The sequence below is a fragment of the Chromobacterium piscinae genome, assembly GCF_021129175.1.
Classification (GTDB): domain Bacteria; phylum Pseudomonadota; class Gammaproteobacteria; order Burkholderiales; family Chromobacteriaceae; genus Chromobacterium; species Chromobacterium piscinae.
Genome location: NZ_JAJOHV010000035.1, coordinates 1 through 56206, shown reverse-complemented (window position 1 = coordinate 56206; position 56206 = coordinate 1). Strand labels below are relative to the sequence as shown.

Annotated in this window: 48 protein-coding genes, 2 tRNA genes and 1 pseudogene (1 of these 51 cut by a window edge); 30 read left to right on the top strand and 21 right to left on the bottom strand. The window is 64.4% G+C overall.

Annotation, left to right across the window (positions count from 1 at the left end; genetic code table 11):
• On the bottom strand, positions 1 to 381 hold the beginning of the coding sequence (locus tag LQR33_RS11670; RefSeq protein ID WP_231469046.1) for a LysR family transcriptional regulator. 471 nt of this gene lie to the left of the window's left edge; the window shows 381 of its 852 coding nt (coding positions 1-381); its start codon is at positions 379 to 381; its stop codon lies beyond the left edge, outside the window.
• A gap of 112 nt (positions 382 to 493) precedes the next feature.
• Between LQR33_RS11670 and LQR33_RS11665 the strand changes: the two genes are divergently transcribed.
• From LQR33_RS11665 to LQR33_RS11655, 3 genes are all read left to right on the top strand, one after another.
• The gene (locus LQR33_RS11665; RefSeq protein WP_231469044.1) at positions 494 to 1216 is read left to right on the top strand and encodes an SDR family oxidoreductase; all 723 of its coding nucleotides are present in this window, start codon (positions 494 to 496) and stop codon (positions 1214 to 1216) included.
• Positions 1217 to 1466: 250 nt separating this feature from the next.
• Positions 1467 to 2018, top strand: coding sequence for a neutral zinc metallopeptidase (locus LQR33_RS11660; protein WP_021477100.1), 552 nt, complete (start codon positions 1467 to 1469; stop codon positions 2016 to 2018).
• Between the two features lie 2 nt (positions 2019 to 2020).
• A complete protein-coding gene (locus tag LQR33_RS11655) occupies positions 2021 to 2749 on the top strand; it encodes a hypothetical protein (RefSeq protein ID WP_221664481.1) in 729 nt (242 codons plus the stop codon).
• 19 nt (positions 2750 to 2768) lie between these two features.
• Here the strand turns inward: LQR33_RS11655 and pbpC are convergent, their stop codons facing one another.
• From pbpC to LQR33_RS11640, 3 genes are all read right to left on the bottom strand, one after another.
• A complete protein-coding gene (gene pbpC, locus LQR33_RS11650; RefSeq protein ID WP_231469042.1) occupies positions 2769 to 4919 on the bottom strand; it encodes a penicillin-binding protein 1C in 2151 nt (716 codons plus the stop codon).
• Between the two features lie 73 nt (positions 4920 to 4992).
• Positions 4993 to 5451, bottom strand: coding sequence for an HIT family protein (locus LQR33_RS11645; protein ID WP_205692567.1), 459 nt, complete (start codon positions 5449 to 5451; stop codon positions 4993 to 4995).
• Positions 5452 to 5526: 75 nt separating this feature from the next.
• Positions 5527 to 11208 carry an alpha-2-macroglobulin family protein gene (locus LQR33_RS11640; protein WP_231469040.1) on the bottom strand — a complete coding sequence of 1894 codons (5682 nt, stop codon included), beginning with the start codon at positions 11206 to 11208 and terminating at the stop codon, positions 5527 to 5529.
• Positions 11209 to 11622: 414 nt separating this feature from the next.
• On the opposite strand from LQR33_RS11640, the gene tig reads away from it, so the two are divergent.
• The 8 genes from tig (at position 11623) to LQR33_RS11600 (ending at position 20000) form a co-directional block, all read left to right on the top strand.
• Positions 11623 to 12930 (top strand): trigger factor, encoded by a 1308-nt coding sequence (gene tig / locus LQR33_RS11635; protein WP_166440241.1) that lies wholly within the window; start codon positions 11623 to 11625, stop codon positions 12928 to 12930.
• Positions 12931 to 12951: 21 nt separating this feature from the next.
• Positions 12952 to 13584: an ATP-dependent Clp endopeptidase proteolytic subunit ClpP gene (clpP, locus tag LQR33_RS11630; RefSeq protein ID WP_166440242.1), complete on the top strand. Its 633-nt coding sequence runs from the start codon at positions 12952 to 12954 to the stop codon at positions 13582 to 13584.
• Between the two features lie 16 nt (positions 13585 to 13600).
• Entirely contained in the window at positions 13601 to 14881 is a 1281-nt protein-coding gene (gene clpX, locus LQR33_RS11625) for an ATP-dependent Clp protease ATP-binding subunit ClpX (protein ID WP_221664478.1), read from the top strand.
• A 143-nt stretch (positions 14882 to 15024) separates the two neighbouring features.
• Positions 15025 to 17439: an endopeptidase La gene (lon, locus tag LQR33_RS11620; RefSeq protein ID WP_021477108.1), complete on the top strand. Its 2415-nt coding sequence runs from the start codon at positions 15025 to 15027 to the stop codon at positions 17437 to 17439.
• A 173-nt stretch (positions 17440 to 17612) separates the two neighbouring features.
• On the top strand, positions 17613 to 17882 hold the full coding sequence (locus LQR33_RS11615; RefSeq protein ID WP_011136101.1) for an HU family DNA-binding protein: 270 nt from the start codon (positions 17613 to 17615) through the stop codon (positions 17880 to 17882).
• 48 nt (positions 17883 to 17930) lie between these two features.
• Positions 17931 to 18006: transfer RNA gene (locus LQR33_RS11610), tRNA-Val, on the top strand.
• Between the two features lie 7 nt (positions 18007 to 18013).
• Positions 18014 to 18090 (top strand) — tRNA-Asp (locus tag LQR33_RS11605).
• Positions 18091 to 18161: 71 nt separating this feature from the next.
• Entirely contained in the window at positions 18162 to 20000 is a 1839-nt protein-coding gene (locus LQR33_RS11600) for a SurA N-terminal domain-containing protein (protein ID WP_231179651.1), read from the top strand.
• 49 nt (positions 20001 to 20049) lie between these two features.
• Here LQR33_RS11600 and LQR33_RS11595 read toward each other — a convergent pair whose 3' ends face one another.
• The gene (locus LQR33_RS11595) at positions 20050 to 20973 is read right to left on the bottom strand and encodes a LysR family transcriptional regulator (protein ID WP_166440246.1); all 924 of its coding nucleotides are present in this window, start codon (positions 20971 to 20973) and stop codon (positions 20050 to 20052) included.
• Between the two features lie 88 nt (positions 20974 to 21061).
• On the opposite strand from LQR33_RS11595, the gene LQR33_RS11590 reads away from it, so the two are divergent.
• The 12 genes from LQR33_RS11590 to narI all read left to right on the top strand — a co-directional run bounded on the left by LQR33_RS11590 (position 21062) and on the right by narI (position 35417).
• Positions 21062 to 21826, top strand: a complete 765-nt coding sequence (locus LQR33_RS11590; protein WP_021477111.1) for a sulfite exporter TauE/SafE family protein — start codon at positions 21062 to 21064, stop codon at positions 21824 to 21826.
• Between the two features lie 86 nt (positions 21827 to 21912).
• A complete protein-coding gene (locus tag LQR33_RS11585; RefSeq protein ID WP_221664476.1) occupies positions 21913 to 22203 on the top strand; it encodes a helix-hairpin-helix domain-containing protein in 291 nt (96 codons plus the stop codon).
• Positions 22191 to 22823 (top strand): paraquat-inducible protein A, encoded by a 633-nt coding sequence (locus LQR33_RS11580; RefSeq protein WP_166440248.1) that lies wholly within the window; start codon positions 22191 to 22193, stop codon positions 22821 to 22823. The genes LQR33_RS11585 and LQR33_RS11580 overlap by 13 nt, the downstream gene beginning before the upstream one ends.
• Positions 22805 to 23440: a paraquat-inducible protein A gene (locus LQR33_RS11575; RefSeq protein ID WP_166440249.1), complete on the top strand. Its 636-nt coding sequence runs from the start codon at positions 22805 to 22807 to the stop codon at positions 23438 to 23440. Before LQR33_RS11580 ends, LQR33_RS11575 begins: the two co-directional genes overlap by 19 nt.
• The gene (locus tag LQR33_RS11570) at positions 23427 to 25049 is read left to right on the top strand and encodes a PqiB family protein (protein WP_231469021.1); all 1623 of its coding nucleotides are present in this window, start codon (positions 23427 to 23429) and stop codon (positions 25047 to 25049) included. The genes LQR33_RS11575 and LQR33_RS11570 overlap by 14 nt, the downstream gene beginning before the upstream one ends.
• Entirely contained in the window at positions 25046 to 25639 is a 594-nt protein-coding gene (locus LQR33_RS11565; RefSeq protein WP_231469019.1) for a PqiC family protein, read from the top strand. The genes LQR33_RS11570 and LQR33_RS11565 overlap by 4 nt, the downstream gene beginning before the upstream one ends.
• Before the next feature lie 148 nt (positions 25640 to 25787).
• The gene (locus LQR33_RS11560; RefSeq protein WP_166440251.1) at positions 25788 to 27065 is read left to right on the top strand and encodes an MFS transporter; all 1278 of its coding nucleotides are present in this window, start codon (positions 25788 to 25790) and stop codon (positions 27063 to 27065) included.
• Between the two features lie 20 nt (positions 27066 to 27085).
• Entirely contained in the window at positions 27086 to 28465 is a 1380-nt protein-coding gene (locus LQR33_RS11555; protein ID WP_231469017.1) for a NarK family nitrate/nitrite MFS transporter, read from the top strand.
• 291 nt (positions 28466 to 28756) lie between these two features.
• Positions 28757 to 32458, top strand: a complete 3702-nt coding sequence (locus LQR33_RS11550; protein ID WP_231469015.1) for a nitrate reductase subunit alpha — start codon at positions 28757 to 28759, stop codon at positions 32456 to 32458.
• Positions 32455 to 34005: a nitrate reductase subunit beta gene (narH, locus tag LQR33_RS11545; protein WP_231469013.1), complete on the top strand. Its 1551-nt coding sequence runs from the start codon at positions 32455 to 32457 to the stop codon at positions 34003 to 34005. Before LQR33_RS11550 ends, narH begins: the two co-directional genes overlap by 4 nt.
• An 11-nt stretch (positions 34006 to 34016) precedes the next feature.
• Positions 34017 to 34658: a nitrate reductase molybdenum cofactor assembly chaperone gene (gene narJ / locus LQR33_RS11540; protein ID WP_231469011.1), complete on the top strand. Its 642-nt coding sequence runs from the start codon at positions 34017 to 34019 to the stop codon at positions 34656 to 34658.
• A 72-nt stretch (positions 34659 to 34730) separates the two neighbouring features.
• The gene (gene narI / locus LQR33_RS11535; RefSeq protein WP_231469009.1) at positions 34731 to 35417 is read left to right on the top strand and encodes a respiratory nitrate reductase subunit gamma; all 687 of its coding nucleotides are present in this window, start codon (positions 34731 to 34733) and stop codon (positions 35415 to 35417) included.
• A 289-nt stretch (positions 35418 to 35706) separates the two neighbouring features.
• Here narI and LQR33_RS11530 read toward each other — a convergent pair whose 3' ends face one another.
• The 5 genes from LQR33_RS11530 to LQR33_RS11510 all read right to left on the bottom strand — a co-directional run bounded on the left by LQR33_RS11530 (position 35707) and on the right by LQR33_RS11510 (position 41036).
• Positions 35707 to 35952: a hypothetical protein gene (locus tag LQR33_RS11530; protein ID WP_231469007.1), complete on the bottom strand. Its 246-nt coding sequence runs from the start codon at positions 35950 to 35952 to the stop codon at positions 35707 to 35709.
• Between the two features lie 1610 nt (positions 35953 to 37562).
• Entirely contained in the window at positions 37563 to 37718 is a 156-nt protein-coding gene (locus LQR33_RS11525) for a hypothetical protein (protein ID WP_231469005.1), read from the bottom strand.
• A gap of 101 nt (positions 37719 to 37819) precedes the next feature.
• On the bottom strand, positions 37820 to 38170 hold the full coding sequence (locus LQR33_RS11520) for a hypothetical protein (protein WP_231469003.1): 351 nt from the start codon (positions 38168 to 38170) through the stop codon (positions 37820 to 37822).
• Between the two features lie 326 nt (positions 38171 to 38496).
• Positions 38497 to 39144 carry a response regulator gene (locus LQR33_RS11515; RefSeq protein WP_231469001.1) on the bottom strand — a complete coding sequence of 216 codons (648 nt, stop codon included), beginning with the start codon at positions 39142 to 39144 and terminating at the stop codon, positions 38497 to 38499.
• Complete coding sequence (locus LQR33_RS11510; protein WP_231468999.1) at positions 39141 to 41036, bottom strand: type IV pili methyl-accepting chemotaxis transducer N-terminal domain-containing protein; 1896 nt, start codon at positions 41034 to 41036, stop codon at positions 39141 to 39143. Before LQR33_RS11510 ends, LQR33_RS11515 begins: the two co-directional genes overlap by 4 nt.
• A gap of 137 nt (positions 41037 to 41173) precedes the next feature.
• Between LQR33_RS11510 and mobB the strand changes: the two genes are divergently transcribed.
• Positions 41174 to 41668, top strand: a complete 495-nt coding sequence (gene mobB / locus LQR33_RS11505) for a molybdopterin-guanine dinucleotide biosynthesis protein B (protein WP_231468997.1) — start codon at positions 41174 to 41176, stop codon at positions 41666 to 41668.
• Between the two features lies 1 nt (position 41669).
• Here the strand turns inward: mobB and moaA are convergent, their stop codons facing one another.
• On the bottom strand, positions 41670 to 42644 hold the full coding sequence (gene moaA / locus LQR33_RS11500) for a GTP 3',8-cyclase MoaA (RefSeq protein ID WP_231468996.1): 975 nt from the start codon (positions 42642 to 42644) through the stop codon (positions 41670 to 41672).
• Between the two features lie 284 nt (positions 42645 to 42928).
• On the opposite strand from moaA, the gene LQR33_RS11495 reads away from it, so the two are divergent.
• Positions 42929 to 43870 (top strand): DMT family transporter, encoded by a 942-nt coding sequence (locus tag LQR33_RS11495; RefSeq protein WP_231468994.1) that lies wholly within the window; start codon positions 42929 to 42931, stop codon positions 43868 to 43870.
• Between the two features lie 74 nt (positions 43871 to 43944).
• Here the strand turns inward: LQR33_RS11495 and LQR33_RS11490 are convergent, their stop codons facing one another.
• The 8 genes from LQR33_RS11490 to LQR33_RS11455 all read right to left on the bottom strand — a co-directional run bounded on the left by LQR33_RS11490 (position 43945) and on the right by LQR33_RS11455 (position 49578).
• A complete protein-coding gene (locus LQR33_RS11490; protein ID WP_104947280.1) occupies positions 43945 to 44514 on the bottom strand; it encodes a hypothetical protein in 570 nt (189 codons plus the stop codon).
• On the bottom strand, positions 44511 to 45161 hold the full coding sequence (locus tag LQR33_RS11485) for a DUF484 family protein (protein WP_231468992.1): 651 nt from the start codon (positions 45159 to 45161) through the stop codon (positions 44511 to 44513). Before LQR33_RS11485 ends, LQR33_RS11490 begins: the two co-directional genes overlap by 4 nt.
• A gap of 56 nt (positions 45162 to 45217) precedes the next feature.
• Entirely contained in the window at positions 45218 to 46048 is an 831-nt protein-coding gene (gene dapF, locus LQR33_RS11480; RefSeq protein WP_331282865.1) for a diaminopimelate epimerase, read from the bottom strand.
• Between the two features lie 159 nt (positions 46049 to 46207).
• Complete coding sequence (locus LQR33_RS11475) at positions 46208 to 46993, bottom strand: anti-sigma factor family protein (RefSeq protein WP_231468991.1); 786 nt, start codon at positions 46991 to 46993, stop codon at positions 46208 to 46210.
• Positions 46990 to 47460, bottom strand: coding sequence for a sigma-70 family RNA polymerase sigma factor (locus LQR33_RS11470; protein ID WP_269326246.1), 471 nt, complete (start codon positions 47458 to 47460; stop codon positions 46990 to 46992). The genes LQR33_RS11475 and LQR33_RS11470 overlap by 4 nt, the downstream gene beginning before the upstream one ends.
• Before the next feature lie 26 nt (positions 47461 to 47486).
• Entirely contained in the window at positions 47487 to 48467 is a 981-nt protein-coding gene (locus tag LQR33_RS11465) for a YncE family protein (RefSeq protein WP_231468988.1), read from the bottom strand.
• A 27-nt stretch (positions 48468 to 48494) separates the two neighbouring features.
• Positions 48495 to 48869: a COG4315 family predicted lipoprotein gene (locus LQR33_RS11460; RefSeq protein ID WP_166440268.1), complete on the bottom strand. Its 375-nt coding sequence runs from the start codon at positions 48867 to 48869 to the stop codon at positions 48495 to 48497.
• A 145-nt stretch (positions 48870 to 49014) separates the two neighbouring features.
• Entirely contained in the window at positions 49015 to 49578 is a 564-nt protein-coding gene (locus LQR33_RS11455) for a C40 family peptidase (protein WP_231179681.1), read from the bottom strand.
• A 368-nt stretch (positions 49579 to 49946) separates the two neighbouring features.
• On the opposite strand from LQR33_RS11455, the gene LQR33_RS11450 reads away from it, so the two are divergent.
• Positions 49947 to 50903, top strand: a complete 957-nt coding sequence (locus LQR33_RS11450; RefSeq protein WP_231468986.1) for a substrate-binding domain-containing protein — start codon at positions 49947 to 49949, stop codon at positions 50901 to 50903.
• A 6-nt stretch (positions 50904 to 50909) separates the two neighbouring features.
• Here LQR33_RS11450 and LQR33_RS11445 read toward each other — a convergent pair whose 3' ends face one another.
• Entirely contained in the window at positions 50910 to 51641 is a 732-nt protein-coding gene (locus LQR33_RS11445) for a substrate-binding periplasmic protein (RefSeq protein WP_231468984.1), read from the bottom strand.
• A gap of 210 nt (positions 51642 to 51851) precedes the next feature.
• Positions 51852 to 53765, bottom strand: a complete 1914-nt coding sequence (locus LQR33_RS11440) for an ATP-binding cassette domain-containing protein (RefSeq protein WP_166440271.1) — start codon at positions 53763 to 53765, stop codon at positions 51852 to 51854.
• 133 nt (positions 53766 to 53898) lie between these two features.
• On the opposite strand from LQR33_RS11440, the gene LQR33_RS11435 reads away from it, so the two are divergent.
• The 4 genes and pseudogenes from LQR33_RS11435 to LQR33_RS11420 form a co-directional block, all read left to right on the top strand.
• Entirely contained in the window at positions 53899 to 54255 is a 357-nt protein-coding gene (locus tag LQR33_RS11435; protein WP_021475596.1) for a hypothetical protein, read from the top strand.
• Between the two features lie 5 nt (positions 54256 to 54260).
• Positions 54261 to 54719 carry a hypothetical protein gene (locus LQR33_RS11430; RefSeq protein ID WP_231468982.1) on the top strand — a complete coding sequence of 153 codons (459 nt, stop codon included), beginning with the start codon at positions 54261 to 54263 and terminating at the stop codon, positions 54717 to 54719.
• Complete coding sequence (gene folC, locus LQR33_RS11425) at positions 54716 to 55984, top strand: bifunctional tetrahydrofolate synthase/dihydrofolate synthase (protein WP_166440273.1); 1269 nt, start codon at positions 54716 to 54718, stop codon at positions 55982 to 55984. The genes LQR33_RS11430 and folC overlap by 4 nt, the downstream gene beginning before the upstream one ends.
• Positions 55985 to 55991: 7 nt before the next feature.
• Positions 55992 to 56206: pseudogene (locus LQR33_RS11420) on the top strand (SPOR domain-containing protein); the annotation flags it as partial.

The following is a 56206-nucleotide window of genomic DNA, read 5'->3' as shown; positions in this document are numbered from 1 at the left end:
GCAGCATCCCTCCCGCGCTTCCAGCAGAATCGCCGGCTTGGCGCGCGCCGCGCGCGCCAGCAGCGCCTCCAACTGGCTGCGGCCCACATCCGCGTCCACGCCCAGGCATAGCGGCGCGCAATCGCGGCGCTGCCGGAACATCCTCGTCAAGGCGTCGGCCTGGGCCAGCATCCTGCGCGCTTGGGGGTAGAGCAGGCGAGCGTCTTCGCTGACGTCCACGCCGCGTGGCAGCCGTTCGAACAGGGTGACGCCCAGCGCGTCCTCCAGCTGGCGTATGGTGACCGACAGCGTCGGCTGGGTGACGAATAGCCGCTGCGCCGCCAGCGTGATGCTGCGTTCCTCGAAAACGGCGACAAAAGCCTTCAATTGGCGAATATCCATAGAAATAATCTATATCAGACAGAGATTTTTATCATTTTTCAGCTTATTTCATGCTGAATATACTGCATGGCATCTGTTTCGTATCGATAAATTTTATGGAAGGAGAATGTCCATGAACAAACCTCTGATCGTGATCACCGGCGCCAGCTCCGGCATCGGCGCCGCCGTCGCCAAGCTGTTTTCCCGGGCTGGCCATCCGCTGCTGCTGCTGGCGCGCCGCGTCGAAAAACTGGAAGCGTTGGCGTTGCCTAATACCCTGTGCCGCCGGGTGGACGTGACCGATCGCGCCCAGCTGCAAGCGGCGCTGGCTGAGGCTGAGGCGCGCTTTGGCCCCGCCGACGCCATTGTCAACAATGCCGGCGTGATGCTGCTGGGCGCGATGGCGCGGCAAGACCCGGACGAATGGCAGCGCATGCTGGACGTCAATGTCAAGGGCCTACTCAATGGCATCCACGCGGTGCTGGCCGGCATGGCGGCGCGCGGCCGCGGCACCATCATCAACATCAGCTCCATCGCCGGTCGCAAGACCTTTCCCAGCCACGTGGCCTATTGCGGGACGAAGTTCGCGGTGCACGCGATTTCGGAAAATCTGCGCGAGGAAGTGGCCGGCAGCGGCGTGCGCGTGATCACCATCGCGCCGGGCGCGGTGGAGACGGAGCTGTTGGGGCATACGACGGATGAAGCGATCAAGGCCGGCTACCAGGAGTGGAAGCAGCAGATGGGCGGGGTGCTGGCGGCGGACGATGTGGCTGAAGCCATCGCTTACGCATACGGGCAGCCGCAACGTGTGTGCGTGCGCGAGATCGTGCTGGCGGCTACCGGGCAGTCGGCGTAAACATCCCGATCCAGCGGTGCCGCGCGCGGTACGCTGGATCGGGCGGCAGACAGGGAAAGGGCGGGGCGCGATGCGGCTCGCCCTTTTGCATGGATATTTTGATTACGAAACAAATGTATTTTAGCGTTAAAACAATGACATAAAGTTAGAATATCAAATTGAAATTTTATAAATAATAATTCTTTCCAGAATGATTATCCATTTGCCATAAAAAGATCTCCGTGACGCAACACTCAAGGAGAAAGAGATCATGACAAGGAAAATCATCACGCTGTGCGCGCTCGGCGCGGTTATCGCAGGCCAGATCGGCGCGGCCCTGGCCCTGCCGGTGAACAACAGCTACATCCAGTCCAGCGCCAACGAGATTCGGGGCTTCCTCGGCTCTTACGCGCGGCCGACGGTCTATGTGGACCAGAATGCCTGCGGCGAGCCGCAAACCAGCGCGATGGCGTGCGGCCCGTACACCATCAGCGTCGGCACCGGCTTCCTGCAGCAGCAGGAAAGCAGCTATGGCAACTACGTGGCCAAGTTCATCCTGGCGCACGAATGGGGTCATTCCGTCCAGTTTACCCGCGGCATCAACCGCCAGCCGCCGATGCAGGAACTGCAGGCTGATTGCGTGGGCGGCACCTTCGCCAAGTACGCCGAGACCAATCTGCGCTATCCGAGCTTCATCGAGAACGCGGTGGCGTCGGCGCGCGACGCGGCCGACTACGCCGAGCACGGCACGCCGTCGCAGCGCGACTACTACTCGCGCTACGGCTACGCCAACGGCTTCAACGTCTGCATGACGCGGATCTGACGATGAAGAGGGCAACCTTGTTGATCGCAGCGGCCGCAGGGACGGCGGCCGTGGCGGCATGGCTATGGCTGCCCGCTCACTTCGGGATGGCGGGCGGCGCGTCCGGACAGGCGCAACCCGCTGCCGCGAAGGGGGCCGGGACGGAAAAAGGCGCGGCCCAGGCATCCGCTAAACCCGCCGCAGGCGGTTTTAGTTTCGCGGTGGGCGGCGATCCGTCCGCGCAGCAGCAGTCCGCCGCCGCGCAACCGGAAACGCCGGTCGAGCGCGAGCGCAAACAGCAGCTGCGCAAACTGGGCTACATGATAGACGCGCGTTACTACCAGATGTCGCTGGCCGATCTGCGCATGGCCGCCAGCCGCGGCGATCCGCAGGCGCTGACGCATCTGGCCGAGCGCTATCTGTTCCAGTTGGACGGCCATCCGCGCGAGCCGGATTACGAGGCGGACTTTCGCTACCGCGAGGAGGCGCGCGAGGCGCTGCAGCAGGCCTACGCGCGCGGCAATCTGCACGCGGCGGCCATCATCTCGGAGAGTTATCTGCTGGACAAGCAGCCGGAAGAGGCCGCCGCCTGGAACTTGGTGGCTCGCCGCTCCGGCGACACGCTCAGCGCAGACTGGCTGTTGAAGACCAAGGACTACCAGGCTTTGACTGATCAGCAGAAGGCCAGCGCCGCGCAACGCGCCAGCCAACTGTGGCAGTCGCTGCAGAGGCGCAAGGCCGCCGCCGGCTAGTTTGACGGGAAGCGGCGTTTCAACGCGGCCTGCCGGGCCGCAGCGAGGCGCCGCGAACCTCGAATTTCACTGCCTGCACCACCTTGCCGTCGCCGCCGCGCAATTCCAGCCGATGCCGGCCCGGCCAGGGGAACCAGGCCAGCTCCGCTCCGGCTCCCAAACGTTTTCCATCCAGCCACCACTGCGGTTTGGCGACGCCGCGCGCGCGCAGCACCATGCGCTGGTTGGCGGGCGGGATGTCGGGATCGAGCGCGAAGATGCTGCCGTCCACCGGCGCGGCGATGCCCGGGGCCAGGTCGGCGACGGAGCCTTTCTGCGGCACGATCAGCGCGCGCTGGGTGCCGGCCAGGAACCACTCTGTCCGCGGCGCGGCCACGTCGCCCTGATAGCGCACCCGTTGATGAACCAGACCGGCTGGCGGCGCGGGCGGCGGCAGGGGCGCGGCTGATTGCTGGGCGCGATCCAGCACGGCCTGCCACACCGGTGCTGCGCCGTGCATGCCGGACACGTCCCACATCGGCTCGCCGCTGGCGTTGCCCACCCAGGCCGCGACGGTGAATCGGCGCGAGAAGCCCACCGCCCAGTTGTCGCGCATGTCCTTGCTGGTGCCGGTCTTCACCGCGCTCCAGTAGCGAGTGGACAGCGCGCTCTCCAGGCCGAAGGTGAGCGCGCGGGCGGTGCGGTCGGACAGGATGTTGGCGATGATGAAGCTGCTGGCGGGGTCGAGCAGATGTTCGGGCTTGGGTTTGGCGTCGGCCAGCGTCCAGCGCGGCGGGCTGGCCAGGCCCTGGTTGGCGAGCGTGCGGTAGGCGTTGGCCAGGTCCAGCAGGCGGATGTCGGCCGCGCCCAGCGCCAGGCTGTAGCCGTAGTAGTCGCCGTCCTCGGTCAGGGTGGAGAAGCCCAGTTTGACCAGCCGGTCGCGCGCGGCGTTGGGGGTGACCATTTCTATCGTCCGCACTGCCGGGATGTTCAATGAGGATGCCAGAGCGGTGCGTACCGGCACCAGGCCTTTGAAATCCTTGGAGTAGTTTTGCGGCGCGTACAGGCCGCTGCCGGTTTGCAGATCCAGCGGGCTGTCGTCCAGCAACGAGGCGGCGGTCAGATAATGCTTTTCCAGCGCTTGCTGATACAGGAAAGGCTTGAGCGTGGAACCGGCCTGGCGCAGCGCGGTGACGCCGTCCACCTGGGCGGCGTTGGACAGGCCGCGGCCGCTGGAACCCACCCAGGCCAGGATGTCGCCGCTCTGGTTGTCCAGCACCACCAGCGCGCCGTCCTGCACATTGCGCTGCGACAGCGCCGACAGGTGCCGGCGCAGCGCGGCGGCAGCGAAGCGCTGCAGCGGCAGGTCCAGCGTGCTGGCTACCCGGCTGCCGGCGGGGAAGCGGCGCGCTTGCTGCAGCTTTTGCGCGAAGTGCGGCGCGTCTTGTTCGGCCAGAGGATTGGCGGCGCGGCTGCGGGCCAGCGCCTGAACGGCGCGCACGCCCAGCGCCGCGCAGTCCGGCTTGCGGCCCACATCCTGCAGGATATGGCAGGAGCGGCCGGCCACCTTGTCCGGCGCGGCGTTGGGCGCGCGGATCAGCGCCACGGCGATCGCCGACTCTTCCAGATTCAGCCCGGACGGCAGCTTGCCGAACAGCGTAGACGACAGCGAGGACAAGCCCACCAGCTCGCCGCGAAAACCCACCAGGTTGAGATAGGCCTCCAGGATTTCAGCCTTGGTCCAGTGCCGTTCCAGCCAGGCGGCGGACCAGGTCTGGCCCATCTTCTGCCACAGGCTGCGCCCGCCTTTGCTTACTTTCAAATCGTCGTCCAGCAGTCCGGCCAGCTGCATGGTCAGCGTGGATGCGCCGCGGGTGCGGGTGTTCCACAGGTTGGCCCAGGCCGCCGCCGCCACGCCGGACCAGTCCACGCCGCTGTGCTGATAAAAGCGTTTGTCCTCGGACAGCACCAGCGCCTGGCGGAAGGCGGGCGAGGTATCGGCCAGGCTAACCCAATCCTGCCGCCGCGCCTGCTTGTCGACGCGCAGCCGCTGCAGCGTCTGGCCATGGCGGTCCAGCAGCGTCACGTCGGACGGCTGCCAGGCGGCTTTCACCTCCTTGAACGTGGGCTGGGCCCAGGCAGGGGCGGAGAGCAGGGTAAGGGTGATGATGAAGATGCTGGGTTTGGTCACTGCTGGTGCTTTTCTCAATTGCGGGCGGGCACTGGGTATTGGCGCAAAGGTTATGGCGCGGCGTATTTGGGGGTCATTGGCGCGAACGCTGCTGCTGGGCAGCGGTTGCGCAGCCTATCGCTTCTCTCAATGCGGCTGCCGTTCGAGCGAGTCGGTGATTTCTCGGCTCAGCAGGTTCGCTTGAGTAGAATTCTGAAAATGGACGATTTTTATCTCTGGGCACGACATGCATGTGGAAATGGGTCAGCTCATTGAAGACGCCGCCGTTCTGGCAGAGGGTGATGCCGTCCGGGCGGTATAGCGGCTTGATGGCCTTGGCGATGATTTGAGCTGCGTCCATGATGGCTTTGGTCAATTGCTCATCCAGCTCTTCTAGCTCCACCGCATGTTGCTTGGGGACGATCAGCGTATGTCCTTCACTGAACGGATCGTGGTCAAGAAAGCAGGTGACAAGGTCGTTCTCGTAAACTGTGTGTATGGTTTCTTTTCCATTCGCCAATCGGCACCCCAAACACTCCATCTTTTCTCCCATTATTTCTGCGCGATATCCATCCAGTCTGTGAACGAATGCAGCCTCTCCCCGGAATGGCGAGGAAAGGCTGTCACGTCACTTTCCGTCACCTACCACTTTGAATACCCCGTTAGGCGACATCCCGAACACCTCCGGCGCGTACATCGCTTCCACCCGGGTGGGCGGCAGCTTGAACGCGCCTGGGTTGTTCAGCCGCATCGTGTATTCCACCTTCAGCTCGCCGCGCGGCACATAGCTGTAATAAGCGCGGTAGCCGGCGAAGCGGCGTTCGATGTAGTCGGCGTAGTCGCCGCCGTTGCCGGACTTGGCGTCGATCGCCGAATCGCGGCCCAGGCCGCTGCCCTGGATCGCCGCGCCGGCGGGGATCGGGTCATCCACCACCACCCAGCTCATATCGCTCTGGGCCTGGATGGTCAGCGTCACCTTGACCACGTCGCCGGGCTGGTACTGGCCGTCCACTTTCTGGCTGACCGGCGTCAGCGTTTTCTTGATGCTGTAGCCGGCGTAGCGCGCGGTTTTCAGCGGAATGGCGGCTTCGGCCTGGATGGTGGCCCACGGCGAGCCGGAACCGGCGTGCTTGAGCTGCAGACTGCCAGCGGAAGACAGCCACGGCAGCAAGCCCAGCTGTTTGACGCCGTCCTGCGGCCAAGACAGGCTCAGGCTGGACTTGCCGAGGATGGCGCTGGTCTGGCCCGTCACCGGCACGGTTTCGAACTGGCGAGAGAACTGCGCGGCGGCCAGCGATCCCCATAGGTTGGCGGTGGTGGTGCCCCAGTGGCCTTTCTGCTGGCGGGCGAGGAGGCCGGTCAGCAGGCGCGGCATGTCTGCCTGCCAGTCAGGCAGCTTGCGGGCGGCCAGCAGCAGCTTGGCCGCGTTGACGTCGCCGTTGCCCATCAGCCACCAGGCGTTGTCGTTGGCCTCGGTGCTGAAGCCCATTTTGGTGCCCTGGTAGGTCAGGCGGGCGCGCAGCAGATTCGAGGCCTCGGATATGCGGCCGGCGCGCTGCGGGATGTCCGCCGCGCGGTTTAGCAGAGACAGCCAGTCCACCAGCATCGCGGTGCCCATCTTTTGCGGGTTCAGGTCCAGCACGTCCAGCATCGCCGGGCGGAAGCGGCCGTAGCGCGACAACGCGTCCATCGCGGCCAGCCGGCGGGCGTCGGCGTCCTGGCGGCTGCCGGGCAGGTCGCGTTTCAGCTTGCCTTCGACGAAGGCTGACAGGCCGTCCAGCATCTTGTTGCGCGCGTTTTCCGGAATCTCCATGCCGGCCTCGTTGGCGACGGACAGCAGATGGCTGGTCAGCACGTCGCTGCCGCGGTCCGGCGCGCCTTCTCCCTGCGGGAAGTAGGCGGCCAGGCCGTTGCCGTCAAGGTACAGCGGCAGCTCGCTCATCAGCTGGTCCCAGCGTTTGCGGTCGGACAAGCCGATGGCGATGGAGCTGCGCTGCTCCAGGCAGGCGTAAGGATAGTCCTCGAACCAGCGGCGCACGCCGGGCAGGCTGTTGCCGAGCTTGGCCTGCAGGCTGACGCGGATGCCGCCGCGGCCCGGCAGCGCGCCTGGCGGCGGCGCCACCGGGATGGCCAGCTCGGGCGACACGCGCTGCAGCGTGGCCTGCTCCACCGTCACCGGCACCGCCGGGTCGATCTGCTGCTTGACAGCCAGCTTGTCGGCGGCCTTGCCGTCCACCTGCTGGGCGGCGAAGGTCCATTGGGCCTCCTTCAGGCCTTCCGGCACCGTCACATTCCAGCTGACCAGCCGCGCCTCGCCCACCGGCAGGCTGATTTCCCTGGCCGGCAGCGCCGGGAAGCCGGACGCGGCGGCGGACACTTTGACCTTCAGCGGCTTCTCGCCGCCGTTGCGCACGGTGACGCCGGCCTGGAATTGGTCGCCCTCGCGCGCCAGCGGCGGGATGCCGGAGCTAAGCTGCAGGTCTTGCGTGACGTTGAAGCCGGATTCGCCGGTGCCGAACATGTCATTGCCGACGTCGGCCACCGCCACCAGGCGGAAGCGGGTGAGGGCGTCGTTGATCGGCACCTTGATCCGGGCGCTGCCGTTGACATCCAGCTTCACGCCGGGCTGCCAGAGCAGCAGAGTGTCCAGCAGTTCGCGCGTCGGCGCCTTGCCGCCGCCGCCGCCCGGCGGCAGCGATTTGCGGCCGTAATGGCGCTTGCCCACCACTTCCAGCTGGGCGGTGGCGGTTTCCACGCCGTAACTGTGGCGCTGGTACATCGCCTGCATCAGCTCCCAGCTATGGTTGGGCTGCAGCTCCAGCAGCGCTTCGTCGACGGCGGCGAAGGCCACTTCGGTGCCGGCCGGCGCCGGTTTGCCGCCGGGCAGCTTGACCTTGACGGTGACTTCGGCGGTCTCGCGGATGCCGTAGCTCTTTTTGGCCGGAGTCACTTCCACGTCCAGGCGCTTGGCGGCGTCGCCCACCTGGATTTCGGCGATGCCGTATTTGAAGGCCGGGCGCGACAGGTCCACCATCGCGGTCGGCGGCGCGTAGTCGCCGCCTTCGTTCCAATAGGCGTCCCACCATTCAGACGGGCTCTTCCAGCCCCAGGTGAAGAACGAGTACCACGGCACGTCGCGAACTCGGCCGCGCACGGCCAGCACCGATACATAGACGTTGGGCGTCCAGTCGGGGCCGATTTTCAGTTCTACCGTCGGGTCCTTGCCCTCCAGTTCCACCACGCGGGTTTCCAGGATGCCTTCGCGCTCGATGGCCAGCCAGGCGGTGGCCTTGCGGAACGGCATCCGCACCTGGAAGCGGGCGGTTTCTCCAGGCAGGTAGCTGGTTTTCTCGGGCAGGATGTCGATGCGGTCGTTGTTGTCGACGTCGAACCACAGCTCGTCGTGCTTGCTTACCCAAACCGATTGCGCAGCCTGGGCGACGTTGCCCTGGTCGTCCTTTGCTTCGGCGATCAGCTCCATGTCGCCGGCGTCTTTGAGGTTGATGTCGCAGAACACCAGGCCGCGGGCGTCGGTGGTGCCGCTGCACACCTTGCCCTTGTCGTCGGTTTCCTCGTTGTGGTCCCAGGCGTAGAAGCCGCCGACCAGCCGTTTGCGGCTGGACAGGTAGCGGTGCTCGCGCAGCGTGACCTTGACGTCCTTGTTGGCGATGGGTTTGCCGGCGGTGTCCAGCACCACGGCTTTCAGCTGCAGCGCGCGGCCGGCGGTGATCCAGCTGTCGACGCTGACGCCTACCTGCAAGGCGGCGGGCCACAGCGGGATGCGGCGGGTGATGGTCTGGGTTTCGCCGTTGGGGTCTCGGTAGGCGGCCTCGGTCACCAGATCGTAGCGACGGTCCAGCTTGGGCAGCTTGTCGACGGTCGCCTTGCCGTTGCCGTTGGCGTCCAGTTTGAGCGCGGCCTTGTCCAGCACCACCTTGCCGTCCAGCGAGCCTTCGCTGTTTTCCCGGTTGCGCTGCGGCGGAGAGAAGGTGAAGCCGTCGTAGGCTTTGATGCGGGTGTAGGCGTCGGCCAGCATCGCGCTGACCTCCACCGGCCAGTCCTTGGCCGGGCCGCCGTTGCCCCAGGACATCGACACGTTCAGCGGAACCTGCTTGGCGCCGATATTGGCGCCCTTGGCGGTGAAGATGCGGCCGGTCATTACCGGCAGGCGGAATTCCTCGACGCGGAAGCTGCCGCTGTGCAGCGAATAGCCGTCCAGCTCCGGGCTGGATGGCTTGGCCTTGTCGTCCGGGCCGCGCGTGCCCTTGCGCTCCAGATACAGCGTGTATTCGCCAAGCTTGGCCTCTTTCGGCAGAGTAAAGCTGCTTTCGGCGTAGCGGCCGTTGCGCCAGGCCAGCGGCAGGCTGACTTCGTCGCCGCTGCCGTCGTGGACGATGCGCAACTGCTGCGGCAGCTGGTTGGGCTTCAGCTGGGCCAGTCCCTTGCCGGCCTGCACCCGCAGCAGGTGCTTCATCGATACCGTTTCGCCGGCGCGGAACAGCGGTCGGTCCAGAATGGTGTGGGCTAGGATGGACGGGCTGTCGTTCCATTGCGTGGGGAAGGGGAAGCGCCACGACTCGATGCCGCGGTTCCAGCCGGAGCGGACGAAGGATACGTCCTCGTTGCCCTGAGCGTCCTTGGCGTGGGCGGTGACGAACAGGCCGGACAGCTCTTCGTCGGACGAGCATTCGCCGCCGTTCAGCTGCTTGCTGATGCTGGCGATACCGTTCTTGTCGGTCTTGCCGGACCACAGCGCCTCGCCCTTGCAGTCGTAGACGCTGATTTTGGCGTCCGGCACCGGCTTGCCCTTGTCCAGCGTGGTGACCCACACCGAGGCGTTCTCGCTGGATCGCTTCAGGTGCACCGCCATATTGGTGACGAGGGCGGCGGTGCGCACGTACATCGGTTTGTCGGCGCCCAGCAGCGACTTGCCCAAGAGGCGGGACGACACTTCCACCACGTAGAGGCCGGGCTTAGGCAGCGGGATGCCCACCACCTCGAACGGCCATTTGCCGTTCTTGTCCGGCTGCGCCGGCAGTTTCAGCGGCTCGGCGTCGCGGTTTTTGGAGAGCAGCGACACGCGCCGGCTTTCCACGGTCTTGTCCTTGCCGGCCGGCAGGTTGCTTTCATGGTAACGATGGACCTTGGCCAGCCACGCCATCATGTCGGCGTCGCGGGTGAGGCGCAGCGACTGGCCGCCCAACTGCACCGACTTGATCTTCAGGTTGGCCTCCACGCCGCGCAGCGTGATCGGCAAGGCGGCGTCTGAGCCGGACTCTATGATGCCGAATGGCGCGGCGGCGAATTTGGCCAGCGGCGGATAGTCGCCCAGCTTGAACGACAGCGGGAAGCGGCCGGCATTGACCAGCGGCCGGCCCACCTCGTCGCGGAATTCCTTGGGCAGCGTCAGCGTCAGCGTTTCCAGCGGGGGGAAAGGCGGCGCGAAACTGATGCTGCCCACCGGCTCGCCCTTGCTGCGCTCCTGCGCCAGGGGCGCGCGCTCTGCGCCGCCGCCGGACAGCCGCACCGCCATCGCCAGTTTTTCCGGCACTGGCGAGCTGAAGTTCAGCGTGACGGGCTTGAATGGGATGCAGGCGCCCTTGGCGCTTTCGCGCTGGCAGCTCATGCTGGCGCTGAAGGCGGGGCGGACCTGGAAGTCCAGCTTGTCCGGCTTGCCGGCGCCGCGAAGATGCACCAGCGACAGCTTGCTGTCCGGCGCCAGGCGTTGGCCGCAACGCACGGTCAGCACCCGGGCGGCGTCTTTTTGCAGATCCAGGTGCTTGAGCAACGCCGCGCGGTCGGGAGCGGCCAGCGGCTGCGCCGGGATGCGCTCGGGCAGGCTGGACGACTGGCAGTAGAGCGAGGACGGCGACACATTGGCGGCGTTGAATTTCAGCACGAAGGCCTGGTCTTCCTCGATCCGTCCCTCGTCCGGCCAGCTGCGGCTGACGATGGGAAGGCCGGTGAAGAAGCGGAAGGCCGGACCGCTTACCGCGGCGCCCTGCGCATCCTTCAGGCCGGGCTTCAGCGTGAAGCGGCAGTCGGTATTGGCGGCGGGCGTTTCCGGCAGGTCCAGCGCCCAGGTCTTGTCGTCCACCCAATGGCCCTTGCCTTTCAGGCCGCAGCTCCAGGCGAACGGCGCCGGCGCGGCGCTGTTGCCCAGCGCGATCATGCTGGCTGAGAAGGTGGCGCGCACCTGGTTGATTTCCTTCACTTCGCCCTGCGGGCTGAAGGTGACCACGCCGGCGTGAGAGGCGGCGGGGGCGGCGAGAACGGCGAGCAGCAGGCTGCGGCGCAGCAGTGTCTTCATGGCGTCACCGAGGGAGGGTTGGGGCCGGGAGGCGCGGTTTCGGGCGGAAAGGCTCATTCTTTCAGGATATTTTCTCTGCCGGAAATGGCAATTTGCATGAAGCGGGATGATAGCAGATGGCGCCGCCAGCCGTGCGCGCGTCGGGAAAATCCTCAGCAATATCAAGCCGGAATCCTTTCGGCTTCGCGGCGGGGCGCTCGCCTGAGCCGCAGCCGAGCGAGCCTCCCGGCCTAAGCCGGAGCGGCGCAGGGGCAGACAAGCCGGCCCTGCGTGCTATACTCTTTGCTTCGTTGGGTGCGTGGTGTAACTCCACGCAGCGCCGCTTCCAAGCCGTCCGGCGGGTGCCGGAACCTGGCGGGAGTGAGCGTCGTACCGTCCCAGATGACTAAAACCTGTCACACTTAAGGAATCAACATGCAAGTACAGCTGGAAACTCTGAGCAATCTTGAACGCCGCATGAACATCGCCCTGCCGATGGCCGCCATTGAAACCCAGGTTGCCGAGCGCCTGAAGCGCGTGGCCCGCGGCGCCAAGATCCAAGGTTTCCGCCCGGGCAAGGCTCCGCTGAAGATCGTGGAAATGAACTACGGCGCCCAGGTGCGTGAAGAGGTGATGGGTGAACAGGTTCAGCAAGGCTTTTACAAAGCCGTGACCGAACAAAGCCTGCGCGTTGCCGGCTACCCGCGTTTCGAGCCGGTTGCCGCCGGCGACGATAAGGAAAACTTCAAGTTCGCCGCCACTTTCGAAGTGTATCCGGAAGTGAAGGTCGGCGAGCTGGCCGGCAAGGAAATCGAAAAGCCGAATACCGTTGTCGGCGACGCCGAAATCGAAAAGACCATCGACATCCTGCGCAAGCAGCGCACCCGCTACAACCGCGTTGAGCGCGCAGCCGCCGAAGGCGATCGCGTGATCATCGACTTCAAGGGCGCCATCGACGGCGTGGCATTCGAAGGCGGCTCCTCCGAGAACTTCCCCTTCGTGCTGGGCCAGGGCCAGATGCTGGCCGAGTTCGAAGCCGGCATCGTCGGCGCCAAGGAAGGCGACATCAAGAGCGTGGAAGTGAGCTTCCCCGAGGACTACCATGGCAAGGACGTGGCCGGCAAGAAGGCCGTGTTCGAGATCCTGGTGAAGAACGTGGCTGAAGCCACCCTGCCGGAAGTGAACGAAGAATTCGCCAAGATGCTGGGCATCGCCGAAGGCGACGTGGAAAAGATGCGCGGCGAAATCCGCAAGAACGTCGAGCGCGAAGTGAAGCGCCGCCTGCAGGCCCGCATCAAGGAAAACGTGATGCAGGCGCTGATCGACGCCACCGAGCTGGAGCTGCCGAAAGCCCTGGTGAGCCTCGAAATCGGCCGTCTGGTCGAGCAAGCCCGCCGCGACATGCAACAGCGCGGCATGAATGTGAAAGACATGCCGTTCCCGCCGGAACTGTTCGCCGCCCAGGCCGAGCGCCGCGTGAAGCTGGGCCTGATCCTGTCTGAAATGGTTGATGCCAACAAGCTGGAAGCCAAGCCGGAGCAGGTTCGCGCCATGATCACCGAATTCGCCGACAGCTACGAGCAGCCGGAAGACGTTCTGGCTTGGTACTACGAGAGCCAAGACCGTCTGGAAGGCCCGACTTCGATGGTTCTGGAAGACAACGTGGTTGAATTTGTGCTGTCTCAGGCCAATGTTGTAGCCAAGGACCTGTCCTTCGATGAACTGATGGGCAGCCAAGCCTGATAACAACTTTTGGAGTGGCCGATGAAATCTATGATGGAAGCGCAAGGTCTGGGCTTGGTGCCCATGGTGGTGGAGCAGAGCGGTCGGGGCGAGCGCGCCTATGACATCTACTCTCGCCTGCTGAAGGAACGCATCGTCTTCCTGGTCGGCCCTGTCACCGACGAGTCGGCCAACCTGGTTGTGGCGCAGATGCTGTTCCTGGAGTCGGAAAATCCGGACAAGGACATCCATTTCTACATCAACTCGCCGGGCGGTTCGATTACCGCCGGCATGTCGATCTACGATACGATGAACTTCATCAAGCCGGATGTTTCCACGCTGTGCATCGGGCAGGCGGCCAGCATGGGCGCCTTCCTGTTGGCGGCGGGCGCCCATGGCAAGCGTTTCGCGCTGGAGAACAGCCGGGTGATGATTCACCAGCCGCTGCTGTACGGCGGCGGTCTGTCCGGCCAGGTGACCGACATCGAGATCCATGCCCGCGAGCTGGTCAAGGTGAAGGCCAAGATGAACGAGCTGCTGGCCAAGCACTCGGGCCAGACGCTGGAGCGTGTGCAGTCCGACACCGAACGCGACAACTTCATGTCGGCGGAAGAGGCTCGTGCGTACGGCATGATCGATAAAGTGCTGTCTTCCCGTCGGGATGTGACGGCCTAAGTAGTGGAATTGGCTAATGGCTGACAAAAACAGCAACGAGAAGCTTCTCTACTGCTCTTTCTGCGGAAAGAGCCAGCATGAGGTGCAACGGCTGATCGCCGGACCGCAGGTGTTCATTTGCAATGAATGCGTCGAGCTGTGTAACGACATCATCCGCGAAGAGCTGGAAAAAGGCGCTGGCGGCGAAGTGATCGGCAGCGGGTCTGACGACCATCCCTTGCCGACGCCGCAGGAGATTCGTGCGGACCTGGACCAGTACATCATCGGCCAGGACTTCGCCAAGAAGACCCTGTCGGTGGCGGTGTACAACCACTATAAGCGGTTGTACAACAAGGGCGGCAAGGACGACGTCGAGCTGGCCAAGAGCAACATCCTCTTGATCGGTCCGACCGGCTCCGGCAAGACCCTGCTGGCCCAGTCGCTGGCGCGCTTGCTAGACGTGCCCTTCGTCATCGCCGACGCCACCACGCTGACCGAGGCGGGGTATGTGGGCGAGGATGTCGAGCACATCATCCAGAAGCTGCTTCAGAAGTGCGACTACGATGTGGAGAAGGCCCAGCGCGGCATCGTCTACATCGACGAGATCGACAAGATCTCGCGCAAGTCGGAAAACCCGTCCATCACCCGCGACGTATCGGGCGAGGGCGTGCAGCAGGCCTTGCTGAAGCTGATCGAGGGCACGGTGGCCTCGGTGCCGCCGCAGGGCGGCCGCAAACATCCGAACCAGGAGTTCATCCAGGTCGACACCACCAACATCCTGTTCGTCTGCGGCGGCGCTTTCGATGGTCTGGACAAGATCATTCGCCAGCGTTCCGAGAAGGGCGGCATCGGCTTCGGCGCCGAAGTCTCCTCCAAGGACGACGGCAAGAGCCTGACCAAGCTGTTCCAGGAAGTCGAGCCGCAGGACATCATCCGTTTCGGTTTGATTCCGGAATTGATCGGTCGTCTGCCGGTGGTGGCCACGCTGGAGGAGCTGGACGAGGAAGCGCTGGTTTCCATCCTGACTCAGCCGAAAAACGCGCTGATCAAGCAGTACCAGAGGCTGTTCTCGCTGGAGACGGTGGAGCTGGAGGTTCGGCCGTCGGCGCTGCGCGTGATCGCCAAGCAGGCGCTTGCCCGCAAGACCGGCGCCCGCGGCCTGCGTTCCATTCTGGAGCGCGCGCTGCTGGACACGATGTACGAGCTGCCGTCCATGCAGGATGTGGAAAAGGTCGTCGTCGACGAGAAAGTGATCGAGAAGGGCGACAAGCCGCTTTTCATCTATCGCGAAGGCGGCGGTGTGGCACAATCCGCCTGACGGCCTGGCCTGAATGACTGAACCGCCCGTCAGGGCGGTTTTTTATTTGTCACCGACGTAATCTGTTTTAGTATGGGGTGTTGATATTCTGGCCTTTCGCCCCATTTTCCAAGCATTGTTTCCCCAAGCTAAGGTTAGGTGATATGCCGCAACCCGCAGAAATCAGAGAAGAGACCACGCTGCCGCTGCTGCCGTTGCGCGATGTGGTGGTCTTTCCGCACATGGTCATTCCGTTGTTTGTCGGACGGGCCAAGTCGATCCGTGCGCTGGAACTGGCCATGGACGAAGGCAAGCAGATCCTGTTGGTGGCCCAGCGTTCGGCCTCCAAGGACGAACCTTCCGCCGAAGACCTGTACAGCGTGGGCACCATCGCGGCCGTGCTGCAGATGCTCAAGCTGCCGGACGGCACGGTCAAGGTGTTGGTGGAGGGCCGCCAGCGCGCCACCATCAAGGAAGTGGGCGAGGAGGACGGTTGCTTCGTCGCCGAGTTCGCGCCGCTGTCCAGCGAGCTGGAAGAATCCAACGAGACCGAGGCGATGCGCCGCGCGCTGCTTGCGCAGTTCGAGCAGTACGTCAAGCTGAACAAGAAAATCCCGCCCGAGGTGCTGAATTCGCTGGCCGGCATCGACCGGGCCGGCCGCATGGCGGACAGCATCATCGCCCACTTGCCGTTGAAGCTGGAGCAGAAGCAGGAAGTGCTGGAGATGTTCGACGTGCAGACCCGCCTCGAGCATCTGATGTCGCAGCTGGAAGGCGAGATCGACATCCTGCAGGTGGAAAAGCGCATCCGCGGCCGCGTCAAGCGCCAGATGGAGAAGAGCCAGCGCGAGTACTACCTGAACGAGCAGGTCAAGGCCATCCAGAAAGAGCTGGGCGAGATGGATGAGGCCAGCGACCACGACGAGCTGGAGCGCCGCATCAAGGCCGCCGGCATGAGCAAGGAAGGCCGCGAGAAGGCGTTGTCCGAGCTGAAGAAGCTGAAGATGATGTCGCCGATGTCGGCCGAGGCCACCGTGGTGCGCAATTACATCGACACGCTGCTCGAGCTGCCATGGAAGAAAAAGACCAAGATCAGCAAGGACGTGGCCGCGGCTGACGCCGTGCTGGACGAGGATCACTTCGGCCTGGAGAAGGTCAAGGAACGCATTCTGGAGTACCTGGCGGTGCAGCAGCGCGTCGACCGCCTGAAAGCGCCCATCCTGTGTCTGGTGGGCCCTCCGGGCGTGGGCAAGACCTCGCTGGGGCAGTCCATCGCCCGCGCTACCAACCGCAAGTTCGTGCGGATGGCACTGGGTGGGGTGCGCGACGAATCTGAGATCCGCGGCCACCGCCGCACCTACATCGGCTCGATGCCGGGCAAGGTGCTGCAGAACATGGCCAAGATCGGCGTCAAGAACCCGCTGTTCCTGCTGGATGAAGTGGACAAGCTGGGCGCCGACTTCCGCGGTGATCCGTCGTCGGCGCTGCTGGAAGTGCTGGATCCGGAACAGAACCACGCCTTCATCGACCACTACGCCGAAGTCGAATACGATCTGTCCGATGTGATGTTCGTCGCCACCGCGAACTCGCTGAACATCCCGCCGGCCTTGCTCGACCGGATGGAAATCATTCGTCTTTCCGGCTATACCGAGGACGAAAAGGTGAACATCGCGCTGAAGTACCTGCTGCCGAAGCAGATGGAGGCAAACGGCGTGCGCGAAGGCGAGCTGGTGGTGCAGGAATCGGCGCTCCGGGACATCGTCCGCTATTACACCCGCGAAGCCGGCGTCCGTAGCCTGGACCGCGAAGTGGCCAAGATTTGCCGCAAGGTCGTGACCGGCGCGTTGCTCAAGCCGACCAAGACGGCCAAGGTGACAGTGTCGGCCAAGAATCTGGACAAGTACCTGGGCGTGCGCCGCTTCGACTACGGCCTGGCCGAGGAGCAGAACCGCATCGGCCAGGTGACCGGCCTGGCATGGACCGAAGTGGGCGGCGAGTTGCTGACCATCGAGGCGGTGTCGCTGCCCGGCAAGGGCAATATCGTGCGCACCGGCCAGCTGGGCGAGGTGATGCAGGAGTCGATCACGGCGGCGATGAGCGTGGTGCGCAGCCGCGCCAGAAGTTTGGGCGTCAAGCCGGACTTCTACGAGAAGAGCGACATGCACATCCACGTGCCGGAAGGCGCGACGCCGAAGGACGGCCCTAGCGCGGGCATTGCGATGACCACGGCCATCGTGTCGGTGCTGACCGGCATCCCGGTGCGCGCCGACGTGGCGATGACCGGCGAGATCACGCTGCGCGGGGAGGTGCTGCCGATCGGCGGTCTGAAGGAAAAATTGCTGGCGGCGCACCGCGGCGGCATCCGCCACGTGCTGATTCCGAAGGGCAATGAAAAGGATCTGGTGGAGATTCCGGCCAACATCAAGCAGAAGCTGGAAATCCATCCGGTCAAGTGGATTGATGAGGTGCTGGCGCTTGCGTTGGAGCGTCAACCGGAAGAACTGTCGCAAGAAGAACAATCTGGCGACATTCCGCCCGCTCAGGACGCGGGCAGCAATGTCCCGGTCCTGAAGCATTAAGAATCATGGTCTTACCGAAGCCGTGAATAAGCTGTGTTTTCGCGGCTTCCCGTTGTGCTTGCGAATTAGCAAAATGACCGTGGAAGCCGCTTGACACAAGGATTTCCGCCTTGCTATAAAGCAAGCGTTTTTATCTGAACTACGTAGACCGAGAACGACGAAAGGGGACTTACGTGAACAAGTCTGAACTGATTGACGCCATCGCGGCAGAAGCCGACATCTCCAAGGCTGCTGCTGCCAAGGCTCTGGACGGCATGGTTGCTGCCGTTACCTCCGCCTTGAAAAAAGGCGATACCGTGACCCTGGTGGGTTTCGGCACTTTCTACGTGGGCGAGCGCGCTGAGCGCAGCGGCCGCAACCCGAAGACCGGCGCCACCATCAAGATCCCGGCGGCACGTTCTCCGAAGTTCCGCGCTGGCAAGGCACTGAAAGACGCGCTATAATTTGCCACTCCGCCGGGGCCTGATTTTGCAGGGTTCGGCGGAGCGCACGGGCGTTTAGCTCAGTTGGTAGAGCGTCTGCCTTACAAGCAGAATGTCGGCGGTTCGACTCCGTCAACGCCCACCAACGGCACGGAGTGGTAGTTCAGTTGGTCAGAATACCGGCCTGTCACGCCGGGGGTCGCGGGTTCGAGCCCCGTCCACTCCGCCAAATACACAAGAGAAGGTGAACCGTTTGCGTGTTCACCTTTTTTTTTACAGGGGTGGCCTTAGCCAATCGTCATGTTCGAGTTTGTCCAGAACAACAAAACCGTCATTCAAGTGATCCTGGGCGCTGTGGCCCTGACTTTCGTAGGCTTCGGCGTCGGCAGCTATTCCAGCGCCACCGACGATCCCTATCTGGTCAAGGTGGGCAAGACCAAGATCTACAAGCGAGATCTAGATCGCGCGCTGGAAGGCCAGCCTAGCGACCCCGCCGCCCGCCAGGCCGCGCTGGAAAATCTGATCCGCCAGGAGCTGCTGCTGGCCGAGGCCCGCGACCACGGCGTCGCCGTCAGCCCGGAACAGCTGCGCAAGGTGATCGCTTCCATTCCCGCCTTTCAGGAAAACGGCCAGTTCAGCTCCCAGCGCTACAGCGAATTCCTGAAGAGCCGCTATCCGAATCCGGAAGCCTTTGAGGCCGACATCAGCCGCGATATCCTGCTGCAAAGCCAGCTGAACAGCGTGGCCGGCACCCAGTTCGTGTCCAACACCGTGGTGACGCGCGTGGCAGGGCTACTGGGCGAAGGCCGGGAGCTGCAGCAGTTGGTGCTGAAGCCGTCTGATTTCGGCGCCGAGGTGAAGACCGATGCCGCCGCGCTCAAGGCTTACTACGACGCCAACGCCAAGCGCTTCAAGCTGCCGGAGCAGGTGAAGCTGGATTACGTGGTGCTGTCCCAGGATGCCTTGGCTCAGGGCATCAAGGTCAGCGACGCCGACGTGCAGAAGTACTACGACCAGCACAAAGCCGACCTGGCCGGCGAACAGCGCCGCGCCTCGCATATCCTGCTGACGGTGGCCAAGGACGCCAAGCCGGAGCAGAAGGCCAAGGTCAAGGCCGAGGCCGAGGCCATCCTGAAGGATGTGCGCGCCAATCCGGCCAAGTTCGCCGAGCTGGCCAAGGCCAAGTCGCAGGATCCTGGCTCCGCGGAGAAGGGCGGCGACCTGGGCTTCTTCGGCCACGGCATGATGGTCAAGCCATTCGACGACGCGGTGTTCAAGCTGAAGCCGGGCCAGATCAGCGACCTGGTGGAAACCGAGTACGGTTTCCACATCATCCGCCTGGACGCGGTCAAGTCGCAGAGCCTGGAGGACGTCAAGGGCGTGATCGTGGACAAGCTGCAGAAGCAGAAGTCCGCCGCGCTGTTCCGCGAACAGGCCGACAAGCTGAACGAAGTCGCCTACCAGCAGGCCGACTCGCTGAAGGGCGTCGTCGACGCGCTGAAGCTGGAGGTCAAGCACTCCGACTGGATGCAGCGCAACCAGCCGTCGCAGGATGAGCTGCTGGGCAACGCCAAGCTGCTGTCCGCCGTGTTCAGCGACGATGTGCTGAAGAAAAAGCACAACAGCGAAGTGGTGGATATCGGCGGCAACCGCCTGGTGGTCGCCCGCATCGCCGAGCACCAGCCGGAGCGTCAGCAGCCGCTGGCCGACGTCAGCGACGCGATCCGCAAGGAGCTGGTGGAGCGGGAGGGCGCCAAGCTGGCCGACAAGAAGGGCCAGGCTCTGCTGGCCGAGCTGAAGGCCGGCAAGGGCGTGGATGCGCAGAAGTGGGGCCAGTCGGCCACGGTATCCCGCCGCGCCGCCGCCGGCATGCCGGCAGCCGATGTCCGCGCGGTGTTCGCCGTGGCCGGCAACAAGCTGCCTGGCTTCGCGGGCGTGCGCCACGATACCGGCGAGTACGTGATCTATCGTGTCAACAAGGTGGTTGCGGCCCCGGCCGTCACCGACGCCGACCGCGCGCAGCTGGGCAATGTGCTGGGCGAGCTGAGCGCCAACAGCCAGTTGGCCAGCTACCTGAAGGCGCTGCGCGAGAAGTATCCGGTCACCGCCGGCAAGCAGTCGCTGACCGACAACAACTGATCCGGCACGCTTCGAACGCCAAGCCCCGCGCATGCGGGGCTTTTTGCTTTCAGCGCGGCGGATGAAGGCCGAAGCCGCGCGTCCGGGCCTCCTGGCGCAGCGCGTCCAGCAGCAGCCTGGCCTTGCGCGGCATGCCGCGGCTGGCGAACACCGCATGCATCTGCGGATCATCGCCATGGCTGGACACGATGCGGAAATCCGGGCACAGCCGCACCAGCTCGCCGCGCGCGGCCAGCGGCTCCGCCAGCCAGTCTCCCAGCCGGGCGATGCCCATGCCGGCGCGGACGGCGTCCAGCACGCCGTTGCCCGAGTTGCTGCGATGCCAGGCATTCAGGTTGAGGCTGACGGTTTCATCGCTTGATACGAAATTCCAGGCTTTCAGCACCCGCGGCGCGCTATGGATCACCACCCGGTGCTGGGGCAGCTCGACGGGATGATCCGGCGCGCCGTGGCGGGCGATGTAGCTTGGGCTGGCGTACAGGTGGCGGCGGTAATGCCACAGCGGATGGCCGATCAGCTCGCTGGAGGCTGGGAAGGCGCCGCGTATCGAGAAGTCCAGCTTGTCCCGTATCGGCTCCAGTATCGAATCGCTGTACAGCACCTCGAAGCGCAGGCCGGCGTGGGCATCGGCCAGGCTGGACAGCACGGCGGGCAGCAGCTCGCGCCCCAGCGTCTCCGGCGCGGAGAAGCGCAACAGGCCGCGCGGCGCGCCGGCCTGCTGGCTCAATTCCTCCTCGGCCTGCTGCTGCAGGTCCAGCATCTGGCGGGCGGCGGGATAGTAGGCCTCGCCGGCCATGGTCAGCTCCACCTGTTTGCTGGAGCGGGCCAGCAGCATGGCGCCCAACTCCTCTTCCAGCGCCTGCAGCGCGCGGGTGGCGCTGCTGGGCGAGGTGCCTAGCTGGCGGGCGGCGGAGACGAAGCTTTTCTGCTCCACCACCGCGCAGAATATGCGGATGCCCCATAGCGGCTTCATAGCGGTTCCAATATTGCGTTTTTTGCAATATTACATTGCAAGCATTGTTTCGGGCCAGCACGTACAATTTGCGTCGAGGAGGATGACAATGTTGTTGAGCTTGAGCTTTTTGTGCCTGATCGCCTTTTGCGCGGGCTTGGTGGACGCGGCCGTCGGCGGCGGCGGCCTGATTCAGATTCCCGGCCTGTTCAGCGCGCTGCCCAATGCGGCGCCGGCCACCATCTTCGGCACCAATAAACTGTCGGCGGCGGTGGGCACGCTGTCCGCGGCGCGTTCCTATCTGAGCCGGGTGCGGCTGCCGTGGCGGCTGGTGCTGCCAGCCGCCGCCACCGCCTTCGTGTTTTCTTTCGCCGGCGCGGCTGTCGTGTCGCAAATTCCCAAGGGGGTGATCCGGCCGTTGGTGCTGGCGCTGTTGCTGGTGATGGCGGTGTATACGTTGTGGAAGAAGGACTTCGGCAAGCTGCACAAGCCGGTGGCCATCGGCCGCCGGGAAATGGCGGTAGGCATGGCCATAGGCGGCGCCATCGGTTTCTACGACGGTCTGTTCGGCCCCGGCACCGGCAGCTTCCTGATGTTCCTTTTCATCCGCTTTTTCGCCTTCGACTTTCTGCACGCGTCGGCGGCGGCCAAGGTGGTGAACCTGGCCACCAATGTCGCGGCGTTGATCTTCTTCGTCGGCGCCGGCCACGTGCTGTATCAGCTCGCGCTGCCGATGGCGGCCGCCAATATGGCCGGCGCGATGGTCGGCACCCGGCTGGCGATGAAGAAGGGCGCCGGCTTCGTGCGGGTGCTGTTCCTCGGCTTGACCAGCGTGCTGATCTGCAAGCTGGCCTGGGACATTTTCCACGGCTGAGGGTTTTGCCCGGGAGCGGCCGCTTTGAACTGAGGCGGCCGCTCCTTTATCATGTAGTCTGAATGACTACGCCACGGCCGTTTCCCATGCACCCATCCCGCTGTCCGCCGCCGGACGCCGCCACCGATCTGCTGCAACTGCCCAATGTCGGCCCGCGCGCCGCCGCCGATCTGCGGCTGCTCGGTCTGAGCCATCCGGCCGACCTGCGGGGCCGCGATCCCCACCAGCTTTATCTGCAGCTGTGCGACGCCACCGGCCAGCGCCACGATCCCTGCGTGCTCGACGTGCTGATGTCGGTCTGCCACTACATGGATACCGGCGAGGCGCGCGCTTGGCCAAGCTTCACCGCGGAGCGCAAGCGCAAATGGACGGTGTGAGCGGGGAGGGCCAACTGACGGCCTGCCACGATTGCGATCTGCTGCTGAGGCTGCCCGGCGCGCAAGCCGGCCGCGTGCGCGTTTGCTGCCCGCGCTGCGGCGCCCAACTGTACGAATGCTCGGATAGCGGCCCCGAGGTCGGTGTGGCGCTGCTGGCGGCCGGCGCGGTGATGTTCGCGATCTCAAACATCTACCCGGTGCTGGTGCTGGAGATCGCCGGCAACCGAAATGCCGCCACGCTGTGGCAGACCGCGTTGGCGCTGCATGGGCAGGGCATGCCGGAGGTGGCGCTGCTGGTGCTGTTCACCGGCATCGTGATGCCGGCGCTGGAGTTGGCCAGCATGCTCTACTTGCAGTTTCCGCTGTTGTTCGGCCGCGCGCTGCCGGGTTTCCCGGCGATGATGCGGCTGCGCGGTCTGGCGCGGCCCTGGTGCATGGTGGAGGTGTTTTTGCTGGGCGTGCTGGTTTCGCTGGTGAAGCTGGTGCATTTGGCCAGCGTGCAGCCGGGCATAGGCTTGTGGGCGTTTTTCGGCCTGATCGTGCTGATGGCGGCCAGCGCTAGCCGTTTCCGGCCGCATGAACTGTGGGAGCGCTACCGCTCATGCCGCATTATCCATTGAGTAGCGCGGCGTCGCGCAATCTGTGCCTGTGCCACGGCTGCGGGCTGCTGGTGAGGATATCGACGCCCCATGCCGTCGCCTGCCCGCGTTGCGCGGCCCCGCTGCACCTGCGGCGCCCGGCGGCGCTGCAGCGTTGCTGGGCCTTGCTGCTGGCGGCGATGATCAGCTATCTGCCGGCCAATCTGCTGCCCATCATGGAAACCACGGCGCTGACCGGCGTGCAGCGCGACACCATCATGAGCGGCGTGGTCTATCTGTGGAACAACGATTCCTGGCCGCTGGCGCTGGTGGTGTTTACCGCCAGCGTGCTGGTGCCGTTGCTGAAGATTTTGGCCTTGCTGCTACTGTTGTGCAGCGTGCAGTGGAGCTGGCGCTGGGCGCCGCGCCAGCGCACGCGGCTGTACCGGATGATAGAAGTGATCGGCCCGTGGTCGATGCTGGACATTTTCGTGGTGGCGCTGATGGTGGCGCTGGTGCAATGGCAGTCGTTGGCCAGCATCAAGGCCGGGCCCGGCGCGATCGCCTTCGGCGCGGTGGTGGTGCTGACCATGCTGGCCGCGATGAGTTTCGATCCCAGGATGATCTGGGACCCCGTAGAGGAACATGATGAGCAGTGAAAATCCGCAAAACCCTCCAGAGCCGGATCTGCCGCAGGCAGTGCCGGTGCGCCGCGGCCGCTGGGCGCCGTCGCTGGTCTGGCTGATTCCAGTGGTGGCGGCCTTGATAGGCGGCTGGCTGGCGGTGCACGCCGTGCTGTCGCGCGGCCCCACCATCACTATTTCTTTCCAGAACGCGGAGGGGATAGAAGCCGGCAAGACCCGGATCAAGTACAAGGACGTGGAGGTCGGTGAGGTGACCTCGGTCAAGCTCAGCCCGAGCCGGCAGGCCATTGTGGCCACGGCGCAGCTGAGCAAGGAGGCCGCCGACTACCTGGCGGAGGACAGCCGCTTCTGGGTGGTGCGGCCGCGGGTGTCCGGCGGCGGCGTGTCCGGTCTGGGCACGGTGCTGTCCGGTTCCTATATCGGCATGGACATCGGCAAGAGCGAGGCGCGCAAGACCGATTTCGTCGGCCTGGAAACCCCGCCCATCATCAACGCCGACCTGCCGGGCCAGACCTTCACGCTGCGCGCCGACAATCTGGGTTCGCTGAACACCGGCTCTCCAGTATATTTCCGCCGGGTGCCGGTGGGGCAGGTGGTCGGCTACGAGCTGGATCCCAAGGGCGGCTACGTCAAGGTGGCCGTCTTCATCAACGCGCCTTACGACCATTTCGTGTCCGCCAACAGCCGCTTCTGGCACGCCAGCGGCGTCGACGTGTCGCTGAGCGCCAACGGCCTCAACGTCAGCACCCAGTCGCTGGCGGCGATCGCGCTGGGCGGCATCGCCTTCGAGACGCCGCTGGCCGACAATGCCGGCATTCCGCTGTCGGACCGAAATTTTATTCTGCACGATACCCGCGACAGGGCGCTGCAGAATCCGGACCGCGAAATGCAGCCGTTCCGCCTGCGTTTCCGCCAATCGTTGCGCGGGCTTAGCGTCGGCGCGCCGGTGGACTTCCGCGGCATCACGATAGGCGAAGTGACGGCGATAGGCGTGCAGTACGTGCAGGACCGCAAGGATTTCGACATGACGGTGGACATCCGCACCTATCCCAGCCGGCTCGACAGCCTGTCGCGCGGCGGCCGCATCACCGGCAAGCTGTCGCCGCAGGCGCTGGTGGCCAACGGCATGCGCGCTCAACTGCGCTCCGGCAACCTGATCACCGGCCAGTTGTACGTGGCGCTGGACTTCTTCCGCGACGCGCCGCCGGCCCGGCTGGTGGTGAAGGGCGGGGTGCCCGAGCTGCCGACCATTCCGGGCGACCTGGAAGAGCTGCAGCGGGTGTTGCAGCGCATCGTCAAGAAACTGGATGCGGTGCCGTTCGACAGCATAGGCAAGGAGGCCGACGCTTCGCTGAAATCGCTGCACCAGACGCTGGACAGTGTGAAGCGGCTCAGCGACGGCCTGAATAACCAGACGGTGCCGCAAGCGAGCAAGACGCTGGAGCAGTTGCAGCAGACGCTGGAGGCCACCCGCCAGACCATGCGCGCCGACTCGCCGCTGCAACAGGACGTGCGCTCCGCCGCGCAGGAAGTGAAAGAGACCGCGCGCAGCTTCCGGGCGCTGGCCGATTACCTGGACCGCCATCCCGAGGCGCTGGTGCGCGGCAAGGAGGCGCAGCCATGATGATGAAAACGATGTCCGCCGCGGCCATGATCGCGGCGCTGGCCGGATGCGCGTCGCCGCAGTCGCGCTTTTACGGGCTGGCCGCGCCGGCCGCGCCGCAGGCGCAGGCGCAATTCGGCAAGCGAGTGCTGCTGGGGCCGGTGAGCCTGCCGGCGGCGCTGGATCGACCCCAGCTGGTGATGGACATGGGCGGCGGCGAGCTGAAGCTGCAGGAGTTCGAGCGCTGGAGCGCGCCGCTGGACCGGCTGCTGGCGCAGCGGCTCAGCCAGGGCGTGGCGCGCTCCAGCGGGGTGGCCAGCGTCTACGCCTACCCGCAGCCCGGGATGGACGGCGGCGATCTGCGTATCGCCGTCGATGTGCGCGTCCTCAGTCTGAAGCCAGGGCAAGGCGCGGCGCTGGAGGCGGCGTGGCAGCTGCAGAACGCGGTCGACGGCAAGATACTGGCACGCGGCGGGTTCAGCCGCAGCCAGGCGGTGGCGTCTAGCGAGCCGGGCGCGCTGCTTGCCGGCCTGCAGACCTTGCTGGATGGCCTGGCCGCCGACATCGCCGCGCCGCTGGTCCAGCATCCGGAATGGTGGCGCGCGGGCTGATTCTCCACCATTGGGAGTAGGCGGCCCCGGCCGTAAGGGTTAATCCGCCTCGTCCGTTGGCAGGCTGATAATCCTGCGACCGACGAATACCAGCGCGCGTCGCCGTCGCTTATCGTGGCAACCATGACCACTCCATGGGTATGGCGCCATGACTTCCCCGACATTCAAACGCTACAGCGTGCTGGCCAGCAGCACGCTGGCCTTCACCCTCTGTTTCATGGTCTGGATGATGTTCGCGGTGCTGGGCATCCCGATCAAGCAGCAGCTGGGCCTCAATGAAACCGAATTCGGCATCCTGGCGGCGACGCCGGTGCTGACCGGCTCGCTGATCCGCGTGCCGCTGGGCATCTGGACCGATCGCTACGGCGGCCGCCCGGTATTGTTCGCGCTGATGCTCAGCTGCGTGATTCCCATCTACCTGATGCAGTTTGCCAGCGCCTATTGGCAGTTCCTGCTGGCCGGCCTGTTCGTCGGCCTGGCCGGCGGCTCGTTCTCGGTCGGCACGCCCTATGTGGCGCGCTGGTTCCGCAAGGAGCAGCAAGGCCTGGCCATGGGCATCTTCGGCGCAGGCAACGCCGGCTCTGCCTTGACCAAGCTGGTGGCGCCGGCGCTGATCGTCGCCTGGGGCTGGCAGAGCGTGCCCACTGCGTACGCGCTGATCATGCTGGCCGCCGCCATCCTGTTCTGGCTGTTCTCTTTCAGCGATCCGGCCCACAAGGCGCCGTCCACCATCACGCTGCGCCAGCAGCTGGCGCTGATGAAGCACCCGGCGGTGCTGCGTTATTGCCAGTACTACTCGGTGGTATTCGGCGGCTACGTGGCGCTGGCGCTGTGGATGACCAAGTACTACGTCGGCGAGTACGGGTTGGATCTGAAGCACGCGGCGCTGCTGGCGGCCTGCTTCTCCCTGCCGGGCGGCGTGCTGCGCGCGGCGGGCGGTTATCTGTCCGACCGTTTCGGCCCCTATGTCGTCACCTGGGCAGTGATGTGGGTGTGCTGGGTGGCCTTCTTCCTGTTGTCCTATCCGCAGACCGAGATGCGCGTCGCCACGGTGAACGGGCCGATGAGCCTGCATATCGGCCTCAACGTCTACCTGTTCACCGGCCTGCTGTTCCTGGTGGGGGTGGCGATGGCCATCGGCAAGGCGTCGGTGTTCAAGTTCATCGCCGACGAGTTCCCGGACTCCATCGGCGCGGTGTCCGGCGTGGTGGGCCTGTCAGGCGGCCTAGGCGGCTTCCTGCTGCCCATCCTGTTCGGCGCGCTGCTGGATCTGACCGGCGTCCGCTCCAGCGCCTTCATGCTGCTGTACGGCACGGTGTGCGTCAGCTTGGTGTGGATGCATTTTTCCTTCAAATCGGCGGCTAAGGCCAAGGCGCGCGCGGCCGCGCCGGTCCATCCCATTCCCTTGACGAGCGAGCGCGGCTGAGCGCGGCGCGGGAGGCATTCATGACTTATCTGATCAAACACTGGGAGCCGGAGTCGGCCTCGTTCTGGCAGCAGAAAGGCCGCGCGGTGGCGCGCCGCAATCTGTGGATCTCGATTCCGGCGCTGACGCTGGCCTTCGCGATCTGGCAGGTATGGAGCGTGGCGGTGCTGAACATGCCGAATATCGGCTTCGGCTACAGCCAAAACCAGCTGTTCTGGCTGGCGGCGCTGCCGGCCTTGTCCGGCGCCACGCTGCGCATTTTCTATTCCTTCATGGTGCCGGTGTTCGGCGGCCGCAAGTGGACGGCGATTTCCACCGCCAGCCTGCTGATTCCCGCGGTGGGCATCGGTTTCGCGGTGCAGGACCCCAGCACCAGCTACGTCACCATGGTGACGCTGGCGCTGTTGTGCGGCTTCGGCGGCGGCAACTTCAGCTCCAGCATGGCCAATATCAGCTTCTTCTTCCCCAAGGCAGAGAAGGGCACCGCGCTGGGCCTGAACGCCGGCCTGGGCAATCTGGGCGTGTCCATCGTGCAGTTCGTGGTGCCTATCGTCATCACCATGGGCCTGTTCGGCCAGTTGGGCGGCGATCCTCAGCATTGGGCGAAAGGCGCGCTGTCCAAGCAGATGTGGCTGCAGAACGCCGGCTTCGTCTGGGTGCCGTTCATCGCCGTGTCGGCGCTGGCGGCCTGGTTCGGCATGAACGACCTGGCCTCGGCCAAGTCTTCGTTCTCCGAGCAGGCGGTGATCTTCACCCGCAAGCATAACTGGCTGATGTGCTGGCTGTACGTGGGCACCTTCGGCTCCTTCATCGGCTTCTCCGCCGGCTTTCCGCTGCTGGTGAAAGGCCAGTTTCCGGAAATCGACCCCACTCGTTACGCCTTCCTCGGCCCCCTGGTCGGCGCGCTGACCCGCCCGCTGGGCGGCTGGCTGGCGGACAAGATAGGCGGCGCCAAGGTGACGCAGACTGCGTTTTCTCTGATGGTATTGGGCGTGCTGGGCGTGATCTTCTTCCTGCCGCACGGCGGCCAGGCCGGCAGTTTCACCGGCTTCTTCGCGATGTTCCTGTGCCTGTTCGCGCTGACGGGAATCGGCAACGGCTCCACCTTCATGCAGGTGCCGGCCATCTTCCTGACCCTGCATCAGCGCATGGCCGGCCCAGGCGAGGCGGCGCAGAAGCAGGCGACGCAAGACGCCACCCGCGAAGCGGCGGCGGTGCTGGGCTTCACCAGCGCCATTGGCGCCTACGGCGGCTTCTTCATTCCCAAGAGCTACGGCACCTCGATCGCGATGACCGGCGGCGTGGAGGCGGCGCTGTATGTGTTCATCGCCTTCTACCTGAGCTGCCTGGCGATCAACGGCTGGTACTACGCCCGCAAGAAGGCGGAGGTGCGCTGCTGAGCGGGCGGCGGAATGCCCGGAAGGTGGCGGTTGCTGGCCGGGTATTGCAGCCTATGGCTTGGATGGTATCGAAAGGGCGCCTGCGGGCGCCTTTTTCACGTCCGGCTTTCGTTCTATCCCGGACTACTCCTTATGGCTTAGCCGGCCCCCTTCCTCTGCCGGGTCCATTCACCCCTACTGGCCGATTGGGCGGCTTGCAGGCGAAAGGTAGGCTAAGAACCATCGCAACCAGTACCGGCAGCCGGGCGGCAGCGACGCAGAGCAGGGTTCCCCGGCGCGCATGGAGGCAAGATGAGCCATTTTCTCGACAGACTGAATTTCCTCGGCAAGGTAAAAAGCACCTTCGCCGACGGCCACGGCGCGGTGGTGAATGAAGACCGCGGCTGGGAAGACGCATACCGCCAGCGCTGGCAGCACGACAAGATCGTCCGCTCCACTCACGGCGTCAACTGCACCGGCTCCTGCAGCTGGAAGGTGTATGTGAAGAGCGGCCTGATCACTTGGGAAACCCAGCAGACCGACTATCCGCGCACCCGGCCCGATCTGCCCAACCACGAACCACGCGGCTGCCCGCGCGGCGCGTCCTACAGCTGGTACGTGTATTCCGCCCAGCGCGTCAAATATCCGATGCTGCGCGGCGAACTGGCCCGGATGTGGCGCGACGCGCGCAAGAGCCTGAGCCCGGTCGAGGCCTGGGAAAAGATCAGCCAGACGCCTGCGCTCGCCAAGCAATACAAGTCCGCGCGCGGCCAGGGCGGTTTCGTCCGCGCCAGCTGGGACGAGGCCAACGAGATCGTCGCGGCGGCCAATGCCTTCACCATCAAGAAGTTCGGCCCGGACCGCGTGGTCGGCTTCTCGCCGATCCCGGCGATGTCCATGGTGTCCTACGCCGCCGGCAGCCGCTACCTCAGCCTGATCGGCGGCGTGCCGCTGTCGTTCTACGACTGGTATTGCGATTTGCCGCCGGCCAGCCCGCAGACCTGGGGCGAGCAGACCGACGTGGCCGAGTCCGCCGACTGGTACAACTCCACTTATCTGATGGTGTGGGGCTCCAACGTGCCGATGACCCGCACGCCGGACGCCCACTTCTACACCGAGGTGCGCTACAAGGGCACCAAGACGGTGGCGGTATCGTCCGACTTCGGCGAAATGGCCAAGTTCGGCGATATCTGGCTGGCGCCCAAGCAGGGCACCGATGCCGCGCTGGCGATGGCGATGGGCCACGTGATCTTCAAGGAATTCCACCTGGATCGCCCGTCCACCTATTTCACCGACTACATCCGCCGCTACACCGACATGCCGATGCTGGTGACGCTCAAGCGCGACGGCGAGCGCTGGCTGCCGGACTACTTTCTGCGCGCCTCGCATCTTGACGGCCAATTGGGCGAAGACAACAACCCGGACTGGAAAACCCTGCTGATCGACGAAGCCAGCGGCGACATCGTCGCGCCCAACGGCTCCATCGGCTTCCGCTGGGGCCAGGCCGAGGGCAAGGCCGGCAAGTGGAATCTGGAGCAGAAGGATGGCGCCAGCGGCCGCGAAGTGTCGGGGCGCTTGTCGCTGATCGAAGATCGCGACGAGGTGGTCGGCGTCGGCTTCCCGTATTTCGGTTCCGAGCATGATGAACTGCTGACCCGCAACGTGCCGGCCAAGCGCATCAAGCTGGCCGACGGCAGCGAGGCGATGGTGGCCACGGTATTCGACCTGATGGCCGCCAATTACGGTCTGGACCGCGGCCTGGGCGGCGGCAACGTCGCCATCGATTACATGGACGACGCGCCGTACACGCCGGCCTGGCAGCAGAAGCACACCGGCGTGAAGCCGGAGCTGGTGATCCAGGTGGCGCGCGAGTTCGCGCAAAACGCCGACCAGACCCAGGGCAAGTCGATGGTCATCGTCGGAGCGGCGCTGAACCACTGGTACCACATGGACATGACCTACCGCGGCATCATCAATATGCTGATGCTGTGCGGCTGCATCGGCCAGTCCGGCGGCGGCTGGTGCCACTACGTGGGCCAAGAAAAGCTGCGTCCGCAAACCGGCTGGGCGCCGCTGGCCTTCGCCGGCGACTGGAACCGCCCGGCGCGGCAGATGAACGGCACCAGCTTCTTCTACGCCCACACCAGCCAGTGGCGGCATGAAAAACTGGGCGTGGGCGAGATCCTGTGCCCGACCGCCGACGGCAAGATGGCCGACATGGCGCTGATCGATTACAACGCCAAGGCCGAACGGATGGGCTGGCTGCCGTCCGCGCCGCAGCTGTCCGCCAATCCGCTGGACATCACCCGCGCCGCCGCCGAGGCGGGCCTGGATCCGGTCGCCTATACCGTGGACGGTTTGAAATCGGGCCGGCTGGACATGGCCTGCAACGATCCGGACAACCCGCAGAACTTCCCGCGAAACATGTTCGTGTGGCGCTCCAACATCCTGGGCAGCTCCGGCAAGGGCCACGAGTACTTTCTCAAATACCTGCTGGGCACCCAAAACGCGGTGCTGGGCTCGGAAGACGACTGCATCAAGCCGTCCGAGATCACCGTGCGCCCGGCCGCCGAGGGCAAGCTGGACCTGATGGTGGTGCTGGATTTCCGCATGTCCACCACCTGCCTGTACGGCGACATCGTGCTGCCCACCGCCACCTGGTACGAGAAGGACGACCTCAACACCTCCGACATGCACCCCTTCATCCACCCGCTGTCCGAGGCCGTGCAGCCCTTGTGGCAGGCCAGGAGCGATTGGGAAATCTACAAGGGCTTCGCCAAGAGCCTGTCCGAGATCGGCAAGGATTATCTGGGCACGCAGAAGGACCTGGTGCTGACCCCGCTGATGCACGACAGCCCGCAGGAGCTGGGCCAGCCTTTCGACCCCAAGGACTGGAAGAAGGGCGAGTGCGAGCCGGCGCCGGGCAAGACCATGCCGGCGATGACGGTGGTGGAGCGCGACTACGGCGCGATCTACGACAAGTTCACCACCATCGGCCCTCTGCTGGAGAAAGCCGGCAACGGCGGTAAGGGCATAGGCTGGAAAACCGCCCACGAGGTGGACATCCTGCGCGGCCTGAACCAGGTGGCGCAATCGGGCGCGGGCAAGGGCCAGCCCCGGCTTGAGACCGCCATCGACGCCGCGGAGATGATTCTGACCCTGGCGCCGGAGACCAACGGCCATGTGGCGGTGAAAGCCTGGGACGCGCTGTCCAAGATCACCGGACGCGACCATACACACCTTGCCCGTCCGCGCGAGCATGACACCATCCGTTTCCGCGACGTGCAGGCACAGCCGCGCAAGATCATTTCCTCGCCGACCTGGTCCGGCCTGGAAAGCGAGGAAGTCAGCTACAACGCGGGTTACACCAATGTCCACGAGCTGATTCCGTGGCGCACTTTGACCGGCCGCCAGCAGTTCTATCAGGACCACCAGTGGATGCGGGCCTTCGGCGAGGGATTGTGTGTGTATAAGCCGGCGGTCGATTTGAAGACCACGCAGGTGGTGCTGGGCAAGCACGGCAACGGCAACCGCGAGCTGGTGCTGAACTTCATCACCCCGCACCAGAAATGGGGCATACACAGCACCTATTCCGACAACTTGCGCATGCTGACGCTCAGCCGCGGCGGCCCCCACGTCTGGCTGTCCGAGATCGACGCGGCCAAGGCCGGCATCGCCGACAACGACTGGATCGAGGTGTTCAACGTCAACGGCACGCTGACCGCCCGCGCGGTGGTGTCGCAGCGGGTGCCGGAAGGCATGACGCTGATGTACCACGCACAGGAGAAGATCGTGAACGTGCCGGGGGCGGAAGTATCCGGCAAGCGCGGCGGCATTCACAACTCGGTGACCCGGACCGTGACGAAGCCCACCCACATGATAGGCGGCTACGCCCAGCTGTCCTGGGGCTTCAATTACTACGGCACGGTGGGCGCCAACCGCGACGAATTCGTGGTGGTGCGCAAGATGGACAAAGTCGACTGGATGGACGTTCCGGCGGGAGAGAAGCAATGAAGATACGCGCGCAAATCGGCATGGTGCTGAACCTGGACAAGTGCATCGGTTGCCATACCTGTTCGGTCACCTGCAAGAACGTGTGGACCAGCCGCGACGGCATCGAGTACGCCTGGTTCAACAATGTGGAGACCAAGCCCGGCATCGGCTACCCCAAGGACTGGGAGAACCAGGACAAATGGCAGGGCGGCTGGAAGCGTCGCGCCGACGGCAAGCTGGAGCCGCGCCAGGGCGGCAAGCTGAAGATATTGGCCAATATCTTCGCCAATCCCAATCTGCCGGCCATCGACGACTACTACGAGCCGTTCACCTACGACTACGAGCATTTGCAGAACGCGCCGCGAATGCAGACGCCGCCGACCGCGCGGCCGGTATCGGTGCTGACCGGCAAGAAGATGGACAAGATCGAGTGGGGCCCGAACTGGGAGGACGACCTGGGCGGCGAGTTCTCCAAGCGCGCCAAGGATGCTTTGTTTGAAGGCATCCAGAAGGAGATGTACTCCGCCTTCGAGAACACCTTCATGATGTATTTGCCGCGGTTGTGCGAACACTGCCTGAACCCGGCCTGCGTCGCATCCTGTCCGTCCGGCTCCATCTACAAGCGCGAAGACGACGGCATCGTGCTGATCGACCAGGACAAGTGCCGCGGCTGGCGGATGTGCGTGTCAGGCTGCCCGTACAAGAAGATTTATTACAACTGGACGTCCGGCAAGGCCGAGAAGTGCATCTTCTGCTACCCGCGCATCGAATCCGGCCAGCCCACGGTGTGCTCGGAAACCTGCGTCGGCCGCATCCGCTACCTGGGCGTGCTGCTGTACGACGCCGACCGGATTGAGCAGGCGGCGGCGGTGGAAGATCCGCAGGATCTCTACCAGTCGCAACTCGACCTGTTCCTGGACCCGAACGACCCGGCCATCGCGGCCGAGGCGCTGAAGCAGGGCATCCCGCAAAGCTGGCTGGACGCAGCGAAGCGTTCGCCGGTGTACAAGATGGCGATGGAGTGGAAGGTGGCCTTCCCGCTGCATCCGGAATACCGGACCCTGCCGATGGTGTGGTATATCCCGCCGCTGTCGCCGATCCAGAGCGCGATGGAAAACGGCCTGATAGGCGAGGGCGGCATCATCCCCGACGTGCAGAGCCTGCGGATACCCATCAAGTACCTGGCCAACCTGCTGACGGCGGGCAAGGAAGAACCGGTGGTCAAGGCGCTGGAAACCATGGTGGCGATGCGCCGCTACATGCGCAAGAAGAGCGTGGAGAAGGTCAGCGACGCGGCTACCCTGGCCGGCACCCACTTGACCGCGAGCCAAGTGGAAGAGATGTACCAGGTGATGGCTATCGCCAATTACGAAGACCGCTTCGTGATTCCGTCCAGCCACAAGGAAATGGTGGAAAACGCCTTCGAGGACAAGGCCAGCTGCGGCTTCAGCTTCGGCAACGGCTGCTCCGGCGGCGAGTCCGAGGCCAGCCTGTTCGGCAAGAAGAAGGCCACGCCCATCGTGTTCCACGACATGCGGCGCGACCGCAAGTCCAACGCCGGCAACTGAGGGAGGCCATCATGCGCATTCATGCCATTCTGTCCGCGCTGTTGTGCTACCCGGAGGCCGAGCTGGTCGCCGCGGTGGACGAGATCCGCGCCGAGGCGGCCGAGCACCTGCAGACCGCCAGCCTGTTGGAGCCGCTGCTGCAGGCTTTAGAGAGCGAGGACCTGATCGAGCTGCAGCAGCGTTACGTGCTCACCTTCGACCGCAACCCCTCGCACTCGCTGCACTTGTTCGAACACATCCACGGCGAGGACCGCGCCCGCGGCCAGGCGATGGTGGACCTGCTGGAGGAGTACCGCCGGCATGGTTTCGAGCCGACGTGCAGCGAGCTGCCGGACTACCTGCCGCTGTTCCTGGAGTTTCTGGGGCAGTGCGACAAGGCCGAGTCCGAGCGGCTGCTGGGCGACGCGGTGCATGTGATCGGCCACGTCGCCGGCAGGCTGAACGAGGTTGAGTCGGCCTATGCCGGGCTGTTCGACGCGCTGCTGACGCTGTCGCCGGTCAAGCCGGAGCCGCTGCAAGCGCCGCCTATCCACGACATGGACGAGATGCTGGAAACCTTTGGCCCTGGCGCGGATGGCGTGGAGCCGCTGCTAAAGCCGACCATGCCGGCCATCGCCCCGGTGAACTTTTACCCGCGCGGCGCGCGCGCCTGAAACCTTACCCCTTCTCCCCGGCGCGGGAGAGGGGCGGCGGGCGGCGCTGACGCCCGCCATCGGGAGACAAACATGGACTACCTGCATAGATTCGTATTCGGCATCTATCCCTACATTGCGCTGGCCATCTTCCTGCTGGGCAGCCTGATCCGCTTCGAGCGCGAGCAGTACAGCTGGAAGAGCGAGTCGTCGCAGCTCTTGTATCGCGGCCAGCTGCGCTTGGGCAATATTCTGTTCCACCTGGGCATCATCGGCCTGCTCTTCGGCCACCTAGTTGGTCTGTTGACGCCGCTGGCGGTTTGGGACGCGTTGGGCATCAGCCACGGCTTCAAGCAGCTGTTCGCGATGAGCGTCGGCGGTCTGATGGGCGGCCTGTGCCTGATCGGCATCGCGCTGCTGCTGCACCGCCGCTTCCTGTGCGACCGCCTGGCGGCCAACACCACCTGGCGCGACAAGCTGGTGCTGCTGTGGATACTGGCCACGCTGTTGCTGGGCCTGAGCACCATCTTCGTTTCGGCCCAGCACCTGGACGGTCACGAAATGGTGCTGCTGATGAGCTGGGCGCAGCACATCGTCACCTTCCGCAGCGACGCGGCAGACTTCATCGTTTCCGCCTCGCCTGTGTTTAAGCTGCACCTGTTCATGGGCATGAGCTTGTTCGTGATCTTCCCCTTCACCCGGCTGGTGCATGTATGGAGCGGGTTCGGCGCAGTGACCTACCTGGGACGCGCCTGGCAGCTGGTGCGCCCGCGGGGCTGAACGTCTGGGCATGAAAAGCGCCGCGCATCCGGAAGAGGAGCGCGGCGTTTTGTTTGGTTGGAGAGATCATGACGCCGGTTGGCCTGTCAGGCTATGCCGCGGTTATTTGGTATGTGGTTGCGTCTGGCTAAGCCCGGAGCTTTAGGTTGGGCTGAATAGAATGAAGCCAACGTTTACCTAGAATGAATAGATATTATCTAGCCCATGGGTATTATCAAGTATTTCGCGGTAAACGTTGGGCTTCGCAAGTTTAGCCCAGCCTACGGCCCTAGAGCTTGGAATGTACTCATTACTTCTGTCGAAAGCTCAATGTGTGCACCTGTTGTGAGCCTAAAACAAGTGCTGTTACTTGTTGCTCTGCAGATGGTTCAAGATCCGCATGCTCTTCGGCGAGATATTCAATGGCTTCGTTTGCGGTCCATGGCCCAAGAGAGGTTTTGTAGTTGATGTACTCGCTCTGAATTGCTTTCCAAGATGCATAGGTGCGCTTGGAGAGCAGTATTTCTCGTTTTGTGTAAATGATGTGCAGATTCATGGTCAGAAGAGCCTAAGGCCTACGGTGCAGCGAGAGTATAGCTTGATGATCTTGCGATGTGGCTACTCGGAGCAGAACCCTTGGCTGGCAAGCAGTGGTACCTTATACGTGCGTTTGATGAGGTCAACGTTCTTTGGTGTAGCGCCACCACTTGCACTGTCCGGGGATTCAGTAACGGATAGGTAACACTTGTCAGTTTTCAGCTCGTACACTGCTCTGTAGGTGCGGCCAGAGACCGGGGTGAAGGTGGCAGGGGCGAAGCAGTTGTGGATCATCCCAGGCGATGTACCTGTCGTGGCGATCATGAATGTGAGTGGCGCTCCTGCTGCGATCTTGTGCTCCTGCAAGTCGCCAGCGGTCACGGGGCTCAATAGTTTCATGTCCGTGCATTTCTCGGCACCTAGAAAGACGTATGCGTAGGCCTGAAGGTTAGAGCGATTCTCTATAAGTAAGCCAGCCGTGGGGCCGGTCAACGTTTCATGATAGGGTGAGTTCGCACATGCGGCGAGAAAAAAAGGTATTGGGAGGATGGTGAGGAAGCTCTTCATGGATTTCAACGGTTAAGTAAGATGGATGGAGCCGTACATCAATTGCCTAACGCTCAAGGTAAGCAGCACCGAAACCCGATGGGGCGGTAGGTGCCAACGTCGGTTGTAAAAATGGCGAAATTATGGTCAATATTGGCATACATTTGACTGACCAGGGCCGTAGGTTGGGCTAAGCTTGCGAAGCCCAACGTTTACCGCGGATCATTTGGTAATGCCTGTAGGTTAGGTAATGCCTATTCATACTCTGTAAACGTCAACCTACGGTCCTTGATAGATGGATTAGGCAGATTACCGTTGTGGGGATGCGGGATCAGTATTGTTCGTAGAAATTTTTGACCAATGCCCGGATAAGAGGCGGTTAGCCTCTTTTACGAAATCATCCCTGTAATTTGGGTCAGTAAAGCGCACCGTAAATTGGTTATTATTTTTTGCCCAAGATGCTCTTGTTGTGCCACCCCATCCGATTTGTGGGTAGTCTCCTTTCTCAACACATTGAGCGATGGCGCGCAGGCAGTGCAATACAGTTACATCTGAGGTGCTGCACGTAATGCTGTAATGATACTTGGCATGATTGGATGACATAAAGTTTGCCTAATTTTCAATTGACCACCCGAATGTCGAGTGAAAGCCGAAAATTTTGGCTCATAGAGAATATGCCGTCAAGATTGTTTTATTGAAATCCGAATGATGATGGTGGTGCGTTTCTTATGGGTGCCTAACGTTGGGAGGAACACGTCACTTGCCAGGCATGGCCATTCAACGCCGAGCTCATGGGCAGCGGGTAGCCAAGCAGCGCGGCTGGGTGGGGCGGGCAATACCTGCTACTTTGCGTTGAGGCCTGTTGTTGCACTGTTTGCGGGCATAGCCTTTGGCCAAGCCGCGCTACGGTTGGCGCATGTGCCTGCATGGGGATAGAACGTGCCAAGACTGCGAGGGCCGTAGGTCGGACTGAATAAGATGAAGCCACAGCGTTTGTGGAGGCAGTCCAGCTAACCGTAATGTTAGAGCGTTTTTTCATACGACCACCTTGACGCCAAGATCCAAGAGCCTATCTCGCAAATTTTAATACAACGTGTCGCCGTCCACGATCAGGTCGAAGTAACGGCCATCAGAGCCAATGTAGCAAATTACATCGGCACCCGAAGTCCGCTCAATAAAGTATTGTTCAAGTGTCCTGCCGTCTTCAAAAAGATAGGCATCCACTTGTTCAATCTTCATGGGTGGGTTTGAAGAGATTATCAGCGTTATAACGCCTGAATTAAGCCGCGCCGCGAAGCGGTATTGGCTTAAATGAATTTTTAGGAAGCATGCACGTGCTTCTAGCGGCGATATGCAATAAGAGTAAGGGCGAACAGGCTGGCGGGACTCGGTACCGATACATGCTGCTCATCCAGTTGCCACGGTGCGGGAAAGTCAGCAATGACCTCAGTTGCATCACAGGAACAATTCTCTTTGGCTAGCGGAGAAGGCTGCCCATCATACTCAAAGCGCAGTCGAACTATGTGTTTATTGCTGTCCAACTCACCCGATACCTGCCGAAGATCAGGGTGAACCTCTCTGAGCAAAGCGCGCTGGAGTGAGAGCTGCAGAAATTGACTGTCGATAGTGTTGCCCATGCTGCCTAACAACCACCTGAAATGTCGAGTGAAAACCACCAGATTTTGGTGCATGGAAAATATGCCGTCAATATTTTCATATTAAAATCAGTATGATGTCGGCCGGGTTGCTTCTTGTGGAGGCCTAGAATTGGACGAAATGCACCACTCACCATGGGGGCCATTCCACGCTGAGCTCATAGACACATGAGCAGGACGCGTAAGTAGCGCGGCCTGCTCTGTCAGGCCACTCCCGCGTCTAATTCGCCGTAAGTGCGCCGCGATTGGCTCATTTGGGACGACGGCTGTGTCTGTTTCTCTTCCTTGTGGTCCTTCATGCGTCATTCGCGGGCATGGGGATAGGACGCGCCAAGGCCGCGAGCAACCCATTCGAGGCACCCTCAGACCTTGTCCAGCCCATGCTCCACGGCATAAACCGCCGCCTGCACCCGGCTGCTCAGAGACAGCTTGCGCAGGATGTTCTGCACGTGGACCTTGACCGTGCTCTCGGCCAAGTCCAGCGCGCGGGCGATTTCCTTGTTGCTGGAGCCGCGGGCCAGCCAGCTCAGCGTTTCCCGCTCGCGCGGGGTCAGCGCGTCGGCTTCGCTGGTCTTGGCCGCCGGCTGGCGCAGGCGGGCCAGCAGCTTGGCGGTCATTTCCGGCGACAGCACGCTGTCGCCTTCCACCGCGCGGCGAATGCTGTCCAGCAGGAAGTCGGCGTTGATGTTTTTCAGCAGGTAGCCGCGGGCGCCGCCGCGCATGCATTCGGCCAGATCGTCTCCGTCCTCAGACACGGTCAGCATCAGCACCGCGGCGTCGGGACAGCCGCTCAGTATCTGCGCTAGCGCTTCGCGGCCGTTCATCACCGGCATGTCCAGGTCCAGCAGCACCACGTCGGGCCGCAGCAGCTCTGCCTGCTTGACGCCGTCCAGCCCGTCGGCGGCTTCGCCGACCACCAGAAAGTCGTCCTGGCGCTGCAGCAGCGCCTTCAGGCCGCTGCGAAACAGCGTGTGGTCGTCGATCAGTAAAATGCGTATGGCTTGTGTCATGCGCTGGTGCGCTCCTCTTTGGGCAGGGTCAGCTCCACCGTGGTGCCTTGTTTCGGCGCGGAGCTGATCTGGATCTGGCTGTGTATGCGGTTGGCCCGCTCTTGCATGATGGACACGCCGACGTGGCGCGCGGCTTTGGCGGCGAGCTGGCCGGGGTCGAAGCCGCGGCCGTTGTCATGGATGCGCATGCTGAAGCTGGCGGTGTTGTCGATTTCCACCTCCACCTCGCTGGCCTCGGCATGCTTGCGGATATTGGACAGCGCTTCCTGCAGGATGAAGAACACCTGCAGCTGCTGCTGCGGGTCCAGCGGCTTGCCTTCGCCGCGCATCTCCAGCCGCGCCGGCACGCGGGTTTGCTGCTCGAAGCGCTGCAGCAGGGTGCGCACCGCTTCCGGGAATTCCTGGCGGCTGATGCGGGTGCGGAAGTTGAGCAGCAGCTCCCTGACGTCTTCGTAGCACTCCTGCACGCCGGCGCGGATGAAGGCCAGGTTCTCGCGGGCCAGTTCCTCCTCGCGAGAATTCATCGCGTCTTCCAGCATTTGCGCCTGCAGATTGAGGAAGGACAGCGACTGGGCGATGCTGTCGTGCAGGCCCTGGGCCATCAGGTTGCGCTCCTCGGAGACGGCGAACTGGCGCTCGCGCGCGCTCAGCCGCTGGTTTTCGATGGCGACGCCCAGATGCTGGCCCAGGGTTTCGATCAGCATTTGTTCCGGCATCGACAAGACGCGCTTCTGGCGGAAGTACAGTGTGAAAATGCCGACATCCTCGCGCTGGCTGCGGATGTGGAATACGGCGATGGAGGCGAAGCCGGCCCTGCCGCAGTGGCGGATATCCTCGCCTTCCAGTTCGCCGATATGGCGCAGCACGGCGAAGGGCTGCTGCGCGGCCTCGCCGCAGTGGCAGGCGTCGTCGGGGATGCATTCCTCGACCAGCACCATGTCCTCGGGCAGCCCCTGCTGGGCGATCTGATCCAGCTTGCCGCGTTCCGGGTCCACCAGCCTGGCGTTGGCCGCGTCGGCGCCGGTCAGCTGCATCAGCCGGCCGATGAAGCCGTGGCAGGTTTCGTCCAGCGCGCGCTGCTGGTGCAGGAAGGAAGTCATGTCGTACAGCGTTTTCAGCCTCAGGTTCTGTTCTTCCACTTCGCGGGTTTTCTGCTGGACCTTGCTTTCCAGGTTCTGGTACAGGTCTTGCGCCCGTTCGGCCATCTGGTTGAAGCCTTCGGCCAGCATGCCGAACTCGTCCTGCCGGTCCACCTTGACCCGCGTGTCCAGCTCGCCCTCGCGCAGGCGGCGCATCGCGTCGCTGAGCGCGCGGACCGGGTTGATCACCATCAGGAACAGCATGTAAGCCATGGTCACCGCGCCGGCCAGCGCCATCGCGATCAGCACCATCTGGAACATGCGCAGCAGATTGGTGTGGTTTTCGTTGTCGCGCTCCAGCAGGCTGACCAGGCTGTCGATCTCGGCGACGAAGGCGTGCAGCTGCTGGGTGGTGGGTTGGCTGCCGGCGGCCAGCAGCCGCGGGCGGATGTCGCTGCGCCAGCGTTGCTCCAGCCGTTGTTCCTGGGTGCGGATGTCGCGGTTGTCGGGCAGGAATAGCGGGCGGGCCGGATCGCCGTGCTTGAGTCGGGCCAGCGTTTGGTCGAAGCCGTCTATCTCGTCGCGCAGCAGGCGGTCTGGGGCCTGGGTGGACAGCAGATAGGCGGCGCGAAAAGTGCGCATGCGCAGGCTGCCCACGTCGTTGATCGCGGCGGCGCCGCCTTCCAGCCGCCAGGATAGGGCCAGCGTGTAGCCTATCGAGACCAGCGCGATGGAGAGCGCCAGCAGCGACAGCACCAGCAACTTGCTGGCCAAGGTCTGGAAGCGGGGGGGCGCAAGGCGGATGTCGGGCATGGGCGTGTTCTGCTTTTGGCGGATGGCGAACTGCAGCGGCGGGCTGCACAATAGGCAGTCGCGGTTATGGTTTAAATATTGATTGTTTTAACATAGCTTTTATCGGTGTTCGAGACAATCCGCCAAAAGGAGAAGGCATGCAAGCGGTACTGGGCATATGCGGCTATTCGGGCAGCGGCAAGACTACTTTGCTGGAGACCTTGCTGCCTTTGTTGACGCAGCGGGGGCTGAGTGTGTCGGTGATCAAGCATAGCCACCACGACGTACAGCTGGATTCGCCCGGCAAGGACAGTTTCCGCCATCGACAGGCCGGCGCCTGCGAGGTGATGATCGTGTCGCCGCACCGGGTGGGCGTGTTCGCCGAGACCGCGCGCGAGCTGACGCTGGACGAGCAGCTGGCGCGTCTGTCGCCGTGCGATCTGGTGCTGTTGGAGGGGCAGAAGAGTCTGCCGGTGCCCAAGCTGGAGGTGTACCGGCCGGCGCTGGGCAAGCCGGCGCGCTATCTGGATGACCGGGATGTGATCGCGGTGGCCAGCGATGCGCCGCTGGCGGCCGCCATTCCGGTGCTGGATCTGAATGACGCGGACGGGGTGGCGCATTTCATTGCCGCCTGGCTGGCGGATAGGCGGTGATTCAGCCGCCGGTCTGCGACATGAAGCGCATCACCTTGGCCGGCGCTTCGAGGAAGTCGTGTTTTTCCGGCTTCAGCTCGATGGCGGTGCGGATGGCGCCGTCCAGCTCGGCGTCGCTGCAGCCGGCGCGCAGCATCGGCCGCAGCTCGAAGCGTTGCTCCTGGCCCAGGCATAGGTAGAGCGTGCCGTCCACCGACATCCTCACCCGGTTGCAGCTGGCGCAGAAGTGCTGGCTGATCGGCGTGATCAGGCCCAGCGTGAAGCGGCCGTCGCGCGAACCCCAGTAGCGGGCCGGCCCGCCGCCCAGGCTGACGCTGAGCTCGGACAGGCCGAAGCGGCGGCCCAGCCGCGCCAGTATCGGCGCCAGCTCGCTTCCGCGGGTGTCCCGGCCGCTGTAGCCCATTGGCATCGCCTCGATCAGGCGCAGGATGAAGCCGTGTTCGATGCAGAATTCCGCCATCGCCTCGATGTCGCCGTCGTTAACGCCGGCGATCGGCACCATATTGATCTTGATCCGCTCGAAGCCCGCCGCTTTGGCGGCGGACAGGCCGGTCAGGGCCTTGGGCAGGCTGTCGCTGCCGGTCAGCTCCGCCACGCAATCACGGCGCAACGAATCCAGGCTGACATTGAGCCGGCTTACGCCGGCGCGGCGCAAGGCTGGGGCGTGGCGTTCCAGCTGGGTGGCGTTGGTGGACAGGGAAAGATCCGCCAGGCCGGGCAGGGCGGACAGCCTGTGGGCCAGCAAGGGCAGGTCGCGGCGCAGCAGCGGCTCGCCGCCGGTCAGGCGGATGCGGCGCGTGCCCAGGCGGACGAAGGCGGCGGCGACGCGCTCTATCTCGTCGAAGCGGAGCCAGTGCGCGGGCTCTTCAAAGCCTTTGAAACCCTTGGGCAGGCAATAGCTGCAGCGCAGGTCGCAGCGGTCGGTGACGGAAAGCCGCAGATAATCGATGGCGCGGCCGAAGCGGTCGGACAACATGGTGCATCCTTAGGGGACTGCCGATATGGTGGAAATTGTATGCCGGACTCGGCGGCGCGACAGTTCCCTGGAGGTGGGAGGCGGTCTAGCTATTTAGTCGTAGAGGACGTGTGTTGGCTTGATTTGGCTCTGGCGAACGTAGTTTGCGCGATTTTGTTCTTTCTTGAACTTTTCTTTCAGCTGCTATTCTCTAATTTATTAAATATTTCATAATTTGATTATTTATTGAAATAATACGTCTTTGAATTATTGTAAAATGGCACAAATTGTTTACATTCGTCGCCATGCCTGCCATTCATTCCCAACGCAACGCTTACATCCTGCTGGTGCTGACCATGCTGATGTGGTCCACCAACTTCGTCATCGCCCGCGCGCTGCACACGCAGCTGGGGCCGTTCACGCTGGCTTTCGCCCGCTGGGGCATCGCCCTGGCCTGCGTGTTGCCGTTCGCCCTGCCCAGGCTGGGCCGCAACTGGGGCAAGCTGCGCGCGCAGTGGCCGCTGCTGCTTATCCTGGGTCTGTTCGGCATCGGCCTGACCAATACCTTCGTCTACTGGGCGGTGCAGACCACCACCGCCACCAACGCGGTGATCCTCAACAGCGCGACGCCGGTGATGGTGCTGCTGCTGGGCTCGCTGTATTTCCGCCAGCGCTTGAGCAGCCGGCAGTGGATGGGCATGACGCTGGCGCTGTGCGGCGCGCTGCTGATCGTGTTGAAAGGCAATCTGCTTGAGATCGGCGGCTTTCATTTCAGCGGCGGCGACCTGTTCGTGCTGGCCGGCGGCCTAAGCTGGGCCATCTACACGCTGGGCCTGCGCAAGCTGAAGCCGGGCATCGATCCCATGGTGCAAATGGCCGCGCTGTTACTGGTGGGCGAGGCGGTGCTGCTGCCGCTGTTTCTGAGCGAGCTATCGTCGCGCGGCCTGCCGACGCTGGACGCAGGCGTCGCGGCCAGTTTGCTGTACCTGGGCGCGCTGCCTTCGGTGGTGGCTTATCTGCTGTACAACCGCGCTATCGCGATGGTGGGCACGGCCAAGGCGGCCGCTTTCCTATACCTGATGCCGGCTTTCGGCGCGATGCAATCGATCGCGCTGCTGGGCGAAGAGCTGCATTGGTATCACGCGGCCGGGCTGGCGGCGATTTTCGGCGGCATCGCGCTCAGCTCCCTGAGTCGCGGAGCCGCGCGGGAGCGCGCCGGCGCGGCGCTGAGGGCGAAGGAGTCCTGATCCGGAAATCGGGTCAAAATGAAAAAGGCGGCGCTTTTCAGCGCCGCCTTTTTCATGGCCAACAGCGGATCGGGTTAGGTCAGATACAGCAGCAGCGGCATCACGCGCACCGTCAGCCAGGCCAACACTACCGGCAGGATCAGGCACAGCCCGCCCCAGAAGACCCAGGAAGTCTCGCAGTCGGCGCGTCGGCGCATTTCCATCAACTGCAGCCGGTAGGCGAGATAGCTGATGACGGCGACCAGCGGCGACACCAGCACATAGGCAGCCATCGGCCGCCACTCCAGCCACGGCGACAGCGCCAGCACGCCGAGGTGCAAGGCCAGTTGGCTGGCGCACAGCGCGGCCAGCCGCAGGTCGCGGCCTGGGAAGCGCATCGCGCGCCGGTTCACTCGCATGTGGACCGCCGCCCACATCGCGGCGGCGATGCCCAGCCAGGCGTAGGGATAGAACAGCGGCAATACCAGAGGTTCGATCGACACCGGCTCCGGATGGTGGTCCAGCAGTGCCGCCAGTATCAGGTAGGCGGCCAGGAAACAGGCGACGGCGGTGCCGTCGCGGCTGCGGACCAGCCGCCAGGCCATGTGCAGCGAAAACAGGATGAGGACGAGCAGCAGCAGGATACCGACAGGCGTTGCCGTCATGCAGCCTCCAGCGCCGACAGCAGCGCGGCGGATAGCAGCTCGCCGATCTGGGCCAGGTACTGGGTGTGCATGTCGAAGGTGAAACGCTGGGAATCGTCGCTGGCCAGCACCAGGATGCCGAAGGGCTGGCCGCCGGCGTCCTTCAGCGCCACCTGGGCGAAAGACTGTAGTACCGGCGTGGCGGGGAACCAGCTCAGCACCTCGTCGTTGACATAGGGGCCGCAGTACGGCGCGGCCAGATTGCGGGCCAGGCTCTGCACTTCGCTGCGGGCATTGTAGTGTTCGGCGTCCTTCTCCGCGGCGGGGTGCCACAGTTTCAGCGCGGCGCGGTCCAGCTGGAATTCCTGGCGCAGGCTGCCTTTCAGCTCGGCGATCAGCTCGGAGGGGCCGCGCGCGGCCAGCAGGGCGAGAGTCAGGCGGTGCAGCTTGGCCAGCAGGCGGTCATTGTCCTGGCCGCGCTCGATCAACTGCTGCAGCTGGGCCTCCAGCTGGCGGTTCTGGTCCTTCAGCTCCAGCATCTGGCGCTCGACGAAGGAGATCACGCGCTCGCCGTTCTGCGGGGCGGCCTGCAGGTTGTAACGCGGGGCGTGCTGCTGCAGGAAGTCGGGATGCTCGTCGAGAAACGCCAGGACTTGTTCGCTGTGCATCTGCCTTGTCCTTTCCTTAATCGTGATGCGGAAATGGGTTGGTGTGGTTGCGGGGGTTAAAGTTCGATTTCGCCCTGGAAAACGGTGACGGCCGGGCCGGTCATGATCACCGGGCTGCCTTCGCCGGCCCATTCGATCACGATGTCGCCGCCGCGCGCGTGCACGGTGACGCGCGGGTCCAGCAGCCCCTGGCGGATGCCGCAGACCACCGCGGCGCAGGCGCCGGTGCCGCAAGCCAGGGTTTCGCCGGCGCCGCGCTCGTAGACGCGCAGGCGGATCTCGCCGCGGTTGACGATTTGCATGAAGCCGGCGTTGACCCGTTGCGGGAAGGCTGGGTGGCTCTCGATGCGCGGGCCGATCTCGGCCACCGGCGCGGTGTCCACGTCGTCCACCAACTGCACCGCGTGGGGATTGCCCATCGACGCGATGCCGATTTCGCAGCCGCCGTCGGCCAGCGGCAAGGCGTAGGTCAAGGCTTCGGCGTCGGCCAGGAAGGGCAGGTCGGCAGGCTTGAAGCGCGGCACGCCCATGTCGACGCGGGCCAGGCCGTCGCCCAGGTACTCCGGGGATATCACGCCGCGCGCGGTTTCCACTTCGATCCGGCTCTTGCCGGTCAGCCCCTGGTCGCGGACGAATTTGGCGAAGCAGCGCGCGCCGTTGCCGCATTGCTCGACTTCACCGCCGTCGTTGTTGAAGATGCGGTAGCGGAAGTCGTGGCCCGCTTCGCGCGCCGGCTCCACCAGCAGCAGCTGGTCGAAGCCGATGCCCAACTGGCGGTTGCCGAGCAGGCGGATCTGCTCGGGGGAGAGGGACACGGCCTGGCGCACGCCGTCTATGACCATGAAGTCGTTGCCGAGGCCGTGCATCTTGCTGAATTTCAGTTTCATCGGTGTCGCGTGGCGATGCATTGTGGATGGGCCAGCTTAGCACAGCCGGGCGCGACATACATCGTCCGGCCGCGCGGCTGGCCTCCTTCCTGACGTTGCGTTACGCCGGCTTGTCGCGGCCTGCGTCGGCGCGCCCAATCCCTGGGCTTTGCCAGCGGCTCAGCTGCCCGCCAGCTGCCGTTGCGCCAGGGCTGCCAGCTCGGCCAATTTGCCGCGCGGCATCCCGGCAGACAGGGCGTAGCCGCGGCCGCGTTCCCACCAGTAATAGACGTTGACCGGCCCCTGGCTGGCGAAGTGGAAGCCTTGCTCCGCTTGCGGCCGGGCGCCGTTGGCCACATAGAGCGTCACCCGTTGACCGGAGGCGTCGTGGTACATCAGCTGTGCCACTGGGCCTTGCTCGCCGGGCAGCAGGCGGCCGCCTATCAGTTCATAGCCGGCCTGGGCCAGCCGGGGAGGCGTGATCGGGCTGCGCATGCGGCGCGAAAGCCAAGCGACCATCTGCGTTTCCTGGTCCGCGCCGATCTCGACCGGGCGCTGGATGTCCGGACTGTAGACCACGTGCGCCATCGCGGCTTGGCGCGGCAGGCTGTCCATCGCCTGGCTTGCGGCCGGCGCGGCGGGTTCGGTCTGATAGGCTTGCCGTCCATACCAGCCGCCGCCCAGGCCCAGCGCGAATACCAGCCCGGCGGCCATTGCCTGGCTCAGCCACGGCGGAGAGAAGCGCCTGGCGGGCGGCCTGGCCGCGGCCAGCAGCCGGCTGGGCATGGGTTCGCGCTCAGGCAGCGCCCACAGCTCGCGCAGCGCGTCGTCCTGGCCGCGCCATTGATCCAGCCGCTGGGCGGCGTCGGGATGCTGCTCCAGCCACGCTTCCAGTTCCGCAGCCTGCTGCGGAGGCAATTCGCCGTCGAGATAGGCTTGCAGCGTTTCCTCGTTCGGTTCGGTCATGGCTCTGCGCCTCCATATTCAACCATCAATTGCCGCAGCCGCTCCCGCCCCCGGTGCAGGCGCGACATCACGGTGCCCACCGCCAGTCCCAACGCTTTGGCCGCATCCTGGTAGCGCATCTCTTCCACCACCACCAATAACAGGACCTCTCTTTGCTCGTCGGGCAGCCGCGCGATGGCGCGGTCGAGGTCGCGCAGCTGGAGCTCCCGCTCATGGGCGGGCGGGACGGCCAGCCGCGCCCACTCCTCGTCGGGCAGCTCGCTGGCCGGGCGGCTTCGCCGGACATGGTCCACGTGCCGGTTGTGCATGATGCCGAACAACCAGGGGCGGATGTCGGAGCCTGGCCGCCATTGCCGCCAGTTGCGCCAGGCCGATTCCAGCGTGTCCTGGACCAGGTCGTCGGCGTGCGCCGCGTTACGCTCCAGCACACGGGCGTAGCGGCGCAACCGGGCGAGGTTGCCCAGCAGCAGTCGATGAAACTGCCGCTCCGGTTCTAGTTCGCCGATGGCTTGAGCTCCCTGATGATCCGGCGCGTCGCCAAGTCGAGTTCCGCCACGCTCAGATCCTCGTTCAGCACCCAGGCCTTGCGGCTGTCCTTGCTGAATGAGATGGCTTGGCGCGGGCCGGACAAGCCGCCGATCTGCGCGGCAGGCCGGAATGCCGGCAAGGCGACCTCGGTGAGCGAGTTGCTCTTCAAATTGCCAGAGTACAGGACTTTGCCGTCGGGGCGCAGAGCGGCGCCATAGGGTTCGCTGCCCACGGCCACGGCGGCCGTGATCTTGCCGGACCGGGTATCCACCTTGGCCAGGGTGTCGTCGCCGCTGTTGGCCGCGTACAGGGTGCCGCCGTCGGCGGAGATCGAAATCGCGCGTATTTTGTTGAAGCCGCCGATCTCCCGGAGCACGGCCAGGGACGAGGTGTCCACCACGCTCAGCTTGTCGCTGCGGAAGTTGGTGACATAGAGGTCGGCGCCGTCCGGCGATAGCTTGACGCCCTGGCGCGGGCCGGAAAAGCCGGTGATCACTTTGCTGACCCTCCAGGCCTTCAAATCCACCACGCTGACCGTGTTGGATGCCTGATTGTTGACGTAGAGGCGGGCGCCTTGGCGGTCGATGGCGCTGCCGAAAGCGCCGGGGCCCAGGGCCAGGCTGGCCTCCAGCGTCAGCGTGCCGGCATTCCAGCGCTCCAGCAGGCCTTTGCTGCTATCTGTGACGTAAAAGCGGCGGCCATCCGGCGCGAACACGATGTTGCGCGGGGTGATGAAGCCGGGCAGCGCGGCTTTGAGCCGCCCTTGCGCCAGGTCGTATACCTTCAGCTCGGCCGTCTGGCTATTGCCGGCTATCGCCAGGCTTTCATCGGGGCTGACCGCCAGCGTGTTGTTGTGGATGTCCGGGTCGAAAGCCTGGGCGGCGGCTGAAATTTGCGCCAGCGCCCACAGCGCGGAGGCGGCCAAAAGGGAAGCGGTTTTTCGCATGCTGGTTTTCCTGGTTTTTCAGAGGGGTCAGGGCCGGGCCACTTGCCAGAGTTGCTTGAAGTTGTCGCCTTTGCGCTCGCCGGGCGCGAGGTCCTGGGCGAAGCGGTAGAGTGGCTTGCCGCGCCACGACCATTGTCGCGAGCCGTCGTCGCGGGCAATCAGAGCCAGATCGCCTTCGGGTTGGGCGTCCGCTTCGGCGGCCAGGGGCGGCCACAATGCCGCGCATGAGCCGTTGCAGGCGCTGCGGCCATTGCCAGGCTGGTCTTTTGCGAACACGTAGAGCGTCATGCCGGCGGGGTCGGTCAGCGCGCCCTCGCGCGTCGATATCGGGGACGGCGCGGCCTGGATCTGCGCGGCGGCGAGCGCGGCGAGCATGCCGCCTAGCAACAGGGTGCGGTTCATCGATGGCTCCTGGTCGTGTGGTAGGGAAGCGGGACGCTTGGTCCGCGCTTGCATGGGGTATACGCAGGGAGGCCGCCGATTATTCCCGGCAAGGAGAAATTTTTTGTTGGGGGGATGGCGAGGCCGCCGGGAGGCGGCCCGGAAATCAGGCGCGCAGCACGGTGCGCGCGCCCTGGTAGCGCGGCGCGAAGTAGACATTGTCCAGCCGCGCGACGCGTATGGTGCTGTTGGTGCGCGGCGCGTGGACGAACTTGCCGTCGCCGATGAAGATGCCCATATGCGAGAACGGCCGGTTCATGGTGTTGAAGAACACCAGGTCGCCGACTTGCATCTGGTTGTCCGAGATCGGCCGCGCGATGTTGGCGATCTGCGCGGCGTTGTGCGGCAGGCGAATGCCGACGGCGTTTTGATAGATGTAGCTGACCATGCCGCTGCAATCGAGGCCGGCCTCCGGATTGCTGCCGCCGAACTGGTAGCCGCCGTCCAGCAGGCCTATCGTATACAGCAGGATTTCGCGGCCGTTGCCGTCGGCGGTGATGTTGGACAGCGAGGTGTCGCCGCCAGGCTTGCCTGGGCGCGGGCGCTGCTGGCTGGTCTTCACCGGCGTGGTGCCGCAGGCGGCGAGCAGGGCGGCGAGGCCCGCCAGCGCCGCGCCCTGCAGCAGGCGGCGACGGCCGGTACCGTCGTCATTCAGCTGGGTGTCTTCCATTGTCGCTTGGACTCCTGTCATTTCCATGCCGCGGAGGGGCTGTCCGCCTCGCGTCGCGCGCCGCGGCGATTTGTCTTGCTCCCGCGCGCTGCGCGGGAAGGGCTGCTTTGGGGGCAGTATAGCGCGCGTCGGGGCGCGGGCCCGCGTCCCAGTGTAAATGCGGAAGCGAATCGGCTTATGGCCGGCGGATGGCGGATGCGGAAAGAATGGCGCGCCGGCGGGCATGGCGGCGCTGGGCCGCCCGTGATTTTCCATGGATATCGCGCCTGTCCGGCTAAAATGGAAGCTCGATTCGACATCTTTCCGAGGGGAGATGCGGGGTGAATATTGTAACGGTCTCCACAATCGTTTTGAGGATCGCGCCACTGATGCGCCGCGCGTTGCCATGGGCATTGGCGATCTTCATCGGGTTCGTCCCGCTCCATGCCCTGTCCGCTGAAATCGTCTACATCACCGCCAAGGCGGATCTGCCGTTCTGGAACACGGTCGGCAAGGGCGTGAAGGCGGTGGCGGAGGAGAATGGCTACGCGTTTTCGGAGCTGGACAGCAAGCTCAACGCGGAAATGCAGCTGAACAATGTCCGCCAGGCCATCGATCGCCACGTCGCGGGCATCGTGATTTCCCCGACCAACAGCAAGTCTGCGGAAGAGGCGCTCACCCTGGCCCGGCGGGCGGGCATTCCGGTCGCCATCGCCGATATCGGCGCCAGTGGCGGCGATTACGTCAGCTTCGTCAAATCGGACAACTATCGCGGCGCATACGATGTGGGCGCGGAGCTGGCGAAGGCCCTTAAGGCGCGAAACTGGGGCAGCGGGGCCTACGGCATGGTCACCATCGAATTGTCGCGGAAAAACGGCCAGGACCGCACCAATGGATTCCGCGACGCGATGCGGGACGCCGGCTTCCCGCGCGAGATCGTGCTCAGGCAGATGAGGGATTACTCCGCCGAGGAGACATACCACTATGTCAAAGAGATGCTGGCCGCGCATCCGGGCATGCGGGGCTTCTTCATCGAAACCGACCAGCCGGTGGATGGAGCGATGCGGGCGATACGTGAGGCGGGCAAGCAAAAGCAAGTGCTGCTGGTTTCCTTCGACGCGATGCCGGACGTGGTCCGCCTGCTCAAGAGCGACGCCTTGATCGCCGTCGGCATGCAGCAGCCGTATTTGATGGGCAGCTCTGCGGCCGGCGCGCTGGTTTCGCATCTGCATGGCCATTCGCCGGCCAAGGAAATCCTGGTGCCCATCCTGGTGGCCACCAGCCGCAATGTTGACCAGCTAATGCCGGTCGCCTCGAAAACGGTGTTCGGCAAGCCGCTGAAGTGAGTGGCATCACGGCATCATCCGGGTCATTTCATTGTTGCGGATCAGGTCGCGGATGGTGGCGTTGAACGATTGCTGCAGCGCGCGGCCGTCTTTCGACACGCGGCTGAACTCGAAGTGCAGGCCGGTGGGGGGGGCGCCGGGCAGATCGGCGCGGCGGAGCGCCGGCCCGTTGAACAGATCGCGCAGCGCCGCGTCGCGTTCGGACAGGCTGTCCACCACTTCGCGGATTTCGATGAAGACGTCGCAGCGGTTCTCGATGATCTTGCTGATCGCGCTGCGCTCGTTTTTCGAGCCGATGTCCTGGCGCGAAGGATCGACGCCGAACGCGTCCAGGCGGTTGCCGAACAGGCCGCACACGGTGTAGCGCTTGAGATCGGACAGCGCGCGCAGCGGCGCGCCGTCGGGGTGCTTTCTGGCGGAATAGAAATACAGGTGATGGACTTCGGCGTAGGCGTCGGTAGCCAGAAAGCGCTTTTCGTCGAGTTCGCGGGAGGGGACGTCGATGGCGATGTCGATCTGGCCGTGGGCGACCATTTCGCGGCAACGCTTCCACGGCAGTCTTTCGATGACCGCCGGCTCGCGCCCGGCGCGCCTCAGCGCGCGCTGCAGCACGTTGATGGCGAGCCCGGTGTCCTGAGCGCCGCCGGCGAAGCCGGACGATGAAGTGAAGACATAGGGCGGGAAGTCCACGTCGGAAGCGCAAGCGAGCGGCGCGGCCTGGACGGCGCTGGCAAGCATCGCCAGCGCCGCCGCGAGCCGCCGGCCTTGCCCGTGCCGCGGTTTTCGGCTCTCGAGTGGCGCCACATGTCCTCCGCCCTGTGTCTGGTTGGGTCTTGGCGACGCAAGCCGCGGCCGGCGCGGGAGGCTGGATGGAGTCCGGGCGTCGCCTCTGCTCCTTCCGGTGTAGCCCATTCGAGGCTGGGCGGCAAAGCGCCGCCAAGCGGGGACTCAGCGGCCGCGTTGCTCCAGGTCTTCCCAGCGGGCCAGCTTTTCCAGCAGCAGCTCGTCGATTTCCTCGATGCGCTGTTGCCAGGCGATGGCTTCCTTGGGCGTGTCGCGGTAGCAGTTGGGGTCGAGCAGGCGCTGGTTCAGCTCGGCCTGCTCCGTCTCCAGCGCGCTGATCTGGTCCGGCAGCGCCGCCAGCTCGCGGGTTTCGTTGTAGGACAGCTTGTTGCGCGCGGCCTTGGGCTTGTCCTGGCGCGCGGGCGCGGCGGCCTGAGCGGTTTCCTTGGCCTTTTCGGTAGAGGTGAACTCGGCCATGCGTTTCTTGGCGTCCAGCCAGTCCTGGTAGCCGCCCGGATACTCTTCCAGCCGGCCTTCGCCCTCGAAGGCGATCACCTGGGTGACCACATTGTCCAGGAAGGCTCGGTCGTGGCTGACCAGGAATACGGTGCCCGCGTACTGGGCGATCACGTCTTCCAGCAGTTCCAGCGTGTCGATGTCGAGGTCGTTGGTCGGCTCGTCCAGCACCAGCACATTGGCTGGGCGGGTGAACAGCCGGGCCAGCAGCAGGCGGTTGCGTTCGCCGCCGGACAGCGAGCGCACCGGGCTTCTGGCGCGCTGCGGCGAGAACAGGAAGTCTTCCAGATAGCTCATCACGTGTTTCTTGACGCCGCCGATCTCGACGAAGTCGTTGCCCTGGCTGATCACGTCGGCCACGCTCATTTCCTCGTCCAGCTGCTCGCGAAACTGGTCGAAGTAGGCGATTTCCAGCTTGGTGCCTTGCTTGACCGAGCCGGAGTCGGGTTCCAGCTCGCCCAGGATCAGCTTCAGCAGCGTGGTCTTGCCGGCGCCGTTGGGCCCGATCAGGCCGATCTTGTCCCCGCGCAGGATGCGGCTGGTGAAATCGCGGATCAGCTGCCTGCCGCCGAAGCCCTTGTCGACGTGTTCCAGCTCGGCCACCAGCTTGCCGGAGCGCTCGCCGGCGTCCAACTGGAAGTTGACCTTGCCCACGCGCTCGCGGCGGGCGGACCGCTCGCGGCGGATGGCCTCCAGCCGGCGCACGCGGCCTTCGTTGCGGGTGCGGCGCGCCTCGATGCCCTTGCGGATCCACACTTCTTCCTGGGCGTGGAATTTGTCGAATATGCGGTTCTGCTCTTCTTCGATGGCCAGCTCTTCCGCCTTGCGTGTCTGGTAGGCGGAGAAGCTGCCCGGGTAGCTGCGCAGGATGCCGCGGTCCAGTTCGATGATGCGGGTGGCGACGTTGTCGAGGAAGCGGCGGTCGTGGGTGATCAGCAGCACGCTGCCGGAGAAGCCTTTGATCAGGCCTTCCAGCCATTCGATGGCGGAAACGTCCAGGTGGTTGGTCGGCTCGTCCAGCAGCAGCACATCGGGTTTGGACGCCAGCGCGCGCGCCAGCGCCACGCGTTTTTTCCAGCCGCCGGACAGCGCCGAGATGCGGGCGTCGGCGTCCAGGCCCAGGTGGCTTAGCGTGGACGAGATCAGCGCGTCGAACTGCCAGCCGCCGCGGGCTTCCAGTTCGTGCTGGATGGTTTCCATCCGGGAGAGCGCCTGTTCGTGGTCGGCGTCGGCCTGGGTCAGCTGCTGGGTGACGTGATGGTATTCGGTCAGCAGCGCCTTCAAGTCGCCCAGCCCCTCGGCCACCGCCTCGAAGACAGTGTGCTCGGGGTTGAATTCCGGTTCCTGCGGCACGTAGGCGACCTTGACGTCGCCCTTGGTGTTGATGCGGCCGTCGTCCAGCTGCACCGCGCCGGCGATGCCTTTCAGCAGCGACGACTTGCCCGCGCCGTTGCGGCCGATCAGGCCGACCGCCTCGCCCGGTTCCAGGGCGAAGTCTACGTTGTCCAGCAGCGCGTGGTGTCCGAAGGCGAGGCATGCCTTCTCGACGGTAATCAGGGCCATGTTCTGTGTGTCTTGCGAGATGGGAAAATACCGGCCAGTTTAACACGATGGCCCTGCCGGCGGACGGGTCGCCTGGCGGCTTCGGGGCTGATACAATGCGCGCCGAATCAACATTTGTCCGAAAGGTCCCGCCATGTATTTCGTCGACCGCGCCGTTGCCGTGATCAAACCGAAGCAACCGTTCCTGGATTGGCTGAACCAGCTGCCGGACACCGACATGATCGACCTGTCGCTGGACAGCCTGCGCAGCGACTGCACCGCCATTCTGCTGCCGGAGTTCATCGAGCCGGAAGAGGGCGTCGCCCATATCGACGAGATCAGCGAACAGCTGTTCAAGATGGAACTCGCGTCCTGGGACGAGGACGAAGCCCTGTGGCCCAAGGATTTGTCGCTGAAGGCGTTCTGGGAGTGGTTCGATGTGGAAATCCACTCCACGGTGATGGACAGCGTCGACGACGACATCACCAACAGCCCGGCCAGCGAGCTGTAAAACCCATGCGCGAACGGCCGCCGCTGCAACCCTTCTCGGTGCCGCTGCGGCCGTCGCGTTGGTGGCTGGCCTTGGTGTCGGCCGCTTTCGCCGCCTATGCGGCCGTCGTGGCCTGGCACCTGCCGGCGGCTTATCTGATCAGCGTGCCGGCCGCGGCTTGGCTGGCACGGCGCGCGTTGCGCGCCGACGGATGGCTGTGGGGCGAGGCTCCGGAACGATTGGAAATCGACCCGCGCGGCCGCTTGTTCCTGTGCCGCGGAGGCGAGCGGCGCGAGGCGGAAGTACTGGATGATTGCTTCGTCACCCCGCTGCTGACGGTGCTGAGCGCCAGGCAGGACGGCAGGCGCCGCAGCGTGATGCTGTGGCCGGATTCGGCCGGCGCCGAAGCGCGCCGCCTGCTCAGAGTTTACCTGCTGTGGTTTCATCCGCCGCAGCCTGAAGAAGAGACGGAAACCCACCGATGACGATGAAAAAGACGCTGGACGACTGGCTGAGCTGGCAGGAAAGCCTGCACACGGCGGCGATAGACATGGGCCTGGCCCGCGTGTCCCGGGTGCGCGACGCGATGGGCCTCAAGCCTTCCTGTCCAGTGATCATGGTGGCCGGCACCAACGGCAAGGGTTCCACCTGCGCGATGCTGTCCAGCATTTTCCGCGCCGCCGGCTTCAAGGTCGGCGCGTATACCTCGCCGCATATCCTGCGCTACAACGAGCGCATCGCCATCGATCTGAAGCCGGCCAGCGACGAGCGCATTATCGCCAGCTTCGAGGCGATAGACGCCGCGCGCGGCGACACTACGCTGACCTATTTCGAATTCGGCACCCTGGCCGCGGTGCACAGTTTCGTCGCCGAAAAGGTGGACGTGATGATCCTGGAAGTGGGGCTGGGCGGCCGGCTGGACGCGGTCAACATCTTCGAGCCGGACGTCTCCGTCGTCGTCAGCGTGGACCTGGACCATCAGGCCATCCTGGGCGACAACCGCGAGGACATCGGCTTTGAAAAGGCCGGCATCTACCGCGCCGGCAAGCCGGCGATCTGCGTCGATCCCGAGCCGCCCAAGCGGCTGCTGGACCACGCGGCCGCCATCGGCGCGGACCTGAAGCTGTACGGCCGCGATTTCGGCTACACCCGGATGGACAACCAGTGGTCGTTCCGCTGCGGCGACCACGCCCGCCACGCGCTGCCCATCCCGGCGCTGCGCGGCGGCTACCAGATGGTCAACGCCTGCGGCGCCCTGGCCGCGCTGGAGGCGATCCGCGACCAACTGCCGGTGGGCATAGGCGCGATCAAGCAGGGGCTGGTGGAGGTGGAGTGGCCGGGCCGCTTCCAGGTGCTGCCGGGCCGTCCGGCGGTAGTGCTGGATGTCGGACACAATCCGCACGCGGTCAAGGCGATGGTGGCCGCGCTCAAGCAGCTGCCTTACGCGGAGAACCGCTACGCGGTGTTCTCGATGCTGGCCGACAAGGACATGGCGGCGGTGGTTGAACTGGCGAAGGGCGAATTCGACCATTGGCTGGCCGCCGGGCTGGACATGCCGCGCGGCCAGAGCGGCGAAGCCATCGCCGCGGCGCTGAAAAATGCCGGCGTCGCGTCGGTGTCCGCTTTCGATACCGTCGCCCAAGCGTGGTCGGCAGCCTTATCGCGGGCCGGCGACAATGATAGAATCGTCGTTTTCGGATCATTCCACACCGTAGCGGAAGTGGAAGCGGCCCGGCGACACCCGGTTTGAGGAATGCATGGCACTGTCCAGCCACGATGAACTGATATTGCTGAGAAAGCGCGCCCGCCGCCGCCTGGTGGGCGCGGTGGTGCTGGTTTCCATCGCCACCGTCGTTTTGTGGAACGTGGTGGGCCATCTGCCGGAACAGCAGATGAAGCCCGAGTCCATCGAGATCATGGGCGGCGCGTCCGCGCCGGTGGCCGCTTCCGCGCCCGCCGCGGCCGCGAAGCC

Coding starts and splice junctions, on each gene's coding strand:
- LQR33_RS11580 (WP_166440248.1), top strand. CDS start 22,191: ATGGACGGTGTGAGCGGGGAGGGCCAACTGACGGCCTGCCACGATTGC.
- LQR33_RS11490 (WP_104947280.1), bottom strand. CDS start 44,514: ATGACGGCAACGCCTGTCGGTATCCTGCTGCTGCTCGTCCTCATCCTG.
- LQR33_RS11655 (WP_221664481.1), top strand. CDS start 2,021: ATGAAGAGGGCAACCTTGTTGATCGCAGCGGCCGCAGGGACGGCGGCC.
- dapF (WP_331282865.1), bottom strand. CDS start 46,048: ATGAAACTGAAATTCAGCAAGATGCACGGCCTCGGCAACGACTTCATG.
- LQR33_RS11460 (WP_166440268.1), bottom strand. CDS start 48,869: ATGAACCGCACCCTGTTGCTAGGCGGCATGCTCGCCGCGCTCGCCGCC.
- LQR33_RS11465 (WP_231468988.1), bottom strand. CDS start 48,467: ATGCGAAAAACCGCTTCCCTTTTGGCCGCCTCCGCGCTGTGGGCGCTG.
- LQR33_RS11595 (WP_166440246.1), bottom strand. CDS start 20,973: ATGAAGCCGCTATGGGGCATCCGCATATTCTGCGCGGTGGTGGAGCAG.
- LQR33_RS11475 (WP_231468991.1), bottom strand. CDS start 46,993: ATGACCGAACCGAACGAGGAAACGCTGCAAGCCTATCTCGACGGCGAA.
- LQR33_RS11515 (WP_231469001.1), bottom strand. CDS start 39,144: ATGACACAAGCCATACGCATTTTACTGATCGACGACCACACGCTGTTT.
- LQR33_RS11570 (WP_231469021.1), top strand. CDS start 23,427: ATGATGAGCAGTGAAAATCCGCAAAACCCTCCAGAGCCGGATCTGCCG.
- narI (WP_231469009.1), top strand. CDS start 34,731: ATGGACTACCTGCATAGATTCGTATTCGGCATCTATCCCTACATTGCG.
- LQR33_RS11455 (WP_231179681.1), bottom strand. CDS start 49,578: ATGGAAGACACCCAGCTGAATGACGACGGTACCGGCCGTCGCCGCCTG.
- LQR33_RS11585 (WP_221664476.1), top strand. CDS start 21,913: ATGCACCCATCCCGCTGTCCGCCGCCGGACGCCGCCACCGATCTGCTG.
- clpX (WP_221664478.1), top strand. CDS start 13,601: ATGGCTGACAAAAACAGCAACGAGAAGCTTCTCTACTGCTCTTTCTGC.
- mobB (WP_231468997.1), top strand. CDS start 41,174: ATGCAAGCGGTACTGGGCATATGCGGCTATTCGGGCAGCGGCAAGACT.
- LQR33_RS11660 (WP_021477100.1), top strand. CDS start 1,467: ATGACAAGGAAAATCATCACGCTGTGCGCGCTCGGCGCGGTTATCGCA.
- tig (WP_166440241.1), top strand. CDS start 11,623: ATGCAAGTACAGCTGGAAACTCTGAGCAATCTTGAACGCCGCATGAAC.
- LQR33_RS11520 (WP_231469003.1), bottom strand. CDS start 38,170: ATGCACCAAAATCTGGTGGTTTTCACTCGACATTTCAGGTGGTTGTTA.
- LQR33_RS11590 (WP_021477111.1), top strand. CDS start 21,062: ATGTTGTTGAGCTTGAGCTTTTTGTGCCTGATCGCCTTTTGCGCGGGC.
- LQR33_RS11430 (WP_231468982.1), top strand. CDS start 54,261: ATGCGCGAACGGCCGCCGCTGCAACCCTTCTCGGTGCCGCTGCGGCCG.
- LQR33_RS11440 (WP_166440271.1), bottom strand. CDS start 53,765: ATGGCCCTGATTACCGTCGAGAAGGCATGCCTCGCCTTCGGACACCAC.
- LQR33_RS11450 (WP_231468986.1), top strand. CDS start 49,947: ATGCGCCGCGCGTTGCCATGGGCATTGGCGATCTTCATCGGGTTCGTC.
- LQR33_RS11600 (WP_231179651.1), top strand. CDS start 18,162: ATGTTCGAGTTTGTCCAGAACAACAAAACCGTCATTCAAGTGATCCTG.
- LQR33_RS11510 (WP_231468999.1), bottom strand. CDS start 41,036: ATGCCCGACATCCGCCTTGCGCCCCCCCGCTTCCAGACCTTGGCCAGC.
- clpP (WP_166440242.1), top strand. CDS start 12,952: ATGAAATCTATGATGGAAGCGCAAGGTCTGGGCTTGGTGCCCATGGTG.
- LQR33_RS11525 (WP_231469005.1), bottom strand. CDS start 37,718: ATGAAGATTGAACAAGTGGATGCCTATCTTTTTGAAGACGGCAGGACA.
- LQR33_RS11640 (WP_231469040.1), bottom strand. CDS start 11,208: ATGAAGACACTGCTGCGCCGCAGCCTGCTGCTCGCCGTTCTCGCCGCC.
- folC (WP_166440273.1), top strand. CDS start 54,716: ATGACGATGAAAAAGACGCTGGACGACTGGCTGAGCTGGCAGGAAAGC.
- lon (WP_021477108.1), top strand. CDS start 15,025: ATGCCGCAACCCGCAGAAATCAGAGAAGAGACCACGCTGCCGCTGCTG.
- LQR33_RS11575 (WP_166440249.1), top strand. CDS start 22,805: ATGCCGCATTATCCATTGAGTAGCGCGGCGTCGCGCAATCTGTGCCTG.
- moaA (WP_231468996.1), bottom strand. CDS start 42,644: ATGTTGTCCGACCGCTTCGGCCGCGCCATCGATTATCTGCGGCTTTCC.
- LQR33_RS11665 (WP_231469044.1), top strand. CDS start 494: ATGAACAAACCTCTGATCGTGATCACCGGCGCCAGCTCCGGCATCGGC.
- LQR33_RS11645 (WP_205692567.1), bottom strand. CDS start 5,451: ATGGGAGAAAAGATGGAGTGTTTGGGGTGCCGATTGGCGAATGGAAAA.
- narH (WP_231469013.1), top strand. CDS start 32,455: ATGAAGATACGCGCGCAAATCGGCATGGTGCTGAACCTGGACAAGTGC.
- LQR33_RS11435 (WP_021475596.1), top strand. CDS start 53,899: ATGTATTTCGTCGACCGCGCCGTTGCCGTGATCAAACCGAAGCAACCG.
- LQR33_RS11550 (WP_231469015.1), top strand. CDS start 28,757: ATGAGCCATTTTCTCGACAGACTGAATTTCCTCGGCAAGGTAAAAAGC.
- narJ (WP_231469011.1), top strand. CDS start 34,017: ATGCGCATTCATGCCATTCTGTCCGCGCTGTTGTGCTACCCGGAGGCC.
- LQR33_RS11530 (WP_231469007.1), bottom strand. CDS start 35,952: ATGAATCTGCACATCATTTACACAAAACGAGAAATACTGCTCTCCAAG.
- LQR33_RS11565 (WP_231469019.1), top strand. CDS start 25,046: ATGATGATGAAAACGATGTCCGCCGCGGCCATGATCGCGGCGCTGGCC.
- LQR33_RS11445 (WP_231468984.1), bottom strand. CDS start 51,641: ATGCTTGCCAGCGCCGTCCAGGCCGCGCCGCTCGCTTGCGCTTCCGAC.
- LQR33_RS11560 (WP_166440251.1), top strand. CDS start 25,788: ATGACTTCCCCGACATTCAAACGCTACAGCGTGCTGGCCAGCAGCACG.
- LQR33_RS11495 (WP_231468994.1), top strand. CDS start 42,929: ATGCCTGCCATTCATTCCCAACGCAACGCTTACATCCTGCTGGTGCTG.
- LQR33_RS11555 (WP_231469017.1), top strand. CDS start 27,086: ATGACTTATCTGATCAAACACTGGGAGCCGGAGTCGGCCTCGTTCTGG.
- LQR33_RS11485 (WP_231468992.1), bottom strand. CDS start 45,161: ATGCACAGCGAACAAGTCCTGGCGTTTCTCGACGAGCATCCCGACTTC.